Raw genomic sequence first — 52,869 nt, forward strand, 5'->3', positions numbered from 1 at the left:
CAGCCGCTGGAAAGCGTGATGCGCAGCAAAAGTTGTATGAGATGCATTCGCCAAAAATGTTAAGTGTTTGCAGGCAGTATGTCAAAGATCTGCAACATGCTGAAGAAGTGATGCTGAATGGATTCTTTAAGGTCTTTACGCATTTAAAGGATTTTAAGGCAGAAGGCAGTTTTGAAGGATGGGTAAGGCGGATTATGATCAGAGAATCGATTTCCTTTTTAAGGCAGTATAAGAAATTGGAGTTTCAGGAGGATTTGGGATATGAGTCAACGGAGGTCTTCAACAATATAAATTCTGAAATGGATGTGAACGATATACAGAATTTGATAGACAGCTTACCGGAAGGTTATAAAATGGTGTTTGTGCTGTATGCGGTGGAAGGTTACAGGCATGCTGAAATAGCAAAAATGCTTGATATAAGTGAAGGGACTTCAAAATCCCAGTTATTTAAAGCACGAAAAATGCTTCAGGAAAAATTAGAAACAATTAACTCAACAGGCTATGGCACCAATTAAATTTGAAGAGCACGTAAGGCAACAGCTTGATAAAAGGGAGATAAGGCCTTCAGCTGAAAGTTGGGATAAACTCAGCTCAAGGCTGGATAAAGCTGAAAAGAGGCCTAAAGGAAAATGGTGGCTTTCTGTCGCTGCCGCTGTGGCCATTCTGGCTATTGCAAGTCTGATCTTTATTGACCAGCAGAATGAAACTGCCACCCCAATAGTAGAAAGTCCCTCTAAAATTGAGGAAAGCGGGTCTCAAAAATCTGAAAATTTTGAAGAGCCGGTCCAGGTAGCTTCAGAAGAACAGGATCATGTGCAGGGTCAGAAGGTTAATGAGGTTGAATCACCATTGAAAAATGAAGCAAATTCCCAGTATAAGGAGGCAGAATTAGAGGCTGGAGAGATAGCTCAGAATTCAACATCCACAAAAAGGATTTTTATTGAACCAATATCCATAGAACCTCCCGGAACGGTGACAGAAAAACCGGAAAAGTTTTCTGACCAAATAAATGAATTGCTGGCAAAAGTTACTATGCAGGAAAAACAAAGCGGGGATATTTCGGAAGCAGAGATAAATAAGCTTCTCGGGGAAGCGGCTAGTAAAATAAGCAACTCAGAAAAATATTCAGAAGCTAAAGTGAATGCAGAGGAACTTCTGGCAGATGTGGAATTTGAAATGGACCAGTCTTTCAGGCAGGAGGTTTTTGAGGTTCTGAAGGAAGGTCTTTTGAAAGCCAGAACTGCAATCGTAACTAGAAACGAGTAATAAGAATCAAATCAATTTAATCAATAATCCCGAAAGGGTCATTCATCAATCAATTTCTGATAAGGAAGACATTTGTCTGAATTTGAAGAAGACTAAAAACAATTTAAACATGAAAACTATTATTATCTATTTCGCCCTGGCATTGTTCACTTTTACCACCCAGTTTGTATACTGTCAGGAAGATGATCAGAAAACTGAGGAAGATTTCCTGGAATCAAAAAGGGAGGAGATCATTAAAAGTGAAAAGGAAAAATTGAAATGGAAGGTTGAAGATATTAATGAAAGACTGGAAGATGGAGAAATCACTTCTGAACAAGCTGAAATTCTCAAGAAGGAGGCTGCTGAACTTCACGCGAAAAATATTGAGAATCGAATTGCGATTATGGAAAACAAAATGGAGTTGGAAGAAAGGAACAGAGAGTCGAAAACATATATTGCTCTTGGGGATGATGGCAAGGTTATTACTATTGAAATAAATGAAAATCGCGAGAAACAATATGACAAAAGGACGACAAGTGACCTGGTTATCGCGGCAGGTTTCAATAATGCTCTTGAAGATGGCCAGTCCCTTAATGATTCTGATTTTAAGATAGGGGGAAGCCGTTTCTTTGAAATTGGCTGGGCTTGGAAAACCAGGGTTTTTGATAAATCTAACTGGCTACGCCTTAAATATGGTGTTTCTTTTCAGTTTAACGGACTTAAGCCAACAGATAACCGCTATTTTGTGACCGAAGGAGATGATACCTTTCTTGAGGAATATGATCTAAATCTGGATAAATCAAAGTTCAGGATGGATAACCTGGTAGTACCTGTTCATTTTGAATTTGGACCTTCTTCCAAGAATGAAACTAAAAATTATGTGAGGTATTCAACCCGGGGAAAATTCAAAGTGGGTCTTGGTGGTTATGCAGGTTTCAATATAGGTGAACGCCAGAAGTTGAAATATGAACTTGATGGAGATAAACAGAAAGATAAAATGAAGGGAGATTATAATACTAATGATTTTGTATACGGGCTAAGCGGTTATCTTGGTTGGGGATGGGCAACTCTTTATGCCAAATACGACCTTAACCCTATTTTTCAGGAACCAAATGTGGAGCTTCATAATATTTCGGTAGGACTGAGATTTGACGTGGATTAGCCAGTATAAATTTGTAGTTTTGCAAGGCTTTAAAAGAGGAGAAATTCCTATTTTTAAAGCCTTGTCTTTTTTTATTAATTTCAGGAAATCTTAAAGAAACCTATTTCAATTGATCTCAAAATCTACTATTGATAATGTATTTGAAACCGCACGGGTTGAGGAAGTGATCGGTGATTTTGTTCAGTTGAAAAAATCAGGAAGTAATTTAAAGGGGCTCAGCCCGTTTACAGACGAGCGAACTCCCAGCTTCATGGTTTCTCCGGTGAAGCAGATCTGGAAGGATTTCAGTAGCGGAAAAGGCGGGAATGTAGTGGCTTTTTTGATGGAGCATGAGCATTTTACCTATCCCGAAGCTATCAAATATCTCGCTAAAAAATATGGTATAGAGATAGAGGAGACCCAGCAGAGTGATGAACAGAAAGAACAGGCAAATGAAAAAGAGAGTATGTATCTTGTCTCTGAATATGCTAATAAGTTCTTTCAGAAATCAATGCATGAGACCGATGAAGGCAAGGCCATTGGTCTGAGTTATTTCAAGGAAAGAGGATTTTCGCCTGAAACCATTAAGAAATTCGATCTTGGATATTCACCGGATGATTGGGAAGCTTTGACCAGAAGTGCTCTTGAGGAAGGATATAAACTGGAATATCTGGAAAAAACGGGTCTTACCATTGTAAAAGAGGACAAGAAATTTGACAGATTCAAAGGCCGCGTAATGTTTCCTATACATTCAATGTCTGGCCGTATACTTGGTTTTGGTGGCCGGATTTTATCTAATACTAAAAAAGCAGCCAAATATCTCAATTCTCCCGAGAGCGATATTTACCATAAAAGCAAGGTGCTCTACGGGATCTATTATGCCAAACAGGCAATTGCCCGGGAGGATAATTGTTATCTGGTTGAGGGTTATACCGATGTGATCCAGTTCCATCAAAGTGGAATAGAAAATACAGTGTCTTCTTCAGGAACGGCTCTCACGCCGGAGCAGATAAGACTCATCAACAGGCTTACAAAGAATATTACCGTTCTTTTTGATGGGGATGCTGCAGGAACGAGGGCTTCTCTAAGGGGTATAGACCTGATCCTGGAGCAGGGTATGAATGTAAAGGTTTGTCCATTCCCGGAAGGAGAGGACCCCGATAGTTTTGCAAGGGCAAATTCTGAAGATGACCTTCGGGAGTTCCTTGAAGAGAACTCTTATGATTTTATTACCTATAAGGCGTCTCTATTGATGGATGAGGCCAAGAACGACCCTGTGAAAAAGGCAGGCCTTATTCGTGATATGGTGAACAGTATCTCTAAGATTCCTGATAATATCCAGCAGGAAGTATACCTACAGGAATGTTCCCGGATCATGGATATTTCTGAAGATGTTTTATACGCTACTCTGGCACAGATCCAGAGTAAGGACGAAAAACAAACAGGGAAGCCCAGGAAGAGGAATATGGAAGTGGTGAAGGAGGAATCAGCTCCCAGGCCTAAGGTAGATCACCTGTATGTGCTGGAAAGGAATATTATTAAGATCCTTATTCTTTACGGTAATAAAGAGGAGAAGTTTGAAGATCTTTTACTTAAACAAAATGAGGAAACCGGGGAATTGGTTCTGGAACCCGAAACTCAGGAAGCGAAGGTATTCGAGAAGATATATCTTGACCTTCAGGAAGATGAGATCGCATTCTCCAACGAAGACTTTAGACACCTTTATAATATCCTCATCAATAAGTTGAACAGCCAGGAAGAATTTGTGGTTGGTAATATCATTAACGAACTGGAGGCTTCCCAGGCTAAGGAGATCACTGATATTTTAATGCAGGAAGAACAGTACGAACTGCATAGCTGGGATCGGCATGATATTCCGGTAAAGGAAAAGGAGCAAACCATCAAGCAATTTGTTAGTCAGACCATCTTAAGTCTTAGACGACACCTTATTGATTGTAAGCTAAACGAACTTTTGGAAAATATAAGGGTGGCCCAGACAGAAGATGAAAGGACAGATATTAAAAATGAAGTGGTAGGCTTTAACAAACTACGCACTCTCCTTGCCGAAAGGCTTGGGAGGGTTATGTAGTATTCAGCTGAAGTAGTCTTGATTGTGTGATAAGGTCAGCTACATTATCTACCTTAAGTTTCTTTAGCAGCCTGGTCTTGTAGGTGCTAACCGTTTTTTCATTAATGTCAAGAGCTTCCGCTATATCTTTATTTCTTTTGCCTGATGAAAGAAGATTTAACACTTCTGACTCCCTCGTAGAAAGCTTTTTGAATTTTGTAATTAAACTCTTACCTCTGGATATTCCAGAGTTTAATTTCTCTGTAATCTTGCGATTTAGATAGATTCCTCCACGTGCAACCTGGTAGATTGCTTTTTCAAGGGTTTCATTATCAGTGTTCTTGGAGATGTAGCCGGCGGCACCTGCTTTTATGGCGCTCAGGGCATACATTTCTTCCGGATGTGAGCTGAATATTAGGGTTTTTACCTCTGGATATTCCTGCTTGATCCTTCTGATAGCGTTGATTCCATTAATTTGAGGGAGATCAAGTTCAATGATAAGCACGTCTGGTGCATCTTTCTCAAGCTGATTAAAAAGCTGGGTTCCGCTTCCTACTCTTCCTGTTACTTGTAAGGCCGGATTGTTCTGTAAGACACATTTTACACCTTCTAAAATTATGGGGTGGTGGTCTGCAATAAGTACTCGATACATGATTTTAAATTAAAAAAACAAGTCCGGGGGTAACTCGTTGAGTTTGGTTTTGTTAACCTAAAATAATGCTTTGAGGATTTATAATATAAAACTTGTTAACATATTCGATAAGTGGTCTATTTCTTAAGATGAATGGGTATTTCACATACCGGAATGGGGAGCATTTTGTGCCTGTTACTGGAGTTCAGACGCTGGTAAATGTTAAAGACTTCTCTTTGTCTGCCTTCAAAATCCTCGGCCGATTTACCTTCCTCGGCATTTTTCATTGCCCATTCAAGTTCATCGTAAGAAGCTCCTAATTGGTCTTCATCACTTCTGCTATCCCCAAAAAGTCCATCAGTAGGAGATGCGTTCATAATTTCATCAATAATATTCAAATATTCGCCCAATTCATAAACGTCACTTTTCATAAGATCTGCAATAGGGCTCAGGTCAACTCCGCCATCTCCATATTTGGTATAGAAGCCTACTCCAAAATCCTCAACTTTATTTCCTGTGCCTGCGACCAGGTATTTATGCAGCCCTGCAAAATAATAGAGTGTGGTCATTCTTAATCTGGCCCTGGAATTTGCGAGAGCGAGATCAAGCGATGTTGTTTCCCTGTCTTGAGGCATTATTTTTCTAAATTCTTCAAAAACCGGAGTAAGATTTACCTCCAGACTGCTCACATTCGCAAAATTGTGAGACAGTTCCTCAATATGCTTACGAGCCCTGCTTATCTGATTTTTGTGCTGGTGTATTGGCATTTCCAGACATAATGTGGGCAATCCCGTTTTTGCGCAAAGTGTTGATGTGACCGCAGAATCGATTCCGCCGCTTACCCCTATTACAAATCCATTCATATTGGCTTTGGTGGCATATTCTTTTAGCCAGTTAATGATGTGGTCAGCTACTTTTTCGGTCTGCATAATTTTGGGTGATTAAGTTTGTAAGTGATACCTTTGCGCCACAAATCTAACACTTAAACCCAATTTTTAAAAGGTGCCGGCGTTAAAGCCTTCATAATCCAAAGCTATGCTGAAGAAAATCTGGTTTTTGATACTGATTATTGGTCTTTTTTCCTGCGATAGAGAATCGGACACCGAGGCGAAGATAGAAAAGGTGAATGCTGACTTTGAGCTGATAAGATTTGATGAGGAATTCGCTGAGGCCACCGAAGCAAGTCTACCTCAATTAAAGGCTAAATATCCCTATCTTTTCCCAGAGCAATATCCTGACAGTGTTTGGGTAAATAAACTCACCGATAGCATTCAGCAGGAGATAGAGACTGAGGTTGAGAATTCCTTCCCTGAACTTTCCCGGGAAACTGATGAATTACACAGCCTTTTTCAGCATGTAAAATATTATTTTCCTGATTTTCAGGTGCCCGATGTTATCACGGTTACTTCAGAAGTAGATTATAAGAACAAGATTATTTATACTGGAGATTATCTTTTTGTGTCACTCGATACTTATCTTGGAGAGGATCATAAATTCTATATTGGTATCCAGGAATATCTGAAGAAGAATTTCAGAAAAGAACAGATTGTTGCCGATGCTGCTGCCGAGATTGCCGAAAATTATGTTCCTAAACCGGAGTCCAGAACCTTTCTTTCTCATATGCTTTACTATGGAAAGATTCTCTATCTGAAAGATCTTTTTATTCCGTTTAAAAGCGATGCTGAAAAAATCGGTTATACTCAGGAAGAACTTGACTGGGCTGATGCTAATGAGGACCAGATATGGAGATATTTCATTGAAAATGAACTGATTTTTGATACAGATTCCCAGCTGTACACCAGATTTCTGTATCCTGCTCCTTTCTCAAAGTTTTATCTGCAGCTTGACGCTGAATCTCCTGCAAGGCTCGGCCAGTATATTGGGCGAAATATTATAAGGTCCTATATGGAAAAGAATGATGTTTCCATAAAGAAAATGCTGAACACTCCGGCCGAAGAAATTTTTAACAAAGCAAACTATAAACCTAAGAAATAATGTCTCAATACAAGAAGTCTGAAATAAATATAGAAGTGGTTACTGATGAGAATCACGTTCCTGAAAATATTACCTGGAGTGCAGAAGATGGAAATGTTTATAAGGAAGATGCGAAGGCTTTAATGCTTTCGGTATGGGATAGCAAAGACCAGGAAACACTCCGTATAGACCTTTGGACTAAAGAAATGCCAGTTGATGAGATGAAGAAATTCTTTCATCAAACGCTTGTTTCAATGAGCGATACATACTTTCGTGCGACCCAGGATGATAAAATGCGCGATACAATGAAGGATTTCTGTGATTATTTTGCCGAAAAGACCGAAATCAAAAAGCAATAATTGGAGAAACTTATTTTTGTATATAATGCAGATTCGGGTAAGCTGAATAATTTATTGGGGTCTCTTCATAAGACTGTAAAGCCATCCAGCTATTCCTGTAAATTATGCCGGCTTACCTATGGTGTTTTTGATGAAAAAAGAAGCTGGAAAAAATTCAGGGAAAGTCTGGAACTGGAAACCGAATTTTTTCATAAAAATGAGTTTCAAAAACTCTATGCCTCAAAATTTGGGTATAAGTTTGAATTTCCTTTGATCCTTATTCAGAATAGCAGAGGCCTGGAAATTTTCCTTTCAAAAGATGAATTTTCCGGAATTGATTCTCTGGAAGAATTAATGGAAGTGATCAGCGATAGACTAAAGACTGCTTAAGAAGTTCTAAGTTGCTGGTTGATATTTTCAATATAGTCCAGAACTTCATCTTTTCCTGTGCCCGTAGCCGCTGAAGAGATAAAGTATTCAGGCATTTCCTCCCAGAACTCAAGCATTTCAGTTTTGTAATTTTCTATATTCTTTTGAAGAGCCTTTGGCTTAAGTTTATCGGCCTTGGTGAAAATGATGCTGAAGGGAATGGCATGCTCTCCAAGCCATTGCATGAATTCCATATCTATGGCCTGGGGTTTATGCCGCGAATCTATCAGTACAAAAGCACAAACCATCTGAGTCCGCTTTTCGAAATAGGTGGTGATGAATTTTTGAAATACCTTTTTGGTCGATTTTGAGACCTGGGCATATCCGTATCCGGGAAGATCTACCAGATGCCAGTTCTTATTGATCAGGAAATGGTTAATTAACTGCGTCTTTCCTGGTTTCGCAGAAGTCTTTGCAAGTGCCTTTCTGCCTGTGAGCATATTGATAAGGGAAGATTTTCCCACATTGCTACGGCCAATAAATGCATATTCCGGTAAAGCGCTATTGGGGCACAGATCAACCTTGGAGTTGCTCACTACAAATTCAGCCGACTTGATCTTCATAGGATCTGTTTTTATATATTTCGCTCGTTGAGCCATTCGTGAAGAAGTTCGTTGAACTCTTCCGGATGTTCCATCATGGCTGCATGGCCGCATTTATCTATCCAGTAAAGGTCGGCATTGGGTAAAAGTCGCTTAAAATCTTCAGCTACTTCGGGGGGTGTTACATTGTCGTTCTTTCCCCAGATGATGCAGGTTGGCGTTTGCATCTTTGGAAGATCTTTAGCCATATTATGACGAATCGCACTTTTAGCGATGGCCAGTGTTTTTACCAGTTTATTACGGTCACTCACCGTTTCGTAAACTTCATCTACGATCTCCTTGGTGGCTACCGCAGGATCATAAAAAACTGCTTCAGCTTTCTTCTTGATGAAATCATAATCACCACGTCTCGGGTAGCTTTCGCCCATAGCATTTTCATAAAGGCCTGAACTTCCTGTAATAACAAGGCCTTTCACAACCTCGGGAAACATTTTGGTAGCCAGGAGGGCAATATGTCCTCCCAGGGAATTCCCCAGAAGTATCACATTCTCATACCCTTTAAAATCAATGAATTCTTTGAGATATCTGGCAAAAGTACCTACACTGGTTTTTAGAAGTGACATGGAGTATAATGGAAGTTCCGGAATAAGCACTTTGTAGCCTTTTTCCGGAAAATAATTAATCACGCCGTCAAAATTACTGAGGCCTCCCATAAGTCCATGCAGGATAACAATTGGAGTTCCTTCCCCTTTTTCAAGATATGTGAATTTTCCCTCTTGCCTTAAGTGATCTTTCATTAATAGCCTTTGCGGTTAGCAATCGCAAATATAGCGATTTCGATACAAGTATAATCATTTTTGAGCAACTGCAAAGGCTTTTCTATGAAGTGGAAAATTTGGTTTTAAAATGTTTTCTGTCGATTATTTTCCACATTTCACCACTGAATTTCAAAATACTGAATCCTAAGTGGATAGGGCTATTTCAAAGGTTTTCAAATACATACAGTGGCAAAACTTATCAACATTGTGGGAAAAAGTGGTAAATTGTGGTAATATTTTCAATATATTTGGCTCTATAAAGTTATATAGTGGTAAACCTCATAGGAACATACGAATGCAAAGTCGATGCGAAGGGCCGGTTAATGGTGCCTTCAGCGTTGAAGAAGCAACTGGCTCCTATGTTGCAGGAAGGCTTCGTGATAAAACGTGCAGTTTTTCAGGATTGCCTGGAGCTTTACCCGATGAGCGAATGGAATGTTCTTATGAACAAAATGAACGGGCTTAACAGGTTCAGAAAAAAGAACAACGATTTTATAAGAAGGTTTACTGCCGGGGTGAAGATGGTGGAGGTCGATTCTAACGGCAGGCTGCTCATTCCAAAAGATCTTACTGCCTTCGCTGGAATAGAGAAAGAGATTGTGCTTTCTTCGGCGATAAATATTATTGAGATCTGGGATAAAGATAAATATGAGAACACCATCGAAGCTTCTTCGGGAGATTTTGCTGACCTGGCAGAAGAGGTGATGGGAAATGACGAAATGGATGGAATATCATAACCCTGTTCTGTTAAAAGAATCGGTTGATGGTCTAGATGTAAAACCTGACGGAATTTATGTGGATGTCACTTTTGGAGGTGGTGGTCACTCCAGGGAAATATTGAAAAGACTTGGGCCTGACGGAAAACTTTTTGCTTTTGACCAGGATAAGGATGCTCTTGAAAATAAGATTGACGATAAGCGTTTTACTCTTATCAATGAAAACTTCAGGTTTGTTAAGCGCTTTCTGAGATTTTATGGGGTGAAGCAGGTGGATGGGATTCTTGGAGATTTTGGGGTTTCATCTCATCAGTTCAATGAAGCGGAAAGAGGTTTCTCTACAAGGTTTGATGCGAAACTTGATATGAGGATGAATCAGGGAAGTGGTCTCAGCGCATATGAGGTGATCAATGAATATGACGAAGAGCGGTTAAAGAAACTGTTTTATGAGTATGCAGATCTTAAGAACGCGCCCAAACTGGCAAGGACGATAGTCACAGAGAGGAAAAATAATCCGATCGAAACCAGTGAGCAGCTCAACGATCTTTTGAAGCCACTGCTTTTTAAAGGTAAAGAAAATAAGATCCTGGCCCAGATCTATCAGGCAATAAGGATAGAGGTAAACCAGGAAATAGAAGTTCTTAAAGAGTTTTTGATGCAAACCGAAGAGATTTTGAAGCCGGGAGGAAGATTAAGTCTTATTTCATACCACTCCCTTGAGGATCGACTGGTGAAAAGATATATAAGGAGCGGTTTGTTTGAAGGTGAGCCGGAAAAGGATATGTATGGAAATGTTTCGGTTCCTTTTAAGAAAGTGGGAGGTCTGGTAGTTCCCACTAAAGAAGAGATTGAGAAAAACAACAGAGCTAGAAGCGCAAAATTAAGAATAGCCAAAAAGCTATAGAAATTCATGAAGAAGGGGTTTTATAACATATTGAAGGCGAATTTTCTGATAAGTGAAGATGCTTATAAAAACTGGCGATTTATAGTTTTTTGTACGGTACTGGCCATTATTATGATCGCCAGTTCTCACAGTGCAGAGAAGAAAGTACATCAAATTGCAAGGTTGAATGATGAGGTTAGGGAGTTGCGAAGCGAATTCGTGGAGCGGCGTTCAGATCTCATGAAGATAAAGATGGAGTCTACCATTACTCAAAAGATGGTAGAAAAAGGGATAGGGCCTTCAGACACCCCGCCCAATAAGATAAGAGTGATAATAAAAGACTAACCTGAAATGGCGACAACCGAAAAAAGCATCCTGAATCGAATGTATTTGGTGGCTGCCTGTCTCTTTTTATTCGCGGTAGCTGTGGGAGTCAAATTGGTCAATATTCAGTTTGTTCATGGTGACTACTATAAGGAGCTTGCCGAGGAACGAACCTTCAAGAATTTTAAAATCCCCGCCAACCGAGGTAATCTGTATGATATAAACGGGAATCTTCTGGCTACTTCTGTGCCTAAATATGATATCCGTTTTGATGCGGTCACAGTTTCTGATAAAAACTTCGAAGAGAACATAGGTCCGCTTTCAGAAAAGCTGGCAAAAATGCTGGGAAATTCTTCTTCATATTATTCCCAAAAATTAAGAGCAGCAAGGGCTAATAATCAACGGTATGTTTTAATCGCCCGTAATCTTGGGTATTCAGACTATATGAAGATCAGGCAGTTTCCAATGTTCAATCTTGGACCTTATAAAGGAGGCATGATCACCGAACAAAGTACAGTTCGGGAACATCCGCTGGGTAAGATGGGAGAAAGAACGGTTGGTTACGAAAGAAGGGATGAGAATGGATATTTTACCAGAGTTGGTCTGGAAGGTGCTTTTAGTAACTATCTGCGCGGAACAGACGGAAGAAGGTTAAAACAAAAGATTGCCAAAGGACAATGGAAGCCGATTAGTGATAACAATGAACTTGAGCCAAGAGATGGATATGATGTGGTTTCGACCATAGATGTCAATATCCAGGATATTGCACATCATTCTTTGTTGCGACAGCTTGAATATTTTGAAGCAGATCACGGTACCGTAGTAGTAATGGAGACCGAAACCGGTGAGATCAAGGCGATGTCGAATCTTGGGCGAACCAAAGAAGGTACTTATTTCGAAAAAAGGAATTATGCCGTATATGAATCACATGAGCCGGGTTCTACTTTTAAGTTAATGGCTATGGTGGCTGCCCTTGAAGATAAGGTGGTAGATACCAGCCAGATTGTAGATACGGAAAAGGGTGTTGTTAGATTCTATGGGAGGCCAGTAAGGGATTCTCGTCATGGTGGCTACGGAAAAATATCGGCAGCGAAGGCATTTGAGGTGTCCTCTAATACAGCATTTACTAAAATGATTACTGAAGGCTATAAGAACAATCCTTCAAAATTTGTAGACAGATTATATTCAATGCAACTTAACCAGAAGATTGGTCTTGAAATTAAGGGTGAGGGATCTCCCCGAATTCCTCACCCTCAAGACAAATCGTGGAATGGCTTAAGTCTGCCCTGGATGGCTTTTGGCTACGGCGTGTCACTCACCCCGTTGCAAACCCTTACTTTTTATAACGCCATCGCCAATGATGGTGAAATGATAAAACCCAGGTTTATCAAGGAAGTTAAAGATCGTGATAAGCCAATCCTGACCAGGGAAAAAGAGGTGATCAATCCTTCGGTCTGTTCTCCGGAAACAGCTAAGAAAGTTCGTGAGATGATGAAGAATACCGTCATGCGCGGGACAGCTTCTAATATCTATACCGAGAATTTCTCCATGGCTGGAAAAACAGGTACCTGTCAAACCGAATACTGGATAGAGCCGGGAAGATATATTGCATCTTTTGCGGGTTATTTCCCAGCTGAAAATCCGAAATATTCCTGTATAGTGGTAATCCATAAACCAAACAGGAGAAAGGGGTATTATGGGAATATAGTGGCAGCTCCTGTCTTTAAGGATATCGCCAGAAAGATTTATACGGATACTCCTGTAATGGATGAACTGGAGTCTCTCGAGGTAGAGGATAAAAGAGTTAAGACCGATTTTGAAAAATATTACACCAAGATCCAGGATGAGAAATTGCTAATGCCAGATGTGACCGGGATGCCGGCTATGGATGCAATCTCGATACTAGAGAACCTCGGGCTTGAAGTTAGAATAAATGGTAATGGTGTGGTGAAAAGGCAGTCTGTGACTGCTGGACAGAAATTGAAAAATAATCAAACCATAAATCTGGAATTGAGTTAATGAAGGTATTGAAGGACATACTCTATAGGGTGAATATGAAGGCGGTGACCGGAGATACCGGTGTGACCATCAATAAAATTCATTTTGATTCCAGAAAGGTGAAACTGAATGATGTTTTTGTAGCTATTAGAGGCACTGTTTCAGATGGTCACGATTTCATCAAAAATGCGGAAAATCAGGGGGCTCTCGCAATTATATGTGAAGAGCTGCCGCAGGAAAAGATAAATGGTGTAACCTATGTGGAAGTTGAAGATACGAAAAAAGCCCTGGCTTATATCTCAGCGAACTACTATGATAATCCTTCAGAAAAACTGAAACTTGTAGGGGTTACCGGGACCAATGGAAAGACTACCATTGCCACTCTTTTGTATAATCTTTTCAAAAAAGCAGGTTTCAAATGTGGGTTATTATCTACCGTGAAAGTTATGGTGGGTGATGAAGAGTATAATGCTATTAGAACTACACCAGATTCTATTACCATTAACTCATATTTAAAGGATATGAACGATGCGGGAGTAGAATTCTGCTTTATGGAAGTAAGCTCTCATGGTATAGATCAGCATAGAACTACAGGCCTGAAATTTGAAGGCGGAATTTTCACCAATCTTTCACATGATCATCTGGATTATCATAAGGATTTTGCAGAATACCGGGATGTGAAGAAGCGCTTTTTCGATGAGTTGCCATCTTCCGCATTTGCGCTTGCAAATATTGATGATAAGAATGGGCTTGTGATGCTTCAGAATACTAAAGCGAAAAAATATACATATGCATTAAAATCCTATGCTGATTATAAAGCCCAGATACTGGAAAATCAGTTTACAGGATTGTTGCTGAAAATTGACGATCAGGAATTATGGACGAGGCTTATAGGTAATTTCAATGCTTATAATGTCCTGGCCATCTATTCTGCTGCCGATCTTCTGGGATTAAAGACTATTGAAATTCTGAGGATCATCAGTGAGCTTAATTCGGTTAGTGGGAGGTTTCAGTACGTGGTTTCACAAAAGGAGAAGATTACAGCTATCGTGGATTATGCCCATACTCCCGACGCACTTAAGAATGTACTTGAAACCATCAATAGCATCCGTACCAGAAATGAAAAACTGATTACTGTTATTGGTTGTGGTGGAGATCGTGATAAGACCAAAAGGCCTAAGATGGGACATATCGCCTCGGCTCTTAGCAGTAAGGTGATCTTTACAAGTGATAACCCTCGAACTGAGGATCCTGATAAGATCATAGAAGAGGTGGAGGCAGGAGTAGAGCCACAGAATTTCAAAAAGACAATGAGTGTCACCAACAGGAAGCAGGCTATAAAGACAGCCTGCCAGATTGCTGGTGAGAATGATATAATTCTTATTGCCGGGAAAGGGCATGAGACCTATCAGGAAGTAAATGGAGAAAGATTCGATTTTGATGATTTCAAGATCGTGAACGAATTTCTAAAACAACTGGATAAATAATGCTGTATTACTTATTTCAATTTTTAGAAGAACAGTATCAGTTGCCTGGAGCCCAGCTATTTGAGTTCCTGTCGTTCAGATCGGCCATGGCGATCATCCTTTCGCTGGCCATTTCTACTATTTATGGTAGGAGAATCATTAATTATCTGAGAAGAAAGCAAATTGGCGAAAGTGTACGCGATCTTGGTTTGGAAGGGCAGACAGAAAAGGCCGGAACACCAACGATGGGAGGAGTGATCATCATCATTGCTACGCTTATTCCTGTGCTTTTATTCGCCAGGCTGGAGAATATTTATGTCATTTTGTTGATCGTGACTACCCTGTGGATGGGAGCCATTGGATTTCTTGATGACTATATTAAAACATTTAAAAAGGACAAGGAAGGTCTTAAAGGCATTTTCAAGGTGATAGGTCAGATAGGGCTTGGACTTATCGTTGGAGGAACCATGTATTTTCATCCTCAGATCACTACAAAAGAGGTGGTCACGGAGACCAGTCCAACCGAGAATGTGATAGCCCGGGCCGAAGTAGTTGATATGGGGCCTGAGGAGAAGAATACTACAACAACAATTCCTTTTGTAAAAAACAATGAATTTGATTATTCCAAACTTATAAGCTGGATACACCCGTCGCTGGCCGATTATGCCTGGATCATCTTTATCCCTATAGTGATATTTATTGTGACTGCCGTTTCCAATGGAGCTAATCTGACAGATGGAATAGATGGACTCGCAGCAGGTTCTTCCGCTATAATTGTGCTTACGCTGGGACTCTTCGCGTGGGTTTCGGGGAACATCATTTTCTCTGATTACCTCAATATCATGTATATCCCAAGGTCGGGTGAAATGACCATTTTCATTACCGCGTTTGCAGGAGCACTGGTTGGATTTCTTTGGTACAATACCTTTCCGGCCCAGGTATTTATGGGGGATACCGGTAGTTTGACCATTGGGGGGATTATTGCCGTGCTGGCCATTGCGACAAGAAAAGAATTACTGATCCCGCTTTTATGCGGAATCTTTCTGATAGAGAACCTTTCTGTAGTAATGCAGGTTGGCTGGTTTAAGTATACCAGAAAGAAGTTTGGTGAAGGCAGAAGGATTTTCCTGATGTCTCCACTCCATCACCATTATCAGAAGAAAGGAAAGCATGAGAGTAAGATCGTAGTGAGGTTCTGGATAGTCGGGATTATACTCGCGATCCTCACCATAGTTACATTGAAAGTTAGATAAACTGAAAACTTGGGAAAGAAAATTGCCATACTGGGAGGTGGAGAAAGCGGAATAGGAACGGCTATTCTGGCAAAGAAGAATGGTTATGAAGTTTTTCTTTCTGATAAGGGAAAGATAAAAGATAAGTACAAGGAAGTTCTTAAACATATTGAGATCGAATGGGAAGATGAGCAGCATACCGACTCGAAAATTTTCGATGCCGATGTGGTGATGAAGAGTCCGGGGATTCCAGATACAGTTGCTATGATCGTGGAACTGAGAAAAAAAGGAATTCCGGTAGTTTCTGAAATTGAATTTGCCTCATGGTTTTCTGAAGTTCCGGTAATAGGAATTACCGGGAGTAACGGTAAGACCACGGTAACCAATCTTGTTCAGTATTTATTAAAAGAAGGTGGAGTTGATTCAGGAATGGGTGGAAATGTTGGAAACTCTTATGCAAAACTGGTGGCAGAAGAAATTCACGATTGGTTTGTGCTGGAACTGAGCAGTTTTCAGTTGGATGGAATAGATAAGTTCAGGCCACATATTGCAATTCTAACCAATATCACCCCAGATCATCTGGATAGATATGATTATAAACTGGAGAATTATATAGAATCAAAATTCAGAATAACGAAGAATCAGACAGAAGAAGATTATTTCATCTATGATGCAGATGATAAGAATATTACAGACTGGCTTGCGAAGCATCCTGTTAGATCTCAAGAGCTGCCATTTTCAATAGAAAAGAAACTTGAAAATGGAGCTTATCTGGAAAACGAAAACATTATTGTAAAAATTAATAATACCAAATTTACTATGCCAACATCAGAACTTGCCCTTCAAGGTAAACATAATGCAAAAAATGCAATGGCTGCCGCCACGGTAGCCCAACTGCTCCGTATCAGGAAGCAGACCATACGAGAGAGTATGGCTAATTTCCAGGGAGTTGAACACCGCCTTGAAAAAGTGCTGAAGATCAATAATGTACTTTATATCAACGATTCCAAAGCGACCAATGTGAATGCCACTTTCTATGCCCTGGAGAGCATGGAATCTGAAACTGTCTGGATAGTGGGTGGTGTTGATAAAGGTAATGTCTATGACGATCTCCTTCCGCTGGTGAATGAAAAGGTTAAAGCAATTATCTGCCTTGGGGTTGATAATGATAAGATCGTGAATGCCTTTGGAAATATTGTGGAAACCATGGTGGAGACCACATCTATGAAAGATGCCGTGCAAATTGCATACAGACTGGCAGATAAAGGTGATAACGTATTGTTGTCTCCGGCCTGTGCAAGTTTTGATCTTTTTGAGAATTATGAAGACAGGGGAAGGCAGTTCAAAGAAGCTGTAAGAAATTTATAAGTAGTATTTCAGGTCTCAAAGTTCTGAAAACCTGTGAGGGCCGGGAAAATTGAATAAAATATATGAGCAATATTTTTAACAATCTTAAAGGAGACAAGGTGATCTGGGCGGTAGCCGGGCTGTTGGCGATATTTTCTTTTTTGCCGGTTTACAGTGCCAGTAGTAACCTTGCTTATCTTCATGGAGATGGAAGTACTTCCGGTTATCTGGTTGTGCATTTCTTTCATCTTCTTTTAGGATTTTGCGTGCTCTTTGCGGTACATAAGATACCCTATCATTATTTCCGTGGAATTTCGATATTGCTGTTACCTGTAGTCATCGTTTTGCTGGTCTTTACGATTGCTCAGGGAACTACAATAGACGGGGCTTATGCAAGTAGATGGATACAAATCCCGGTATTGAATGTTTCCTTTCAGTCATCTACCCTGGCGGCTGTTGTGCTTATGGTGTACGTAGCCAGATACTTATCTAAGATCACTGAAAAAACGGTCACATTTAAGGAAACAATTCTTCCGCTTTGGCTGCCTGTTTTCACAGTTTTAGTATTAATTTTGCCGGCCAATTTTTCCACTACAGCCATCATTTTTGCTATGACGCTGGTCCTGATGTTTTTGGGTGGGTATCCCATAAAATATCTCGCTGCGATAGTTGGTGCTGGCCTGATATTGCTCAGCCTGTTCGTATTAACCGCGAAAGCATTTCCCGGTTTAATGCCCAATAGGGTGGATACCTGGAGCAGCAGGATAGAGACCTTTTTTGATGATGAAGAAGGTCAGGAGCAGTACCAGGTAGAAAAAGCCAAGATCGCAATAGCGCAGGGAGGAATAACAGGAACCGGAATTGGAAAAAGCGTTCAGAGAAATTTTTTACCGCAATCTTCTTCAGATTTTATCTATGCGATAATAGTCGAAGAAATGGGCTTGATTGGAGCTTTTGGAGTAATGCTTGCATACCTGTTGTTACTATTCAGGATTGTAATTGTCGCCACCAAGGCCAATACGATCTTCGGTAAACTCGTTGTAATGGGTGTGGGTCTGCCTGTTGTTTTTCAGGCGCTCATCAATATGGGAGTAGCAGTGGAATTATTCCCGGTAACGGGACAAACGCTTCCGCTGGTAAGTAGCGGTGGAACATCCATCTGGATGACCTGCATTGCACTTGGGATCATTCTGAGTGTAAGTGCGAAAAGAGAAGAGATTAAAGAATCTGAAAATAAAGAACTTGAAGGCGAAGAGGAAAATCCTCTGGACATCTTAACTGAAGCTATATGAAAGAAGGTCTGCGTGTAATATTATCTGGTGGAGGAACAGGAGGCCACATCTATCCTGCCATTGCTATTGCCGATGAGATAAAAAGAAGATATCCTACGGCAGAGATCCTCTTTGTAGGTGCCAAAGACCGCATGGAAATGGAGAAGGTGCCGCAGGCTGGTTATGAGATAGAAGGGCTTTGGATTAGTGGTGTTGACAGGTCTTTCAGCCTGAAAAATTTCATTTTTCCGTTCAAGTTGATGAGCAGTCTTTCAAAATCCAGAAAGATCATAAAAAAATTTAAACCGGATGTGGTTATCGGGACCGGAGGTTTTGCCAGCGGTCCGCTTTTACGGGTGGCTATGTCTAAAGGGATTCCTACACTAATTCAGGAACAGAATTCCCTGCCCGGGATCACAAACCGTATCCTGGCAAAATATGCCGATACCATCTGTGCGGCTTATGAAAAAGTAAAAGAGGTTTTTCCTCCTGAAAGAACAAAAATTACCGGAAATCCGGTGAGGCAGGATCTGCTGAATGTAAATGAACTAAGAGAGGAGGGAATTCGATATTTTAAGCTTTCAAAGGAAAAGAAAACGGTTCTCGTGCTGGGCGGAAGTCTGGGAGCCAAAAGGATAAATAAACTTATTGAAACCTATTTGAAGAAATTTCAGCAGGAAAATATTCAGCTTATCTGGCAGATAGGTAAGCTTTATTTTGAAGATTATAAAAAATATGAATCTGCAAATGTCAGGACCAGGGAGTTCATTAACAGGATGGATTTGGCCTATGCCGCGGCAGATGTAATTATATCCAGGGCGGGTGCTGGAAGCGTTTCAGAATTATGCATCGTAGGAAAGCCCGTATTATTCATTCCGTCTCCAAATGTTGCTGAAAATCATCAGGCAAAAAATGCCAAGGCGGTTACTGAACATGATGCGGCTTTAATGATAGAAGAAGACGAGCTGACCGAAAGATTCGAACCATCCTTTTTCAGCCTTTTATCGGATGAAAGAAGCATGGAGCGTTTTGCAGTGAATATCAGGAACCTTGCTTTACCAAATGCAACTTCGGCCATTGTAGATGAAGTGGAGAAGTTAATAGAAAGAAAAAGAATTAAGTGAAAGACCTTAACTACATACAAAACTTTTATTTCATCGGTATAGGTGGAATGGGGATGAGTGCACTCGCCAGGTATTTCCGGGCGAAAGGTATGTATGTGGCCGGGTACGACCGTACCTCTTCTGATCTTACAAGGGAACTGGAAGCAGAAGGTATTGAAATAAATTACGAGGACAGGGAAGAATTGATTCCTGATCAGATACTTAATAATAAGGAAAATAGCCTGGTAGTATATACTCCCGCAATTCCGAAAGATCATAAACAGTTCAACCTGCTAAAAGCTGAAAGTTTTGAGATCACCAAAAGAGCAAAGTTGCTTGGCATGGTGACCGACAAAAAATACACCCTGGCGGTTGCAGGTACTCATGGTAAAACTACTACCACAGCCATCCTTGGACATTTGCTTAAAGAAACTGGTGTGAAAGTGACAGCCTTCCTTGGAGGGATTAGTGAAGATATTCAGTCCAATCTTATCATGCAGGGTGATGATTTAGTGGTAGTTGAAGCAGATGAGTTTGATAGGTCTTTTTTGAACCTTTCTCCAAATCTTGCTGCTATCACGTCCATGGATGCAGATCATTTGGACATCTATGGTGATAAATCAGAATTAGAAAGATCCTTCAGAGAATTTGCGGCTAAAATTCCTGAAAATGGGAAGCTTTTTGTGAAGAATGGTTTGCCTATTAAAGGCGTGACACTTGGTTTGGAAGATAATGCCGATTATTCGGCCAGAAATATAAAAATTGAAGAGGGGAATTATGTTTTCGATATGAAAACTCCATCTGAAATTATTGAAAATTTAAAATTTAATCTACCCGGTCAGCATAATTTGCTCAATGCTATAACTGCCCTGGCAATGGCGATCGAATACGGCTCCCCAACCGACAACGATGATCTTGCCAGGGCATTATATAGTTTTAAGGGTGTGAAACGGAGATTTAGCTATAAGATCAAAACAGAAAACCTGGTGTTGATAGATGACTATGCGCATCATCCCACCGAGATATCGGCGGTACACCAAGCAGTTCGTGAAATGTACCCCAACAAACAAATTCTTGCGGTTTTTCAGCCCCACCTGTTTAGCCGTACCCGCGACTTTGCTGAAGATTTTGCATCCAGCCTTTCAGATTTTGATAAGGTGTTCCTGCTGGATATTTATCCTGCACGAGAAACCCCAATAAGAGGCATTTCTTCAGCCTGGTTGCTGGATAAGATCTCTAATCCCAGAAAACAGCTGGTTACCAAAGAGGAACTGAGTGAAAAGATAAGCTCTTCAAAACCTGAAGTGATAGTAATGATGGGTGCTGGAGATATTGGAGTGGAAGTTGAAAAAATAAAAAAAGCTCTCCAGCATGAAGCGTAGTTTAGGTTACATAAAAGCTTTTGTTCTGGTGGCAGTAATTTGCTTTTTATATGGCTTTGCTGAAAAGCGTCATAAGAGCCGGGGAATTAGTGAAGTGAAGGTAAGATTTACCGATAATGAAAACCTCTATGTGACTGAGGAAGTGGTTAATAAATTGTTAATACAAAATAAAGCCTCTGTCTCGGGCATAGATAAAGAAACTTTAGATTTGAATAGGGTTGAGTCCCTTTTAAATAAACATGATATGATCGAAAATGCAGAAGTTTATCTCACCTTGGATGGGAAACTCAGGGCAGAAGTAAGTCAGAGAAAACCTATAGGAAGGGTCATAGGAAGTTCATCATTTTATCTTGACAGAAAGGGAAAAGTGATGCCGCTTTCCCCATTTTATTCGGCCAGGGTGCCACTAATGTTAGGTTTTAATGAGGCCAATATTTCAAAAGTCTATCCAATAGTGAAACATATAAGGAATGATGAGTTTTTGACAAGGCATATTACAGGGATCAACAGACTTAAAGGCGATAAATATGAACTTGAACTCAGGGAACTTGACTTTAATGTCTATTTCGGGGATTCAAGTAATGTGGCTTTAAAATTCAACAATTTCAAGGCCTTCTATAAAAAAGCACAGAAAGACAAAAAATTAGATACCTACAAAAAAGTGAACTTACAATTTGGAGATCAGGTTGTTTGCACTAAAAAATAGTTTATGGAACAAAATGATATTGCAGTAGGATTAGATATTGGAACAACAAAGATTGTGGCTATGATAGGCCGCAAGAATGAGTATGGTAAGGTTGAGATTATCGGGATTGGTAAATCGAAATCTCTTGGCGTACACAGGGGAGTGGTGAATAATATCACCCAGACCATCCAGTCTATCCAGCAGGCAATACAGGAAGCAGAGGCCGACAGTGGTCTTAAGATTAGTGAAGTGGTAGTGGGAATTGCCGGGCAGCACATAAGAAGCCTTCAGCATAGTGATTATATCACCCGTCCGAATCCGGAAGAGGTGATAGATGCCGATGATATTTATACGCTTTGTAACCAGGTTCACAAACTGGTTATGCTTCCGGGAGAGGAAATAATACATGTTCTGCCCCAGGAATTCAAGGTGGATGGGCAGGCAGAGATAAAAGAGCCCATCGGAATGTATGGAGGAAGACTGGAAGCTAACTTCCACGTTGTGGTTGGGCAGGTTTCTTCAATCAGAAATATTGGACGATGTGTAAAAAGTGCCGGACTCGAACTATCAGCCGTCACATTGGAACCGCTTGCTTCTGCAAATGCTGTACTGAGTCAGGAAGAAAAAGAGGCGGGAGTAGCCCTGATCGACATCGGTGGTGGAACCACAGATCTTGCCATTTTCAAAGATGGCATTATTCGACATACAGCCGTGATTCCTTTCGGAGGAAATGTAATTACCGAAGATATCAAGGAAGGCTGCTCGATCATAGAAAAACAGGCCGAGTTGCTTAAGATAAAATTCGGTTCTGCATGGCCGGGAGAGAATAAGGATAACGAGATAGTTTCCATTCCTGGTCTAAGAGGGAGAGAACCCAAGGAAATCACGCTTAAGAACCTTTCAAAGATCATCCATGCGCGTGTAGTGGAGATCATCGAGCAGGTTTACCTGGAGATCAAGAATTATGGCCACGATGAGCAGAAGAAAAAGCTTATCGCAGGATTGGTACTTACAGGTGGAGGTGCACAGTTGAAGCATTTGAAACAACTGGCCGAGTATATCACCGGAATGGATACCAGAATTGGATACCCTAATGAACATCTGGCAGGTACCAACGACACCGAAACAACGAGCCCGGTTTATGCAACAGCGGTGGGTCTGGTGATGAATAGCCTTGAAAAAAGCAAGACTCGTTATCAGGAAGAAGCGGTTCTATCTGATAAAAGTCCGGTTGAAGGAGGAGAAAAGAGAGAAGAAACCGGTGAGCTAACCGGCGACACCGAACAGGAGGAACAAACCTCCAAAAAAGTAGCCCGTAAGAGTATTTTTGATAAGTGGGCGGAGAAATTCAAAGATTTTTTAGATAACGCAGAGTAATAAAGATACAACCAGTAAAACAGAGTTTATGAGCAGTACAGAATTTGGAGACATCTCATTCGATTTACCGAAGAATCAATCGAACGTCATCAAAGTGATTGGAGTTGGCGGAGGAGGAAGCAATGCTATCAACCACATGTTCCAGTTAGGAATAAAAGGGGTTGATTTTGTGGTTTGTAACACCGATTCCCAGGCACTGGAAAACAGTTCGGTTCCTAACAAGATTCAATTGGGTGTGACCTTGACCGAAGGACTAGGAGCAGGAGCGAACCCTGAGATTGGGGAAAAAGCAGCAGTAGAGAGTTTTGAGGAAATCAAACAAATGCTGGATTCCAATACCAAAATGGTATTCATTACTGCCGGAATGGGAGGTGGTACGGGAACCGGAGCAGCACCTATCATTGCCAAACAGGCCAAGGAGCTTGATATACTTACGGTGGGGATAGTAACGATTCCTTTTCAGTTCGAAGGTCGAAACCGTAATGAACAGGCCCAGATTGGTGTGGAAAGACTTCGTAAGCATGTTGATTCACTCATTGTGATAAATAATAACAAGCTCCGTGAGGTTTATGGAAATCTTGGTTTTAAGGCTGGCTTCTCTAAAGCTGATGAAGTTCTTGCAACCGCATCGCGGGGTATTGCAGAAGTTATAACGCATCACTATACTCAAAACATTGACTTGCGTGATGCGAAGACTGTTTTAAGTAATAGCGGTACTGCTATCATGGGGTCTGCTCATGCCTCAGGAGCCAGTAGGGCTACAGATGCCATCACCAAAGCACTGGACTCTCCGTTGTTAAATGATAATAAGATCACCGGTGCCAAAAATGTTTTACTGCTAATTGTATCTGGTAATGAGGAGATCACTATTGATGAAATTGGAGAAATAAATGATCATATTCAGGCTGAAGCCGGTCATAGTGCTAACATCATCATGGGTGTTGGTGAGGATGAATCCCTTGAAGATGCCATTGCAGTTACCATTATTGCTACGGGTTTTGATGTGGAACAGCAGAACGAGATCACAAATACTGAGACCAAGAAGATTATTCATACTCTTGAAGACGAACAAAAGGCAGAGCATGAGCTCATGTCTAAGAAGTCGGCACCAATTTCACAAGTGACCAATACTCCCGTGGAGAACAAATTGCAGTTTGACGAACCTGAAAAAGATAGGAAGATAGTCCATACCCTCGATGAAACTCAGGAAGAAGTAGACGAGGTTGGCAATATTCATAGAAAGGTGGATGATACACTCAAAACACCTGATTTTGCCCGTAAACTGGAAGTTACTTATGAGGAAGTGGATCCTGATGAGTTCATCATCAACGATACCAGCGATGAGGTGAATAATATGGATGTGAACGACCCGGAAGAGGTTAAGGTGGAGAGTGACGAACAATTTATGTTCACCTTTGATATGCCTGCAAATGAAAATAAAAAGGGGAAACCAACTTCAAAGGAGCAGCCTAAGACCGAAGAAGTAAAAAGGCATGAACTCCATGAAGAGGAAGAAGATACAAGGAATATTAAGGTGAATGAGGCTATTGAGATTATTCCGGTAACCGAAAGTTCGACCCAGGGAATAAAGCGATACAGCCTGGACGATTATATGGAGATGGAAGAGAAGCTTCAGAATTCCAAGCCTCAGAAAAAACAGGATGAAAAAGATGAAACGGTGGCTTTTGAAAAGAAGACCGTAGCTCCAAAACCAGAGACCGATAAAGGTTCTAACGGGGACAATCCTTTTGATAACCCGATATCTTCCGAAGTGGTAAGACAAAGAACCGCGGAAAGAAAGGCGAAGATGAAGGAATTCAATTATAAGTTCAGAACAGGTTCTGCACAGATCGATGAGATAGAAAAGCAACCCGCATATAAGAGAGCCGGCATTGAACTGGATAATAATAAGCCTGGAGAAGGAAAACTATCCCGTACCAGCATAGAGCAGGACGAGAACAACGACCTTCACTTTAGAAAGAACAATTCTTATCTACATGATAATGTAGATTAATTTCAACCTAGCCAAAAAAAGGTGCCATTAGGCACCTTTTTTATTTCTAAAAGAACTAGAATTAATTCTGGCTTTGAGCCTGAACTTCATCAGTGTCTTTTCTATACTTCAACATACTTATCCCGGCTACGAAAAACACAAAGCCAAGGATGGTAAGAGCCCATGGGCTGAGCATAAGGGCTACACTACCAAAAATACCCAATACGCCCATAACTAAAGCAATGGCTCCACCAATTGTCATTATAAGTGCTAGTATTTTAATCATAACATAAATTATTGGTTATTAATTAAAATTACTTAAAGTATTTAAAGTGAGATGAATATTAACAAATTTTACAATTTAAGCCTGAGCCTTTTAATTTCTGAAGAACTTCCTTTTCATCTTCCCCTCCCGGGATAGCTCCGGTGTCCGCAGTATTATAAGGTCTCAAGTATCTTTTTTGCGGGCTCGTATTTTTTAACGAAATCTTCATAATTTTCCCCCTCCATGGAGAGGATTTCCTTATCATAATTCGCCTGGAATGTCAGGAAATCTATGGTCCACTGTTTTCCGTTTCTAAGAGAAAGCCTGAATTTTCTGCCGGTTTTATCATACCCGATCTTGGAACTGGTTTCCGCCTGAATTCCTGGGACTTCCGCGAATATCCGCTTGCAGATTTTAGGTCGGCATGGAGGTAGTCCAGAGAGTCCTTACAGCCTGTAGCAGCTAAAACTATTAGCCTTAGCAGTTTTTTATTTAATTCCAATAGATCATAAAGTACTTGATCTTTGCATCATCAGGAATTTGGGAAGCTCTTATCTTACTGTCGGTATCGTACCTTAGACTTGTGGGTAGCTGATTTTTATCTATGGTGACATAGGCATTTATTTCATCCAGGAACACAACGGCGGAGTTTATAGTATTTTCTATTCTTGAAATATTATAATTCTCCACTATGTCTTTGAAAGTACTCTTAACATTTACGCCATGTTTGGTCTCATAACGGGAGTCCAGGATTCTTATATATCCAATAGTACTTGTTGAATCAAATTCCTGAAGTGGTTCCAGGCTCATCAGGGCATTGCCATCTTTATCGAATATTTTTATCTCATCAGTAGATCTTAATTGCTCCGGTCCAGTGGTCTGTCTTACAATACTGTCTCCTGCAAATATTGAATCGAGTTGATTGATCTTTACTTCTTTTTTAAGCGGTCCGACCTGGGTGGGAGTGATAAGGAAAGGATTTTCCTCGTCTGTTGTACAGGATGAAACAGTAACACATAAACCAAGGATTAATAAAGCTCTTTTATACATTTTAGATATGATAGATTTATTTTAATAATTTGTTCAATATTCCTAATGCCCCGCGAATAAAGGTGGCGCTTGTAAGGACTTTTAGAACCGCACTTTCCATATTCGACTTTCGGGAGCTTGTTTTGTTTATTTTTTTTCTCTCTTTTTCTGCCTTCTCTTTTGCTTCTTTCTTTTCCGCAATTTCGATTTTCTTCGTCAGGATTTCATGAGCACTTTCCCTGTCTACCTTTTCATTGTATTTTGGCAGAATTTCAGATTGGGTGATCAGCTTTTCCAATTCAATTTCTGAAAGTATATCCATCCGGCTCATAGGCGCCCTAAGCATAGTGGCAACAAGAGGTGAAGGACGTCCTTTTTCATCCAGGGCCGAAATCATCGCTTCACCTATACCTAACGCCGTCAGTATATTTTTGGTATCATAAAATTCTGAAAGAGGATAATTTTCCGCGGCAAGTTTAATGGCCTTTCTGTCTTTTGCGGTAAACGCTCTGAGGGCATGCTGGATCTTTAATCCAAGCTGTCCCAAAACTTCTTCCGGAATATCGGCCGGATTCTGGGTTACGAAATAAATTCCCACCCCTTTTGATCTTATAAGTTTAATAATGCTTTCAATCTGATCCAGCAATGCATCTGAAGCCTCTTCAAAAATGAGGTGTGCTTCATCAATGAACATCACAAGTTCCGGTTTATCCGCATCTCCCTTTTCAGGAAAGGTAGTGTAGACTTCTGCGAGCAGGCTAAGCATGAAGGTGGAAAATAATTTTGGCCGGTCCTGAATATCGGTAAGTCTCAGTACATTCACATAACCGTAACCATCGTGGTCTTTTCTAAGAAGATCGTTCACTTCAAATGAGCGCTCTCCAAAAAAAAGATCAGCACCCTGTTGTTCCAGGGATACGATCTTTCTTAAGATCGCTCCTGTAGAAGCCTTTGAGATCCTTCCATAATCCTTTTCAAACTCATCTTTGCCTTCTTCTGTGGAATACCGGATGATCTTTTTCAGATCTTTAAGGTCCAGCAGAGGCAGATGTTTATCATCACAATATTTGAATATAATGGCAAGTATTCCAGTTTGAGCGGAAGAAAGATCGAGGATCCTTGATAAGAGTACAGGGCCAAATTCACTTACCGTAGCTCTTAAACGTATTCCCTGTTGATCGGAAATGCTAAGGATCTCAACCGGAGAACCTTTAGGCTTGAACGGGAAATCCAGTAGTTTGTGTCTTTCATTGATGAATTCGGCACCATCTGAAGGTTTTGCTATTCCGCTAAGATCGCCTTTTACATCCATGAGCAATACGGGCACCCCTTTTTCCGAAAGGTTTTCGGCAATGATCTGAAGGGTTTTTGATTTTCCGGTACCAGTGGCCCCGGCGATCAGGCCATGTCTGTTCATGGTTTTTAAGGGGAGCTTTACTGCTGCTTCAGAAAGCACTTCACCTACATACATTCCGGCACCGAGATAGATGCTGTCTCCTTTTGGATTATAACCCTGCCGAATGGATGTGATGAATTTCTGCTTCTTTTCCATTAAAAGCTAATTTATCATAAAATTGGTAAAAGAAAGGAGCCACAGGAAAAGAATAATTCATAAAATTGAATTTGAATCATAGCAACACCTGATCTGAAATTATTTTGTGGCAGGAGTAAGAAGACGTATGCTTCCTTTAATGGCATCCATTTCTGCTTCGATCCCGTTCGGGATTGTAACATTATCATCAATATGGCCGATCATGGCTCCTGAATATGCAGGAATATCCAGTGGTTTAATGTAATGATCTATCACTTCTTCCAGGGTTAGAGAACCATAGCCACTGCCCCCAGGATCACATTCTGTGCACTTTCCAAAAACGAATCCGCTTATCTGCTCAAAGACACCGGCAAGATAAAGCTGGGACATCATTCTGTCTACTGCATATATCTTTTCACCTACATCTTCCAGGTATAAGATCTTTCCTTTCCAGTTCTTGGGGAAATATTCAGAACCCATAATCCCGGTTAATACGGAGAGATTTCCACCCAAAAGATTTCCTTTTGCAGTTCCTGGTGTGATTGTTCGTATCCTGTTTTCGGTCTGTGCCAGTTGGTCTCCTTTTGAATCGGGGTTTTTATAGGTAATTGCCTCCCTTTCAAAAAGCAATTTTTTGAAATAATCATAGCTAAAGGAATTCCAGGTTGAAACTGCTACCGGACTGTGGAAAGTGACAAGACCTGTTTTTTTAAAAATGGCAAGATGAAGGGCGGTGATATCACTATAACCAGCGAAGATCTTAGGATTTTTGCTTATAGCTTCGTAATCAAGTTTGTCCAGTATCCTTGCCGAGCCGGAGCCACCGCGAAGCGCAATAATTGCCTTGATGTCTTTATCTTTAAACATTTCGTTGAGTTCCCCGGCACGCTCTTCATCTGTTCCGGCAAGATGGCCATAGCGATTATAGGTGTAATTGCCGAATTTAACCTTTAGCCCCATCGCTTCAAATGTTTCCTTTGCTATGTCGTAAGGTTCTGTTTCAAAGATGGCACTGGCCGGACTTACTATGGCAATAGTATCTCCTTCTTTTAAAGACTGAGGAATGAGAAGATCTGAATCAGGATTATTATTGCTGAGGATATTGTATTCAGTGCCGAATGAGCTTAAAGGGAAGACAAGACTGCCAGCCCCCATATTTTGAATGAATTTTCTTCTTTGCATTTCTTTGGTGTTATGAGTTTGAAAATTAGTAATTATCCCTGATATTTTTGAGGATCACTTCCATTCCCTCCTTCAGCTTGGAGCTGGGAATGGTATAATTACTATTCATAAAGCTGAAGATTAGAATTTTTCCTGACCGGGTTTTTAGAAATCCGCTTAAACTGTGATTGTTGCTTAAAGTACCGGTTTTGGCAAATATATAAGGAGTGGCTGCCTTATAATAATTTTTTAGTGTACCCGATTTGCCTCCAGTTGCAAGCATGCCGAATAACTTTTCCTTGGGCACTTCCTGACCTATCTTTTCCAGTAATTTCACCATTGTTCTCGGTGTGAAAAGATTATAGCGGGACAGTCCTGAGCCATCCACCCATACCGGCTCGTCTGGCAGGTCGTTCAGATAGTTTTTCTTCATATGATCTATAGCGATCCGGGACTTCAGGGTGTCAGAAACTTCATCGGCGGCCATGAGCAGGATTTGTTCGGCTATAAAATTATCACTCTCTTGCAGCATACGTTTGTAGATACTGTCTGTTGGGATACTGTACAGGGTCTTATTGAATTTAACGTTTTCAGGAAGTTCGCTGATCATCCGGATTTCTTTATCCAGAGTATCCTTTAGAAGTTCCAGCATTGTTTGATCGGAATATTTAAATGGGACTTCTTTTGTGAACTCCTCCTTTCCCGGATATGCCTTAAAGGAATTGCTGGAAATGTCTCTTATTACTGCTGAACTCTTTTCCTCTTTATTATAAACAAACAATGAATCTTTAAAAAATGCCGGGCTAACCTGTGGTTTGTTCTTTTTTCTGAATTCGAATACAACGCGATTACCATAAATAGGCATTACCGATCTTTCCACGGAATAAGCATGGTTATAATCGTCCCATGACCAGCCGGGACCGAAATATTTTTCGGTAAAGACCGGTGAATAATAGTAAAGCTCTTCATCAGAATTGCTCAGGAATTCCAGAACCTTGGATTTTGGTAGTTCGGGGTTCAGAAGAGATGGATCTCCTGTTCCTTTAAATATCAAAGAATCATTCTTTTTTAAATACCTTAAGGCCGGTACTGAGTCTCCCAGAATTTTGAGGCCAGTATAGAAAGTGAATAATTTGATATTCGATGCCGGGGTAAAATATTTATCTGAATTATACTCATATAGCATCTTATTTTTCTCCGGGTCATAAACAGCCAGCCCTGCAAAACTTTTTTTAAAAACCTGTGATGATCTAAAGACGCTCTCAATTTCTTTATTCGTCTTTTTAAGTGCTGAACAGGAGGAGAGTATACCTATCGCAAAAATACATATGAATATTTTTAAGGAAAGTGCTTTAGGGTTAGAAAAAAGCATGGTTTAATAAAGTTTCTATAAACATACTTAGTTTATTGATAATTTCATTCAAAAATAACTTTAGTATTATACATCTTCAGAGATATATTACTGTTCAGTGCAAAGCAAAAAGCCATAAAAAACCTTAATTTTAAACCTGTTCCTCAATATTGATAAATATGAAAAAAACCATAATAATTCCACTTTCCGCGCTTTTCTTTATTTTTTTATTTGGTCCGGTCAAAGCCCAGACTTCTGATTTTGCCATGGATCTTGCCCAGGATTATGACCAGTTTAGGAATAATAGGATAGATACCCGCCGTTTTAAGCATTCAGATCTTTTTCCTTTGATTGAAAAGTACAGGGATAATCCCGTTTTCGAGATTAATAAAGTTGGGGAATCAATTGAGGGAAGAAGCCTGAATCTTATTAGCCTGGGTGAAGGAGATACCGATGTTTTTCTCTGGTCCCAGATGCACGGAGACGAATCCACAGCCACCATGGCGATTCTGGATATTCTCAACTTTTTTGAATCTGAAGAATTTGAGCAGGAAAGGACATTGATGCTTGAGAATTTGAAAATCCATTTTCTGCCCATGTTGAATCCCGACGGAGCTGAGTTATTTACCAGGAGGAATGCTCTGGGGATTGATGTCAACAGGGATGCACTGCGGCTACAATCATCCGAGAGTCGCACTCTTAAAAGGATCAGGGATAGTCTGGATGCTGATTTCGGCTTCAATCTCCACGATCAGAGCCGCTATTATAATGCAGAGAGAACATCTAAGCCGGCCACCATTTCTTTTCTGGCTCCAGCCTTTAATTATGAAAAGGATATCAATGAGGTGCGTTCTCGAGCCATGAAGCTTATCGTGGTAATGAATGAGGTTCTGCAGGAGATTGCTCCGGGACAGGTAGGCAGATATAACGACGATTTTGAGCCAAGGGCTTTTGGAGATAATATCCAAAAATGGGGGACAAGTACGGTGCTTATAGAATCTGGAGGTTATCCTGAAGACCGTGAAAAACAGGAGATCAGGAGACTCAATTTTGTTGCGATTCTTTCTGCATTACATTCGATAGCAATAAAAAGTTATCAGGATGAGATAATAGATGACTATGAAAATATTCCTAATAACGACCGAATGCTTTTCGATCTCAAATTGAAGGAAGTGACATATGAGCTTGAGGGAAATAATTATACCCTGGATCTTGGTATTAACAGGAATGAAAATGATCTAAAGGATAATACAGAATTCTATTATTCTTCGCAGATTGTTGACCAGGGGGATCTGTCTACCAGTTACGGCTATGAAAGTTTTGATGCTTCTGGCTACGTTCTTGATTTTGGTAAGATCTATTCTGTAAACCTTCAGGATACTTCTGCTTTAAAAAAGCTTGATTTCACGACACTCCTTAAGGAAGGGGTAGGATATGTAAAACTGAAAAATTTACCGGAAGACATTCAGTATTCTAATTATCCTGTAAACCTGGTATCTGAAGACTTTCAAATAAATACCAACTTATGGCCGGGAAGAAATGCGACTTTCTTTCTAAAAAAAGACGGAAAAATAGAATACGCTGTGATAAATGGTTTTCTGGTAAAGCCTGAAGAGGTATCCGAAAAGCTGTGTAACTCTCTTATTTTGGACTGATTCGGCCCTTGTTAATCTGTTAGAGTCAAAAGGTTTTAAAAGTAAGATATTCTGTATCTTTGCAGGCTATGATTTCAGAAGAGACAAAGCAGTTGGTGGATAAAGGGATTATGCTCCCTTTGATGGAGGAATTCTATACAATTCAGGGTGAAGGGTTCCATAAGGGAACGGCTGCATATTTTATAAGAATTGGTGGATGTGATGTTGGTTGCCACTGGTGTGACGTGAAGGAAAGCTGGGATGCTGAAGTTCATCCGCCTACCCGGATCGGGCAGATAATTGAAAATGCCATAAAATACAGTAAGACTATTGTGGTGACCGGAGGAGAACCGCTTACCTGGGATATGACTGAATTGACTGAAGGGCTTAAGAAGAAAGGCTGCAGTATTCATATCGAGACTTCAGGAGCTTACGACCTTACCGGAACCTGGGACTGGATATGTCTTTCTCCTAAAAAGATAAAACTTCCGAAGCCAGAAATATATCCTCTTGCAAACGAACTAAAAGTTATCATATTCAATAAACATGATTTTAAGTTTGCAGAAGAGCAGGCCGCCCAGGTTGGAGAAGACTGTATACTTTATTTGCAACCGGAATGGAGCAATCGTGAAAAAATGATACCTCTTATAGTTGATTATGTGATGCAAAACCCTAAATGGAAGGTTTCCCTTCAAACTCATAAGTACCTTAATATCCCATAAAAAAACACCCTCTAAGGGTGTTTTTCAATTTTATTAAGAATTTCCTATTTCACGTTTTTGAATGGTACTTTTACATACTCATCGTCCCATCCAATAAGAAGATTTGTGCCGTCTGGAGTTCCTTCAAAAGCCATTGATAATGCTTCTATCGTGTTAGGTGATTGCCTCACCGGGACATTTATTCTTACCATGTCATCTTCATCAGTATATTCATAGGCCCCCCAGGTATTAGTGTTTTTATTAAGTATGATCGTCCATTCCTTTTCATTTGGAATAGTATATAAAGTATAGGTTCCGGCCTCAACCGTTACATCTGCCACCTGCATGTCCTTATAAAAAGTAAGTTCTGTAGCTTCATTCGCGCCCGTTCTCCATACCTCTCCATAAGGCACCAGTTTGCCGAAGATATCCCTATCTCTTTTTTGTGGCCGGCTATAAATCACCCGTGCTATGGCTTCATCATTTTGGTTTCTGTATAATACAAGGTCCATTGGGCTGGCGTCCAGTTTTGCAAAATTGGGAGTGTCTTTATCCTGGGCATTAATAGGGTTTGCGACTAACATGCAGATGATACTGAATACTCCTAGAAATAGTCTTTTCATTGTAGTTTGTTTTTGAATTAGTAATGATTGTTTAAAGATAGCTGAAGCGTTGTGGCTTAATTGTTAAAAAAGTGCTTACAAGCTGTTAAATTTTATCTGTCTTTATATATGAAAGAATTATGCCGAAATTTCACATGCATCAGTTTTCTTAAATGTTTAATTAAACAAAATTTGTTTTTAAATGAAACCAATATTCATATTATACTTTCCTTATATTATGTATAAGCGCATATTTGCCTTGTAATTATAAATTAAATGTCATGTGTGGAATTTTAGCAGTTATCGGAAAAGATCTTGAAAAGGCAAAAATTAGAAGCCTTTCTAAAAGGATGTCCCATAGAGGACCCGATGAAAGCGGATTAAAAATTACTGAAAAAGGGTATGTGCTAGCGCACGAACGCCTTTCAATTGTAGATCTTACTACCGGGATTCAGCCAATCCAGGGAACCAGCTCAGCATGGATGGTTCACAACGGTGAGATCTATAACCATATGGATTTAAGAAATAATGAATTAAAACATCATACTTTCAGGACTACTGGAGACTCAGAAGTGATCGTTCATCTTTATGAAGAATTTGGGTATGATTTTGTAGATATGTTAGATGGCGTATTCTCGTTTGTTGTCGTTGATGGTGACGATTTCATTGCAGGAAGGGATCCAATTGGAGTTAAGCCTCTTTACTATGGTACTGATGAAAGCGGAGCCTTGTGGTTTGCCAGTGAAATGAAAGCCCTGGCCGATCATTGTACGGAATTTGCGGCTTTTCCTCCGGGACATTACTATACACCTGAAACTGGATTTGTCAGATATTACAAACCAGACTGGTTTGAATCTGAAAAAGCAGTTCAACCTGCCGATCTTACAAAACTAAGAGAAAGTCTTATTGAAGCTACACGAAAGAGGCTGATGGCAGATGTGCCTTTAGGAGTGCTTCTAAGTGGCGGGCTTGATTCTTCACTAACTTCCTCTATCGCTGCCCGTTTAATAAAGGATAGCGGACAGAAACTACATTCGTTCTCAATAGGTCTTGATCCTGAAGCACCCGATCTTATTGCAGCGAGAAAAGTAGCTGAGTTTCTTGGGACTGAGCATACAGAGGTTCACTTTACTGTAGAAGAAGGAATTGAAATATTGAGTCAGTTGGTATGGCATCTTGAGACCTACGACGTGACTTCGATCAGGGCAAGTACTCCAATGTATTTCCTTTCAAAGGCGATTGCCGATAAAGGCATAAAAGTAGTGCTTTCAGGAGAAGGTTCAGACGAAATTTTCGGAGGATATCTTTACTTCAAGAATGCTCCTTCGCCTGCTGAGTTTCAGAAAGAGACGATCAGAAGGGTTCAGAGACTGGCAACGGCAGATTGTTTAAGAGCCGATAAATCTACTATGGCACATGGGTTGGAAGCAAGGGTGCCATTCCTTGATAAAGCTTTCCTGAAAACCGCCATGGAGATGGTGCCTGAATCAAAGATGCCTGTAACTTATGATGGTGTGGAAAAATATGTTCTTAGAAAAGCTTTTGATACACCAGAGCAGCCATTTTTACCGGATGAGGTATTATGGAGACAAAAAGAGCAGTTTAGCGATGGTGTTGGTTATAACTGGATAGATCAGCTTATTGAATACGCTGCTCAGCAGGTGACCGATACTCAGATGGCCATGGCAGAGTCTAAATATCCTGTAAATACTCCGGCTACCAAAGAAGCTTATTTTTACAGGGAATTGTTCCATAAGCATTTCCCGCAGGATTCCGCAGCCAAGACGGTAAAAAGATGGATTCCGAAATGGCAAAAAGATCTTGATCCTAGCGGGAGAGCTAATGAAACTCATGTTGCTCCCGGTCTAAAAAAGGAGTTATTGAAAATGTAATTTTCTTCACTATTTATATAGCCAGCCCGAACCGTTCAGGAAATCTGATACGGTTCGGGTTTTTCCACATAATTTGTTGATAACTTCAGGGCTTATAAGGTTGCCTCAACCTGTTAAAAATATGCGAATTATTATATTTGTTCGTTATCCAAAAGAGACGAAATTAATTAGCATATTATATGAGCGAAGAAGCCAAGAAACATAATTATTCAGCCGATAGTATTCAAGCGCTGGAGGGGATGGAGCATGTACGAATGCGACCCTCTATGTATATTGGTGATACGGGCGTTAGAGGTTTGCATCACCTGGTATATGAAGTTGTTGATAACTCTATCGATGAGGCCCTTGCGGGACACTGTGATTCTATTAAAGTTGCCATAAATGAAGATAATTCCATTACCGTTGAAGATAATGGTAGGGGAATTCCTATAGACCTTCATAAAAAAGAAGGAGTTTCTGCACTTGAAGTTGTAATGACAAAGATTGGTGCGGGAGGTAAATTTGATAAAGACTCCTATAAGGTTTCAGGAGGTCTTCACGGGGTAGGGGTGAGCTGTGTGAACGCTCTTTCTACACATCTGAAGGCTACTGTTTATAGGGATAATCAAATCTGGGAACAGGAATATGAGATTGGTAAGCCTCTTTATCCTGTTAAGCCTGTTGGAGAAACCGATCTTAGTGGGACAGTGGTTACTTTTAAACCAGATCCAAGCATCTTTCAACAGACCCTTGAATATAATTACGATACTCTTGCCAGCAGGATGCGCGAACTTGCTTTCCTGAATAGGGGCATAACCATAATTCTTACCGACAAAAGAAGAACAGAGGATGATGGAGAATTTGTTCAGGAAAAGTTCTATTCAGAAGATGGTCTGAAAGAATTCATTCGTTTTCTTGATGGAAACAGAGAGGCGATTATAAGCGATGTGATCTCCATGGAAGGAGAGAAGAATGATATCCCTGTTGAGGTTGCAATGGTTTATAATACCTCTTTCAATGAGAATCTGCATTCCTATGTAAATAATATTAATACGCACGAAGGGGGTACACATCTTTCAGGTTTTAGAAGAGGTCTAACCACTACACTTAAGAAATATGCTGATGCTTCAGGTTTACTTGATAAAGTTAAATTTGAAATAACCGGTGATGATTTCCGTGAAGGCCTAACAGCCATTATTTCAGTAAAAGTTGCTGAGCCTCAATTTGAAGGTCAGACCAAAACAAAACTTGGTAACAGGGAGGTGACCTCTGCAGTTTCTCAGGCTGTTTCTGAAATGCTTGAGAATTATCTGGAAGAAAATCCGAATGATGCCAAAACCATCGTTCAAAAAGTTATACTAGCTGCGCAGGCGAGAAATGCTGCGAAAAAAGCCCGTGAAATGGTTCAGCGTAAAACCGCCATGAGTGTTGGTGGTTTGCCTGGGAAATTATCCGACTGTTCCGAGCAGGATCCGGCACAATGTGAAGTTTTCCTTGTTGAGGGAGATTCGGCAGGTGGAACAGCCAAGCAGGGGCGAGACCGTAAATTTCAGGCGATTCTGCCTTTAAGGGGTAAGATCCTGAATGTTGAAAAGGCGATGTCTCATAAGGTTTTTGATAATGAAGAGATCAAGAACATCTATACGGCTCTTGGAGTTACAATAGGTACTGAAGAGGATAGTAAGGCCCTGAACCTGTCAAAGCTAAGATATCACAAGATCGTGATCATGTGTGATGCCGATGTGGATGGTAGTCACATTGAAACCCTTATTCTTACTTTCTTTTTCCGTTATATGAGGGAGTTGATAGAAGGTGGACATGTTTATATTGCAACTCCGCCTCTTTATCTTGTTAAGAAAGGAAGTAAAAAACGCTATGCCTGGAATGAGAAGGAAAGGGATGAGATCGCTGATAGCTATAGTGGAGGTGTTCAGATTCAACGATATAAAGGTCTTGGAGAGATGAACGCCGAGCAATTATGGGATACCACTATGGATCCTGGATATCGTAAATTAAGGCAGGTGAATATTGACAACGGGGGAGAAGCAGACAGGATCTTCTCGATGTTGATGGGAGATGAGGTTCCGCCAAGAAGGGAATTCATTGAGAAGAATGCTAAATATGCGAATATTGACGCTTAATTAATAGCTGACATAAAATTTTAAAAAAGGCCCACGCTTAATAAGTGTGGGTTTTTTGCGTTTTGTTAAGTAAATGGATCTTTTAAATTATTATTTTTACCACACCTAAACCTAAATCACCGTGAAAAATTCCAAGTTATTTGTATTGCCTGCTTTTTTGTTTTTTGTTTCAACCATGTTTGGCCAGTTACCTCAGGAGGGGCAGGATATAGTTAATGATTTATTGCATATTGCAGATGGCTTTGCAACTCCGGCATCCGAAAGTACGGCCTATCAGGGTACTGCAGGCTGGTTTACATCTGCCAGGGCTTTGGATGAATGGAAAGTAGATGTTTCAATTCATGGCAATGGTCTTTTTGTGCCTTCCAGTAAAAAGGAATTTACTATTAACCGGACCGCATTGACTAATCTTAAAATAAATGATGGTGTCAATTCTGCTGTAATACCAACTGCTTTTGGGGGTAAATCAGAAGTAATGTTTAATGGAAGTTTTCAGGGAAATGAGTTTTCTTTTGAAGCTTTTCAGGGTGTTGACAAAGGAGCTTTAATATATCCGTTTGCTCAGGTTTCTGTAGGACTGCCTTTTAATACTGAGGTGGGTGTCCGGTTTTTGCCTGAATTGGAGGTTGATGGATCTAACTTCAGTACCTATGGAATAGGTTTAAAGCATAATTTTAGCCAGTATTTTAGATTTAATGACGAAGAAGATCTTCAGTTAGCTGGTATAATTTCTTATAATATATTTGATGTTAAATATGAGTTTGAGCAGATCAGTGTTCCAGATCTTGTGAACCTGAATCTTATCGATGTGAGTGCCGGGGTATGGATGGCTGAAGTTATGGCATCGAAGAAATATGAGAATTTTGAAATTTTCGGTGCTTTAGGAGTCGCTCAGTCAGATTTTGAATATGAGTTTGGAGGCACCGGAGTTGCCTTACCTTTTGTTAATTCTCAATTGGCTACCTTAAACGATAAACAGGCTCAATTCAAAGGGGATATAGGTTTTAATCTTTATTTCAATAAATTTAAGATCAGTACTATGGCCACCGCGGGTAAATTTGTAAATGTGAATATTGGCCTGCATTTCATTTTATAAATATTACCTGATTTAATCAATCCTTATTATTATTACTGCCTCATTATTTGTAATTTCGTAATCAGTATTAATAGAAATTAAATAATATCATATAACATGAAAGTTACCATAGTAGGAGCAGGTGCCGTTGGTGCCAGCTGTGCCGAATATGTTGCCATCAAAAATTTTGCTTCTGAAGTAGTTTTACTGGATATTAAAGAAGGTTACGCTGAAGGTAAAGCAATGGACCTGATGCAAACTGCAACCCTTAATGGCTTCGATACAAAAATAACCGGAAGTACTAACGATTATTCCAAAACCGCAAATAGTGATATCGCTGTAATTACAAGTGGTATTCCGCGTAAACCTGGAATGACAAGAGAAGAACTTATTGGGATCAATGCGGGGATCGTGAAAGAGGTTTCCTCGAATCTTATTAAGCATTCTCCGGATGTTACACTTATCGTTGTGAGTAATCCTATGGATACGATGACATATCTGGTTCATAAAACTACCGGACTTCCTAAAAATAAAATCATAGGAATGGGTGGTGCTCTGGATAGCGCAAGATTCAAGTATAGATTAAGTGAGGCCCTGGAATGTCCGCCTTCAGATGTTGACGGTATGGTTATAGGAGGGCATAGCGATACCGGAATGGTGCCGCTTACCAGATTAGCTACTAGAAATAGTGTTCCTGTAACTGCTTTCCTTTCTGAGGATAGACTGAACCAGGTGGCGGAAGATACTAAAGTAGGAGGAGCGACTCTTACCAAATTATTAGGAACCAGTGCATGGTATGCGCCAGGTGCTGCTGTTTCCGGACTGGTTCAGGCTATAGCTTGTGACCAGAAAAAAATGTTCCCGTGTTCAGCATTATTGGATGGTGAATATGGATTGAGTGATCTTTGTATCGGTGTGCCGGCTATTCTTGGAAAAGACGGCCTGGAGAAAATTGTGGAATTGCAACTGGATGAAGCTGAGATAGCCAAAATGAAAGAGAGTGCCGAAGGTGTGAAAAAAACCAATGGTCTTCTTGACGTTTAGTTTTTCAGAAAAATTCAAACAGAATACATTGGAAAGCCACAGTTTTTGTGGCTTTTTTAATGGATTTAAAAGTTAAAATTATCCAAAAAAAAATATTGGGATTTGAATTATGAAGTCCTATATTTGTCCGTTTTTAAAATAGACCTATAATCAATAATTTGAGGAATAATGCAGAATAAAGGACTGATTAAAGTTTTTGCAATTTTATTTGGGCTGGTATGCCTTTATCAGCTGTCTTTTACATTTATAACAAATGGTGTTGAAGATGAGGCTGAAGAGTTTGCGGTTCAGAGAATTGGCGAAGATGTAGAGGATTATTCGCGACTTCGTGATGAGGCCGAGGCCAGATATCTGGATTCGATCGGAAATGAAGATGTGATCGCTGGTATAACCTATAATGACGCAAAAGATAAAGAGCTTAACAAAGGTCTTGATCTTAAGGGGGGTATCAATGTGATTCTTCAGATCTCAGTAAAAGATATCTTAAGTGGCCTTGCCAATGACTCTAAGGATCCTGCTTTTAGAAAGGCCTTGGCAGAAGCTGACGCAGCGCAGACAGATAGCCAGGAGAACTATATAGATCTTTTCTTTGAAGCATTCAATAATATACCCAATGCTAAACTGGCATCTCCGGATATTTTTGCAAATAAAACTTTAAGTGATGAGGTTAACTTCAATATGACAAATGAGGAAGTTGAACCTATCATTAGAAGAAAGATTGATGAGTCTATTACTTCGGCGTTTGAAGTATTAAGAAAGCGTATCGATAAGTTTGGTGTTACCCAGCCAAACATTCAGCGTTTAGGAAATTCAGGAAGAATACTTGTTGAGCTACCGGGAGCAAAAGATATTAGCAGGGTTAAGAATCTTCTTCAAAGTACAGCTCAATTAGAGTTCTGGCATGTATATAAAAATAATGAGCTGGGAAATTTCCTTGTTCAGGCTAATAATAGGCTGGCTGAAATGAAGCGTTCAGAAGAAGCTGAAACCGTAGAGGAGGCAGATACTACAGAAACTTCAGGAGATAGCGAAATTGATGAGCTTTTAGCCGATGCTGAAGATACTACCCAGGTAGAGACCGGAAGTAATCCAATTTTCGATCTTATTGTTTCTCCGGGATACCAGGGAGGACCTGTGCTAGCTACTTTTAAAGTTCAGGATACTGCAAAGGTGATGGATTACATTACCAGACCGCAAATACGTTCACTACTTCCCTCGGAACTACGTTATGCAAAATTTGTTTGGGGTGTGCCAGATGATGAGACTCAAACTTCAGCATTATACGCTCTGAAAGGTAATCGTAATATGGAGCCTCCATTAAGTGGAAGCGTGATTACCGATGCACAGCAGACTTATGATCAATTAGGTCGCATAGCGGTAAGCATGCAAATGGATGGTACTGGAGCGAAGATCTGGGAAGATATGACCGAAACGGCATATAATAACCAAAGCCAGATCGCTATCGTTCTTGATAATATTGTTTATTCTGCACCAGGTGTTTCTTCCGGACCTATTTCGGGTGGCAGGAGTGAGATTACCGGTGATTTCAGCATTACTGAAGGTCAGGATTTAGCCAACGTGCTTCGGGCTGGTAAACTGCCGGCTTCTGCAGATATTATTCAAAGTGAGGTAGTAGGACCTTCATTGGGTCAGGAGGCTATCGACAGTGGTATAAATTCCTTCGTTATCGCTCTTATCCTTGTTCTGCTATGGATGATATTTTATTATGGTAAAGCTGGAGCCTTTGCAGATATTGCACTTGTTGTAAACATCCTTTTTATTTTTGGAATCCTTGCAGGTCTTGGAGCGGTGCTTACACTGCCCGGGATTGCGGGTATCGTATTGACCATAGGTATGTCGGTTGATGCCAACGTACTTATCTTTGAAAGGATTAAGGAAGAGCTTGCTAAAGGTAAAATACAGAGAGATGCCATTAGGGATGGTTTCAACAATGCCTTGTCGTCTATTCTTGATGCGAACATCACGACAGGTCTTACCGGTCTTATTCTATTCGTACTGGGAACCGGTCCTATTAAAGGATTTGCAACAACCTTACTAATTGGTATCGCAACTTCTTTATTCACTGCTATCTTTATTACCAGATTGCTTATTGACAGCTATGGTAAAAAGGAAAAATCACTTGATTTTGCCACTTCCCTTACAAAGAACCTGTTCACTAACATGAACATAGATTTCCTTAAAAAGAGGAAAGTTGCCTATATCATTTCAGGATTGTTCATCGTGATTAGTATTGGCTCTTTATTTTTACAGGGTCTAAATGAAGGTGTTGATTTTGTAGGGGGTAGAACCTATACGGTAAGATTTGCAGATGATGTTAATCCTACTGAAGTTCAAAGTGACCTTGTAGCTACATTCGGAAGTGCCGAAGCAAAAACATTCGGTCCGGATAACCAGTTGAAGATAACTACTAAATATAAGGTAGATGAAGAGGGTGCTGAAGTAGATGAAGAAATTCAGCAGTCACTATTCGACGCTCTTACACCTTATCTGCCTGCAGACTTTACTTATGATGAGTTTGTTGATGGTTCTGATGCTAAGACGGTTGGAATTATGCAATCGATGAAAGTAGGAGCTACCATCGCCGATGATATTAAGAATGCATCTTTCTGGGCCGTTTTAGGTTCGCTTATAGTTGTATTCCTTTATATCTTGTTGCGTTTCCGTAAATGGCAGTTCAGTCTTGGAGCAGTTGCAGCGGTATTCCATGATGTTCTTGTGGTATTGGGGATCTTCTCGCTGCTTTATAAAGTGATGCCTTTTAATATGGAAATTGATCAGGCCTTTATCGCAGCGATCCTAACTGTAATTGGTTACTCCCTGAATGATACTGTGGTTGTGTTTGACCGTATTAGAGAATATGTTAATGAACATTCCTCATGGGAGTTTGGTAAGATAGTTAATGTTGCATTGAACAGTACTATTAGTAGAACATTGAACACCTCGCTAACAACCCTGGTTGTATTACTTGCCATCTTCATCTTTGGAGGTGAAAGCATCAGAGGATTTATGTTCGCTCTTATAGTTGGTGTTATTGTTGGTACTTACTCTTCATTATTCATCGCAACACCGGTAATGGTAGATAGCGTGAAGAATAAGTCTTCTATCGAAAAGAAAAAGAAACCTCACACTGAAGAAGCTGCAACAGCATAAATTCAGGTTAATTATATAACGAAAAAAAAGGGCTTCCAATTTGGAAGCCCTTTTTTGTTTTCAATCATTAATAAAATGATTCTATTCTTCCAAAGTAGTTCTGTAAAAACTGAATTTATCTCCTTTCTCGATTTTCCATTCATCAGAAAGTCCGGCGTTCACTTCAAGTACAAATTGAGAAGGGCCTTCTGAGGGAAGGGGAGTTTCATTACGGGGAGCAGCGTTCTTCTGGATACTTACAAGGCTGCTATCAGCATCGTAATAAATAATATCTAAAGGGAAATAGGTATTCTTCATGTAGTAATTCCGTACCTGTTCCTCATTATAGATGAAGAGCATGCCCTGTGAGTTCTTCATACCCTCACGATACATAAGCCCGGTTTGATGCTCATAATCGCTTTCAGCAAGTTCTATATCCAGCTTTTGAACAGTATCCCCCGATGATTTTATCAAATAGAGTTCTGCTTCCTTCTGAAAGGAAATAGGATCTGGTTCAATAGCCTTTTCTTTTTTATCTTCATTACAGGATAAGACAGAAAGGCTCAGGAAAAGTGAAAGTGAAGCGAGACTTATAATTCGCATTCTCATACCGTTCTTCTTTTGGTAGGCCTGTACATGAAATAAAGTCCTGCCAGAACGAAGGGAACGCTTAACCACTGGCCGGTATTTAATAACCAGGTCGCTCTTTCCTCAACCTGCGGCTCCTTAATGAATTCTATAAAGAATCTCACGGTCCAGAGCAGGACAAGGAAAAGACCGAATATATAGCCTAGTTTGAATCGTTTTTCAGTTTTCCAGTACATGAACCATAAAATTATAAATATTATCAGGTAACAGCCCGATTCATACAATTGAGCGGGATGTCTGGCGAAATCCTCTCCAAGTTTTTCAAATATCACTCCGTAATCTGAATTGGTGGGTTTCCCTACGATTTCAGAATTTATAAAATTCCCTATCCGTACAAAAATGGCACCACTGGCAACGGGTATTACTATGCGGTCTAATATCCAGAGAACAGGTTTTTTCAGTATGCGTTTAGCGTATAGGTACATGGCTACGATAATCCCAATGGCAGCTCCATGACTGGCGAGTCCTCTGAAGCCGGTAAATTCGAATTCCGGTTCAAACCTAACGGGTAAAAATATTTCAAGGAGGTGATTTTGAAAGTAGTCCCAGTCATAAAAGATCACATGTCCAAGTCGGGCGCCTAAAAGAGTGGCGATAACAGTATAAATAAATAAAGAGTCCAGCTTTTCTATCTCTATGCCTTCACGGGTGTAGATACTTTTCATGATATACCAGCCAAGACCAAAGGCAATTAAGAACATGAGGCTGTAATAGTGTATGGTGAGAATTCCCAGATCCAATCCTTCTGACGGATTCCAGCGAATAGCATTTATAAGCATGGTAAATTTTTTGATTAGGCGTAAATATACATATTTGCCGTTTCTTTAGGCAGATTTGGAGTCTGATTTTCCCGGAACTGGATCATAACCGCAGCCTCCCCAGGGGTTGCACCTGGCTATTCTTTTAATTCCCAGCCATGTTCCCTTAAAAGGCCCGTGTTTCCTGATGGCTTCTATCATATAGGTGGAACAGGTTGGCTCATAACGGCATGTAGCCGGGGTAAGAGGTGAAATAAACTTCTTATAGAACTGAACAGTACCGGTCAATATTTTACTCAAGCCTCGGTCCAGCATGATGAACATTTTATTTTACAGAGAATGTAGTGCCCTCTTTCCCGTCTTTAAGTTGAATCCCAAGGTCCTGTAACTGGTCTCTTATCTGATCACTTAAGGCGAAATTTTTATTATTTCTGGCTTCAGTTCTCAGTTGTATGAGTAGGTCTATGGTTCCGGCAAGTTTGTTTTCGTCGTTTTCATTCTCAGAAGCGACGTCCACAAGTCCAAGGATGTCGAACATAAAGGAGCTCATACTTTCCTTAAGTTCTTTTTTATCCTTTTCGGTGATTTGAAGTGAGCCTTCCCTGATATTATTGATCGTTTTAACTGCATCGAAAAGCTTTGCAATAAGGATGGGGCTGTTGAAGTCATCATTCATCGCGTCATAGCAGGACTGTTTCCATTCTGCAAGGTTAAAGCCGGTTTTCTCAGAAACAGGAAGTTCAACTATTGAATGATAGGCTTCCATAAGACGGTTAAAACCTTTTTCACTGCCCAGCAGCGCATCACTCGAAAAGTCAAGAATACTTCGATAATGAGCCTGAAGTATGAAGAACCTTACCACATTCGGAGAAAAGGCCTTTGTTAATATATCATTGTTTCCGGTAAATATCTGTTCCGGGAGTATAAAATTCCCGGTACTTTTGGCCATTTTCTTTCCATTCAGGGTAAGCATATTGGCATGAAGCCAGTAATTTACAGGAGATTTTCCTGTTGCAGCCTCTCCCTGTGCTATTTCACATTCATGATGAGGGAATTTAAGATCCATTCCACCACCATGAATGTCAAATTCTTCGCCCAGATATTTTGTGCTCATAACGGTACATTCCAAGTGCCAGCCAGGGAAGCCATCACTCCATGGTGAGGGCCAGCGCATAATATGCTGTGGCTCGGCCTTTTTCCATAATGCGAAGTCCTGTGGATTTCTTTTATCACTCTGGGCAGTCAGTTCCCTGGTGTTTGCGATCATGTCTTCTATAGCCCTTCCGCTTAATTTTCCATAGGCATGGTCTTTATTGAACTTTAGTACATCAAAATAAACCGATCCATTGGCTTCGTATGCATAGCCATTTTCGAGTATGGTTTTGATGATCTCAATTTGTTCAACAATATGCCCGGTGGCGGTTGGTTCGATGCTAGGAGGAAGATTGTTGAATTTCTGAAGGATGTTGTGAAAATCAACGGTATATTTCTGTACAACTTCCATTGGCTCAATCTGCTCCAGTCTTGCTTTTTTGGCAATTCTATCCTCACCGCTATCAGCGTCATTTTCAAGATGCCCGGCATCGGTAATATTTCTTACATAACGAACTTTATAACCTAAGTGTTTAAGATACCTGAAGACCAGGTCAAAAGAAATGAATGTTCTGCAGTTTCCTAAGTGCACATTACTGTATACGGTGGGTCCGCATACATACATTCCTATATGTCCTTCGTTGATGGGAGTAAAAACCTCTTTTTCTCCCGTCATGGAATTGTAAAGTTTCAGGCTTTGTTCCTGGTAGAGCGCCATGTAGTAAAAATGTTTTGAATGATTAGAACGAGGTGTCTAATTTAATATAATCCAGAAATTCTCTTCTTATTTCATTTTTTTTGAAAGCTCCTCCAAACTCACTGGTCACAGTACTGCTTTCAATATCCCTGATTCCCCTGCTGTTTACGCACAAATGCTTCGCATCAATAACGCAGGCAACATCTGGTGTGCCTAGCACATTTTGAAGTTCATGGACAATTTGCATTGTCATTCTCTCCTGAACCTGAGGTCGTTTTGCAAAATAGTCAACGATCCTGTTCATTTTTGAAAGCCCAACAACAGTCCCATTAGAGATATATGCCACATGGGCTTTTCCCACAATTGGCAGAAGGTGATGCTCGCAGGTAGAATAAACAGTGATATTTTTCTCTACCAGCATTTCACCGTATTTGTATTTGTTTTCAAAGGTAGAAGCCTTTGGTTTTCTCTTTGGATGCAGGCCAGAAAATACTTCGCTTACGAACATCTTAGCCACTCTTAAGGGAGTTCCTTTCAGGCTGTCATCGGTTAGGTCCAGACCCAACGTCTCCATGATATGCCTTACGTCTTCCCTAATAAGATCGATTTTTTCATTATCGCTCAGGTCGAACGCATCTTCTCTTAGCGGTGTATTAGCACTGCTTGCCGCATGGGCGTCACCCATTTCTTCGATTTCATTCAATATCTTATCTACTTTCATGCTTTTTTGCAATAATAGTCGGTTTAAACCGTATTGGCTTGCAAAGATACATATTTATAAGCTTTTAGCAGTATTCAAAATCAATTAGGCTATAAGACAGATGTGCTTTATATTTCATAATTTGCATAGACTTATATTGGAAAGTCTTAATGAAGGTATTTCACACGCTAATAATAACTCTGCTTTTAAGTGGATTTTCCATAAATACAATGTATGGGCAGGGAGCTTTTTGTTCAGATATTGAACCTTTTTGTGCGGGCAGTGAAAGGCTTACTTTTCCAAATTCCAATAGTACTAACAGTTCTCAGATAAACGGGGAGGCCGGGCCATACTATGGCTGTCTGGAAGAGCAGCCCTATCCTGCCTGGTTCTTTTTGCAAGTAGAAGAGCCGGGAGATCTCCGTTTTAGTATCTCTCAATATGAAAATGAAGATGGTAGTGGTGCTCCCCTTGATGTCGATTTTGTAGTTTGGGGACCTTTTGACAGGGGGGAAGAGTATTGTAATGCATCGGCTCTGAATGAGGCAAATCTTATTGATTGTAGCTATCTCCCCGATGCCGTCGAAACGATGACGATTCCTGGCGCAATGGCGAATGAAGTCTATGTGGTCGTGATCACGAACTTTCAGCAACTTCCTGGATTCATATCGCTGGAGCAGACAAATGCCAGCGGAGGTTCCACAGATTGCTCTATATTGGACAGTGATCTCGGCGATAATATTGTAGTATGTGATGATGATGAATATATTCTGGACGGAACTACCGATGAAGCTGAAATTTATGAATGGTATGTTTATAATGATAATACCTCGGAATATGAGCAGATTCTGGGAGAAGACGGTCCAACTTTAACTGTGACCCAGTCCGGAGATTACAGGCTGGTGGTAAAAGACCTGGTGGGAGCAAGTAGCGATCAGGATGATGTAACGGTCACTTTTTATGAAAGTCCGGAGATCGGCGAGGTTTTAAATCTTTCAACCTGTGCAGAATCTGATAATTTTATAGATCTTACTCAAACTGCTCCCGAGCTTATAGCGCCTAATGTAAATCAAAATGATTTCAGAGTTGTTTATTATGAAAGTACTGAAGCCGTTGAAAATAATGAACCGATTACGCAACCTGGTTCGTTCGCTTTTCAATCCGGACTTGTTATCTATGCCAGGGTCGAACATATAGAAAGCGGCTGTCTTTCTGAGACTGAACAGTTTGAATTGGCTACGTTTGATTTCCCGGATTATCAGTTGCCGGAAATCACTATTTTTTGTGTAAATGCCGGTAATACTCCCGTGAGCGCAGTCACTTTAGGTGTCGATCTGGGAGCAGATTACACTTATGAGTGGAGTGACGGTACCAATATTATAAGTACAAATGCTATACTTACATTGAACGATATTCCTCTTACAGAAACTATAAACCTAAATTTAAGTCATTCTATCTCGGGCTGTGAAAGGGAGTTTAGTACAATACCCGTGGCGGTATCCAGGCCAGGTTCGGTTTCGATTTCAATTACAGGTTCCGATTTTGGGGATGGATATACGGTGACGGCGACTGCTGAGGAAATTATTGGGGAGGATTATGCCGGTTTAGAATACAGACTGGATAACAATAACTGGCAGGAATCTAATATTTTTAACCAGGTACCTCCTGGAAACCATGTTGTAAGTGTACGGGAGACCAATGGCTGCGGCGAGACCACAAGTGAAAGTTTCTTTTTGGTGGGCTATCCCCGTTTCTTCACTCCAAATTCTGATGGTTACAATGACACCTGGAACCTGATAAGTAATAATGACATTACTATAAAAAGACTGTACGTCTTTGATAGGTACGGCAAACTTATTCATCAGCTTGACCCAAGAGGAATTAAAGGCTGGGATGGAACCTATAACGGCAGAGATCTACCAGCCGATGATTATTGGTTTAAGGTGGAATTTATTGATCAAAAAACCGGGGAACATCGGGAATATATGTCAAATTTCACTCTGAAGAGATAACAAAGAGCCAATGACGGATCTTTGTTTACTTCGGTTTCTTTTTATAAGCCAAAACTAACTGAAAATATGACTTTTGAAAGATCCCGATCAAACCTTATTGGATCTGTAAGTCCGGTATTTAATATTGGCGTATTTTGCTCATAATTTGCGAAGCTGTATGCCAGATCAAGATTTACACTCCCAAAATTATAACCTATTCCGCCAGTGTAGCCGGTAAGGTCTCCAACACGGGTATCATTCTTAAAAGGACTTTCCTCAAATCTGTAACCAGCTCTAAGACTGAAATCAGAAATTCGGTATTCCCCTCCAAACTTATATGTAGATGCTGCCTTCATATTTTCGGAAATTTCCCTATTCAGGTTTTGATAGCTTAAATCGGTTTCAGGCTTGAATTTCATATTGGAATAATCTTTCCTGCTGTAATCAAAGCTTATAAGCCCCTGTTTTCCGAAGAGATATGCGATACTTCCGGTTAATTTTGAAGGAATTTGCAGGCGGTATTCAGGATAAACATTTAAAATGTTAGGCGCTATGGTTACAAATTCATCCTGTAGACTGTTGGTTTCAAGATACTGGGTGGTCTCTTCTCTTATATCGAACCAGATTGGGGAATCGTAGGTGATACCAAGTCTAAGGCTTTCATTGATTTTGGCAATTCCTCCCAGCTGGAAAGAAAATCCCTCTCCATTAGTGCTCAGGTTGTTTCCAAAGTAAACTTCGGTGGTCTCACTTCCAGAATTATTATTGAACTCACTAAGTTCTGTTGAATTTTCATAATTGATAAAATGGGTATTCAGGTTCAATCCAAGGTAAAGGAAATCCTTATACTGGGTAGCCGCATTGAAAGTAAGTTTTCCATTTAGCCCGGTTGCGGCATAGTTATAACGCTGGTCAAAGTTTCCTGGTGCGATGAGTGAAAAATAATCAGAGTTGGCTGGGTCGTCCATTTCGGCTTCAATTACATATCCCTGGTACCCCAGGAACGCCTGTTGAACCGGGAAGCCATAATTTTCACCCAAAAAAGAATACAGGTCAGAGATGCTTTCATCATCTCTAAGCTGAAGAAGATCCAGCTCCACACCGTCAGCATAATTCAAAAAATACTGGTCTATGGAATTTGAAGAAGTACCTCTTACCACATAATTTTCTTCATAATTAGAGGTGGAATTGTAATTTAAGCCCAGGGAAAATTTTCTCCAGTTACTGTCTCCAGTGCTCCTGAATACAAAAACACCGCCAAGGTTGCCCAGATCAAATTCAGAATTTTCGCTTACCGAACTCCCGTTATTATAAAGTATGCTATTGTCTAAATTTCTGTATCCTAAACTTACCGAAGCGCTGCTGGATAAAAATACAGCTGAAGAAGCCGGGTTTAATGAAATTGCAGACAGGTCTCCGCCCAATGCGCCAAAAGCTCCGCTCATGCCCACGAATCTTGCAGTTCCTGATAGTTCACTTGAAGAATATCTGTAAGCGTCATTCAGGTCCTGTGCCTCAACTGAGCTTATGACTGTAAAAAAGACTAATAGAGATAATATTCTTTTCATGATAATTTGATTTTCGATTAAAAAAAAACCCTACAAGCGCATCTGCCTGTAAGGTTTTTTTAAATTTTTTCTTTATTACTGAATTCCTCCGCGACCACCTCTGGAAGATCTTCCGCCAGAGCTTCTTGTTGTCCCTGAACTTCTGCTGGAACTACTTGAGCTTCTTGTAGTAGATGATCTGGTAGAAGAAGAATTACTTCTTCTGGATGGTGCAGACCTGTATGTCCTGTTGGTGTTTTGGGAAGAGCGCTGGTAAACCGGAGAACTGTTTCTGCTTCTGTTGTAATCGTAGGATCTTGAAGATTCGGTTCTACGATTGGTTCTGGTATAAATTCTTCGATCGTTATCATTGTTTGCGCTGCTTCTTACCCGGGAAGTTCCATCTGATGACCTCGAATTTCTTATTGCTCTTATACTTCTGGAGTAAGAAGAATTTCGAGAAGAAACGCTTCTGCGGTTTTCGCCGTCAGAATAATAAACGGTTGAATTTCTTCTTCCCTGGTTATATGCAATACGATCATTATAGCGGTATGGATGGTGGTATCCGTAGTAATTACCATAATAAGGATTATAATAACCACCATAATAGTGACCAAATCCAAATCCAAAGCCTATGTTCCAGTAAGATCCGTAACCATAGGCTATCGGACCACCCCAGTAACTATGTCGCCAGTATGGTCCATACCAATATGGGTTATACCATGGGTCATAAAATCCTCCATAATAAAAAGGAAAGTGTTGATAAGCCCATCCATATCTCCATGGGGAATAAAAGCCATCATTATAAATGTTTATGGTATAGCTATCCGGATCATCCCCCCAGGGAGCGTTTCCGCCTACATAGGCTACATCGCCACCAACATCATTGTAATTTTCATACCCGTCATTAGAAGTATAGCTTTCGACATCGGTAAAAACATCACTTTCAAGGACTTCTCCAACCATTTCAGACTGCTGGGCGAAAAGATTCTTATAATAGTTACTGTTGTTATTCGGCTTAACCTCTGTAGTTTGTGGCTCTTCCTGTTCCCAGATTCCAGGTCGGGACTCACCATAGATTCCATCAGCCTCATAACCGGAATACTGATATGAGCCGCATGAAACCATAGCGAACAGAACCACCGGAATGAACAGGAGGTTCAATTTATTCTGTATTATGTAATAAAGTTTCATTGGTAATTCTTTTTATTGTTGGGCATGCTAAAAATAGTTAGTTTTGCCCGAACGGTTAGTACGATTACGTATTAAAAGATACAAGTTTTATGCCAAATAACAAGAAATGGGTAAGAATCTAACAAAGCGAAGCGAAGACTATTCCAGGTGGTATAACGAACTGGTTGTAAAGGCTGATATGGCTGAAAACTCTGCTGTGCGAGGCTGTATGGTGATCAAGCCATATGGCTTTGCGATATGGGAGAAAATGCAGGCCGAATTGGACCGGATGTTCAAGGAGACGGGGCATCAGAATGCCTATTTTCCCCTATTCGTTCCCAAGAGCCTTTTTGAGGCCGAGGAAAAGAATGCCGAAGGTTTTGCAAAGGAGTGTGCTGTGGTTACTCATTATCGTTTGAAGAATGATCCGGACAATCCCGGTAAACTTAAGGTGGATCCTGAGGCTAAACTGGAGGAAGAGCTGGTGGTAAGACCGACCTCTGAAGCGGTTATCTGGAATACTTATAAGAACTGGATTCAGTCATACAGGGATCTGCCAATAAAGGTGAACCAATGGGCTAATGTGGTTAGATGGGAGATGAGAACAAGGCTTTTCCTTAGAACATCTGAATTCCTCTGGCAGGAAGGCCATACTGCCCACGAAACAAAAGAAGAGGCACTTCAGGAAACTGAACTGATGAATGATATTTATGCTGAATTCGCCGAGAATTTTATGGCTATTCCGGTAGTTAAGGGAAGTAAGACCGAAAATGAAAGGTTTGCCGGGGCTCTTGAAACATACTGTATTGAGGCTTTAATGCAGGATGGGAAAGCATTACAGGCCGGAACTTCTCATTTTCTAGGTCAGAATTTTGCCAAAGCCTTTGATGTGAAATTTGCCACTAAAGAGGGAGGTCTGGAGTATGTTTGGGCGACTTCATGGGGAGTTTCAACAAGGTTGATAGGTGCTCTTATTATGACCCATAGTGATGATAATGGTCTGGTGCTTCCTCCTAATCTTGCGCCTATCCAGGTGGTGATCGTGCCAATTTATAAAGGAGAGGAACAGTTAGAACAGATATCTGAAGTGGCTAATAAACTGGTGAAAGACCTGAGGGCTTTGGGCGTATCAGTAAAATACGATGATAGAGACACGCAGAAGCCGGGATGGAAATTTGCCCAGTATGAGTTGCAGGGAGTGCCGGTCAGGCTGGCAATAGGACCCAAGGATCTTGAAAAAGGAACGGTTGAGCTTGCAAGAAGGGATACTCTTACCAAAGAATTCGTAGACCAAGATAAAGTTGTGGAAAAAGTAAGGTCTTTAATGACTGAAATTCAGGATGCGCTTTTTGAGAAGGCAAAATCTTTCAGGGATGAACATATAACTGAAGTTGATTCTTTTGATGAATTCAAAAAAGTGCTAAAGCAAAAAGGAGGTTTTATTTCAGCGCATTGGGATGGTACTCCGGAGACTGAAAATAAGATCAAAGCACTTACGAAAGCTACCATAAGATGTATTCCTTTTAACAGGAAGAATGAGGTGGGAGAGTGCGTATTAACTGGGAAACCTTCCGAAGGGAGAGTGTTATTTGCCAAGGCCTATTAAAAATTTTAAAAAATTTTGATCAACATTTGCGGCATTAAAAAATAGTTGTATTTTTGCATCCGCATTTGAAACAAAAATGGTCCGTTCGTCTAGGGGTTAGGACGCCAGGTTTTCATCCTGGTAACAGGGGTTCGATTCC

General features: G+C 40.4%; 46 protein-coding genes (1 of these 46 cut by a window edge). 29 read left to right on the forward strand and 17 right to left on the reverse strand.

The features are described from left to right. From LU635_RS00970 to dnaG, 4 genes are all read left to right on the forward strand, one after another. Positions 1-515 carry the 3' portion of an RNA polymerase sigma factor gene (locus LU635_RS00970; protein ID WP_240095312.1) on the forward strand. Its footprint begins 52 nt before the window's first position, so the window shows 515 of its 567 coding nt (coding positions 53-567); its start codon lies off the left edge, out of view; it ends in the stop codon at positions 513-515. Continuing rightward, positions 502-1,266, forward strand: coding sequence for a hypothetical protein (locus LU635_RS00975; protein WP_240095313.1), 765 nt, complete (start codon positions 502-504; stop codon positions 1,264-1,266). The genes LU635_RS00970 and LU635_RS00975 overlap by 14 nt, the downstream gene beginning before the upstream one ends. A gap of 109 nt (positions 1,267-1,375) precedes the next feature. After that, entirely contained in the window at positions 1,376-2,407 is a 1,032-nt protein-coding gene (locus LU635_RS00980) for a porin family protein (protein WP_240095314.1), read from the forward strand. 109 nt (positions 2,408-2,516) lie between these two features. Continuing rightward, positions 2,517-4,475 (forward strand): DNA primase, encoded by a 1,959-nt coding sequence (dnaG, locus tag LU635_RS00985; protein ID WP_240095315.1) that lies wholly within the window; start codon positions 2,517-2,519, stop codon positions 4,473-4,475. Here the strand turns inward: dnaG and LU635_RS00990 are convergent. Both LU635_RS00990 and nadE read right to left on the reverse strand, forming a co-directional pair. Continuing rightward, entirely contained in the window at positions 4,468-5,106 is a 639-nt protein-coding gene (locus LU635_RS00990; RefSeq protein WP_240095316.1) for a response regulator, read from the reverse strand. The two genes, dnaG and LU635_RS00990, sit on opposite strands and share 8 nt — an antisense overlap. 116 nt (positions 5,107-5,222) lie before the next feature. Beyond that, the gene (gene nadE, locus LU635_RS00995) at positions 5,223-6,014 is read right to left on the reverse strand and encodes an NAD(+) synthase (RefSeq protein ID WP_240095317.1); all 792 of its coding nucleotides are present in this window, start codon (positions 6,012-6,014) and stop codon (positions 5,223-5,225) included. Between the two features lie 106 nt (positions 6,015-6,120). On the opposite strand from nadE, the gene gldB reads away from it, so the two are divergent. The 3 genes from gldB to LU635_RS01010 are packed head-to-tail and all read left to right on the forward strand — an operon-like array spanning position 6,121 to position 7,787. Next, the gene (gldB, locus tag LU635_RS01000; protein WP_240095318.1) at positions 6,121-7,080 is read left to right on the forward strand and encodes a gliding motility lipoprotein GldB; all 960 of its coding nucleotides are present in this window, start codon (positions 6,121-6,123) and stop codon (positions 7,078-7,080) included. Beyond that, positions 7,080-7,418, forward strand: coding sequence for a gliding motility protein GldC (gene gldC / locus LU635_RS01005; RefSeq protein ID WP_240095319.1), 339 nt, complete (start codon positions 7,080-7,082; stop codon positions 7,416-7,418). The genes gldB and gldC overlap by 1 nt, the downstream gene beginning before the upstream one ends. After that, positions 7,419-7,787 (forward strand): GTPase, encoded by a 369-nt coding sequence (locus LU635_RS01010; protein WP_240095320.1) that lies wholly within the window; start codon positions 7,419-7,421, stop codon positions 7,785-7,787. Here LU635_RS01010 and yihA read toward each other — a convergent pair. Further along, positions 7,784-8,389, reverse strand: a complete 606-nt coding sequence (gene yihA, locus LU635_RS01015) for a ribosome biogenesis GTP-binding protein YihA/YsxC (RefSeq protein WP_240095321.1) — start codon at positions 8,387-8,389, stop codon at positions 7,784-7,786. The two genes, LU635_RS01010 and yihA, sit on opposite strands and share 4 nt — an antisense overlap. Before the next feature lie 11 nt (positions 8,390-8,400). Beyond that, on the reverse strand, positions 8,401-9,165 hold the full coding sequence (locus tag LU635_RS01020) for an alpha/beta fold hydrolase (protein WP_240095322.1): 765 nt from the start codon (positions 9,163-9,165) through the stop codon (positions 8,401-8,403). 290 nt (positions 9,166-9,455) lie between these two features. On the opposite strand from LU635_RS01020, the gene mraZ reads away from it, so the two are divergent. From mraZ to ftsZ, 13 genes are all read left to right on the forward strand, one after another. Beyond that, positions 9,456-9,923 carry a division/cell wall cluster transcriptional repressor MraZ gene (mraZ, locus tag LU635_RS01025; RefSeq protein ID WP_240095323.1) on the forward strand — a complete coding sequence of 156 codons (468 nt, stop codon included), beginning with the start codon at positions 9,456-9,458 and terminating at the stop codon, positions 9,921-9,923. Continuing rightward, positions 9,910-10,806 carry a 16S rRNA (cytosine(1402)-N(4))-methyltransferase RsmH gene (gene rsmH, locus LU635_RS01030; protein WP_240095324.1) on the forward strand — a complete coding sequence of 299 codons (897 nt, stop codon included), beginning with the start codon at positions 9,910-9,912 and terminating at the stop codon, positions 10,804-10,806. Before mraZ ends, rsmH begins: the two co-directional genes overlap by 14 nt. A gap of 6 nt (positions 10,807-10,812) precedes the next feature. After that, positions 10,813-11,130: an FtsL-like putative cell division protein gene (locus LU635_RS01035; RefSeq protein ID WP_240095325.1), complete on the forward strand. Its 318-nt coding sequence runs from the start codon at positions 10,813-10,815 to the stop codon at positions 11,128-11,130. Between the two features lie 6 nt (positions 11,131-11,136). After that, complete coding sequence (locus LU635_RS01040) at positions 11,137-13,128, forward strand: penicillin-binding protein (protein WP_240095326.1); 1,992 nt, start codon at positions 11,137-11,139, stop codon at positions 13,126-13,128. Then, positions 13,128-14,594, forward strand: coding sequence for a UDP-N-acetylmuramoyl-L-alanyl-D-glutamate--2,6-diaminopimelate ligase (locus LU635_RS01045; protein ID WP_240095327.1), 1,467 nt, complete (start codon positions 13,128-13,130; stop codon positions 14,592-14,594). Before LU635_RS01040 ends, LU635_RS01045 begins: the two co-directional genes overlap by 1 nt. Then, positions 14,594-15,826, forward strand: coding sequence for a phospho-N-acetylmuramoyl-pentapeptide-transferase (gene mraY, locus LU635_RS01050; protein ID WP_240095328.1), 1,233 nt, complete (start codon positions 14,594-14,596; stop codon positions 15,824-15,826). The genes LU635_RS01045 and mraY overlap by 1 nt, the downstream gene beginning before the upstream one ends. 9 nt (positions 15,827-15,835) lie before the next feature. Continuing rightward, positions 15,836-17,173 carry a UDP-N-acetylmuramoyl-L-alanine--D-glutamate ligase gene (gene murD / locus LU635_RS01055; RefSeq protein WP_240095329.1) on the forward strand — a complete coding sequence of 446 codons (1,338 nt, stop codon included), beginning with the start codon at positions 15,836-15,838 and terminating at the stop codon, positions 17,171-17,173. 62 nt (positions 17,174-17,235) lie between these two features. After that, positions 17,236-18,444: an FtsW/RodA/SpoVE family cell cycle protein gene (locus LU635_RS01060; protein WP_240095330.1), complete on the forward strand. Its 1,209-nt coding sequence runs from the start codon at positions 17,236-17,238 to the stop codon at positions 18,442-18,444. Then, a complete protein-coding gene (murG, locus tag LU635_RS01065; protein ID WP_240095331.1) occupies positions 18,441-19,547 on the forward strand; it encodes an undecaprenyldiphospho-muramoylpentapeptide beta-N-acetylglucosaminyltransferase in 1,107 nt (368 codons plus the stop codon). The genes LU635_RS01060 and murG overlap by 4 nt, the downstream gene beginning before the upstream one ends. Continuing rightward, on the forward strand, positions 19,544-20,908 hold the full coding sequence (murC, locus tag LU635_RS01070) for a UDP-N-acetylmuramate--L-alanine ligase (protein ID WP_240095332.1): 1,365 nt from the start codon (positions 19,544-19,546) through the stop codon (positions 20,906-20,908). Before murG ends, murC begins: the two co-directional genes overlap by 4 nt. Beyond that, a complete protein-coding gene (locus LU635_RS01075; RefSeq protein WP_240095333.1) occupies positions 20,898-21,614 on the forward strand; it encodes a cell division protein FtsQ/DivIB in 717 nt (238 codons plus the stop codon). The genes murC and LU635_RS01075 overlap by 11 nt, the downstream gene beginning before the upstream one ends. Positions 21,615-21,617: 3 nt before the next feature. Then, positions 21,618-22,970: a cell division protein FtsA gene (ftsA, locus tag LU635_RS01080; protein ID WP_240095334.1), complete on the forward strand. Its 1,353-nt coding sequence runs from the start codon at positions 21,618-21,620 to the stop codon at positions 22,968-22,970. 28 nt (positions 22,971-22,998) lie between these two features. Then, positions 22,999-24,984, forward strand: coding sequence for a cell division protein FtsZ (ftsZ, locus tag LU635_RS01085; protein WP_240095335.1), 1,986 nt, complete (start codon positions 22,999-23,001; stop codon positions 24,982-24,984). A gap of 61 nt (positions 24,985-25,045) precedes the next feature. On the opposite strand, the gene LU635_RS01090 is transcribed toward ftsZ, so the two are convergent. The 5 genes from LU635_RS01090 to LU635_RS01110 all read right to left on the reverse strand — a co-directional run bounded on the left by LU635_RS01090 (position 25,046) and on the right by LU635_RS01110 (position 30,321). Next, positions 25,046-25,249 (reverse strand): hypothetical protein, encoded by a 204-nt coding sequence (locus tag LU635_RS01090; protein WP_240095336.1) that lies wholly within the window; start codon positions 25,247-25,249, stop codon positions 25,046-25,048. Between the two features lie 471 nt (positions 25,250-25,720). Next, on the reverse strand, positions 25,721-26,278 hold the full coding sequence (locus tag LU635_RS01095) for a hypothetical protein (protein WP_240095337.1): 558 nt from the start codon (positions 26,276-26,278) through the stop codon (positions 25,721-25,723). Between the two features lie 16 nt (positions 26,279-26,294). Beyond that, complete coding sequence (locus LU635_RS01100) at positions 26,295-27,809, reverse strand: helicase HerA-like domain-containing protein (protein WP_240095338.1); 1,515 nt, start codon at positions 27,807-27,809, stop codon at positions 26,295-26,297. Between the two features lie 99 nt (positions 27,810-27,908). Beyond that, positions 27,909-28,970, reverse strand: coding sequence for a S66 peptidase family protein (locus LU635_RS01105; RefSeq protein WP_240095339.1), 1,062 nt, complete (start codon positions 28,968-28,970; stop codon positions 27,909-27,911). A gap of 25 nt (positions 28,971-28,995) precedes the next feature. Further along, positions 28,996-30,321 carry a D-alanyl-D-alanine carboxypeptidase/D-alanyl-D-alanine-endopeptidase gene (locus tag LU635_RS01110; protein ID WP_240095340.1) on the reverse strand — a complete coding sequence of 442 codons (1,326 nt, stop codon included), beginning with the start codon at positions 30,319-30,321 and terminating at the stop codon, positions 28,996-28,998. A 158-nt stretch (positions 30,322-30,479) separates the two neighbouring features. Between LU635_RS01110 and LU635_RS01115 the strand changes: the two genes are divergently transcribed. Then, positions 30,480-31,955 carry a M14 family metallopeptidase gene (locus tag LU635_RS01115; protein ID WP_240095341.1) on the forward strand — a complete coding sequence of 492 codons (1,476 nt, stop codon included), beginning with the start codon at positions 30,480-30,482 and terminating at the stop codon, positions 31,953-31,955. 68 nt (positions 31,956-32,023) lie between these two features. Further along, a complete protein-coding gene (locus LU635_RS01120) occupies positions 32,024-32,656 on the forward strand; it encodes a 7-carboxy-7-deazaguanine synthase QueE (protein ID WP_240095342.1) in 633 nt (210 codons plus the stop codon). Between the two features lie 44 nt (positions 32,657-32,700). Here the strand turns inward: LU635_RS01120 and LU635_RS01125 are convergent, their stop codons facing one another. Then, complete coding sequence (locus LU635_RS01125) at positions 32,701-33,258, reverse strand: DUF2911 domain-containing protein (RefSeq protein WP_240095343.1); 558 nt, start codon at positions 33,256-33,258, stop codon at positions 32,701-32,703. Between the two features lie 260 nt (positions 33,259-33,518). Here LU635_RS01125 and asnB point away from each other — a divergent pair, with 260 nt between their 5' ends. The 5 genes from asnB to secDF all read left to right on the forward strand — a co-directional run bounded on the left by asnB (position 33,519) and on the right by secDF (position 42,539). Next, positions 33,519-35,129 (forward strand): asparagine synthase B, encoded by a 1,611-nt coding sequence (gene asnB, locus LU635_RS01130; protein WP_240095344.1) that lies wholly within the window; start codon positions 33,519-33,521, stop codon positions 35,127-35,129. Between the two features lie 179 nt (positions 35,130-35,308). Continuing rightward, positions 35,309-37,249 (forward strand): DNA topoisomerase (ATP-hydrolyzing) subunit B, encoded by a 1,941-nt coding sequence (gene gyrB / locus LU635_RS01135; protein WP_240095345.1) that lies wholly within the window; start codon positions 35,309-35,311, stop codon positions 37,247-37,249. A gap of 121 nt (positions 37,250-37,370) precedes the next feature. Next, positions 37,371-38,345, forward strand: a complete 975-nt coding sequence (locus LU635_RS01140; RefSeq protein WP_240095346.1) for a DUF6588 family protein — start codon at positions 37,371-37,373, stop codon at positions 38,343-38,345. Positions 38,346-38,441: 96 nt separating this feature from the next. Then, a complete protein-coding gene (mdh, locus tag LU635_RS01145; protein WP_240095347.1) occupies positions 38,442-39,368 on the forward strand; it encodes a malate dehydrogenase in 927 nt (308 codons plus the stop codon). A 168-nt stretch (positions 39,369-39,536) separates the two neighbouring features. Continuing rightward, the gene (gene secDF / locus LU635_RS01150; protein WP_240095348.1) at positions 39,537-42,539 is read left to right on the forward strand and encodes a protein translocase subunit SecDF; all 3,003 of its coding nucleotides are present in this window, start codon (positions 39,537-39,539) and stop codon (positions 42,537-42,539) included. 81 nt (positions 42,540-42,620) lie between these two features. Here secDF and LU635_RS01155 read toward each other — a convergent pair whose 3' ends face one another. From LU635_RS01155 to folE, 5 genes are read right to left on the reverse strand one after another with little or no spacing between them, the layout of a single operon-like run. Then, positions 42,621-43,127 carry a DUF192 domain-containing protein gene (locus tag LU635_RS01155; RefSeq protein WP_240095349.1) on the reverse strand — a complete coding sequence of 169 codons (507 nt, stop codon included), beginning with the start codon at positions 43,125-43,127 and terminating at the stop codon, positions 42,621-42,623. Continuing rightward, positions 43,124-43,945: a prolipoprotein diacylglyceryl transferase gene (gene lgt / locus LU635_RS01160; RefSeq protein WP_240095350.1), complete on the reverse strand. Its 822-nt coding sequence runs from the start codon at positions 43,943-43,945 to the stop codon at positions 43,124-43,126. Before lgt ends, LU635_RS01155 begins: the two co-directional genes overlap by 4 nt. A gap of 45 nt (positions 43,946-43,990) precedes the next feature. Then, positions 43,991-44,239: a membrane protein insertion efficiency factor YidD gene (yidD, locus tag LU635_RS01165; RefSeq protein ID WP_240095351.1), complete on the reverse strand. Its 249-nt coding sequence runs from the start codon at positions 44,237-44,239 to the stop codon at positions 43,991-43,993. 10 nt (positions 44,240-44,249) lie between these two features. Then, positions 44,250-45,734, reverse strand: coding sequence for a cysteine--tRNA ligase (gene cysS / locus LU635_RS01170; RefSeq protein ID WP_240095352.1), 1,485 nt, complete (start codon positions 45,732-45,734; stop codon positions 44,250-44,252). A gap of 22 nt (positions 45,735-45,756) precedes the next feature. Beyond that, positions 45,757-46,434 (reverse strand): GTP cyclohydrolase I FolE, encoded by a 678-nt coding sequence (gene folE / locus LU635_RS01175; RefSeq protein ID WP_240095353.1) that lies wholly within the window; start codon positions 46,432-46,434, stop codon positions 45,757-45,759. 149 nt (positions 46,435-46,583) lie between these two features. On the opposite strand from folE, the gene LU635_RS01180 reads away from it, so the two are divergent. After that, positions 46,584-48,425: a T9SS type B sorting domain-containing protein gene (locus LU635_RS01180; RefSeq protein WP_240095354.1), complete on the forward strand. Its 1,842-nt coding sequence runs from the start codon at positions 46,584-46,586 to the stop codon at positions 48,423-48,425. A gap of 41 nt (positions 48,426-48,466) precedes the next feature. On the opposite strand, the gene LU635_RS01185 is transcribed toward LU635_RS01180, so the two are convergent. Beyond that, the gene (locus LU635_RS01185) at positions 48,467-49,972 is read right to left on the reverse strand and encodes an OmpP1/FadL family transporter (protein ID WP_240095355.1); all 1,506 of its coding nucleotides are present in this window, start codon (positions 49,970-49,972) and stop codon (positions 48,467-48,469) included. 75 nt (positions 49,973-50,047) lie between these two features. Next, entirely contained in the window at positions 50,048-51,145 is a 1,098-nt protein-coding gene (locus tag LU635_RS01190) for a hypothetical protein (protein ID WP_240095356.1), read from the reverse strand. A 106-nt stretch (positions 51,146-51,251) separates the two neighbouring features. On the opposite strand from LU635_RS01190, the gene proS reads away from it, so the two are divergent. Then, entirely contained in the window at positions 51,252-52,730 is a 1,479-nt protein-coding gene (gene proS / locus LU635_RS01195; RefSeq protein ID WP_240095357.1) for a proline--tRNA ligase, read from the forward strand. Positions 52,731-52,869: the final 139 nt, after the last annotated feature.

The organism is Christiangramia crocea (assembly GCF_022410465.1).
In the GTDB taxonomy this organism is placed as follows: Bacteria; Bacteroidota; Bacteroidia; order Flavobacteriales; family Flavobacteriaceae; genus Christiangramia; species Christiangramia crocea.

Coding starts and splice junctions, on each gene's coding strand:
- LU635_RS01095 (WP_240095337.1), bottom strand. CDS start 26,278: ATGTATAAAAGAGCTTTATTAATCCTTGGTTTATGTGTTACTGTTTCA.
- LU635_RS01110 (WP_240095340.1), bottom strand. CDS start 30,321: ATGCTTTTTTCTAACCCTAAAGCACTTTCCTTAAAAATATTCATATGT.
- gldB (WP_240095318.1), top strand. CDS start 6,121: ATGCTGAAGAAAATCTGGTTTTTGATACTGATTATTGGTCTTTTTTCC.
- LU635_RS01185 (WP_240095355.1), bottom strand. CDS start 49,972: ATGAAAAGAATATTATCTCTATTAGTCTTTTTTACAGTCATAAGCTCA.
- LU635_RS01075 (WP_240095333.1), top strand. CDS start 20,898: ATGAAGCGTAGTTTAGGTTACATAAAAGCTTTTGTTCTGGTGGCAGTA.
- LU635_RS01035 (WP_240095325.1), top strand. CDS start 10,813: ATGAAGAAGGGGTTTTATAACATATTGAAGGCGAATTTTCTGATAAGT.
- folE (WP_240095353.1), bottom strand. CDS start 46,434: ATGAAAGTAGATAAGATATTGAATGAAATCGAAGAAATGGGTGACGCC.
- LU635_RS01060 (WP_240095330.1), top strand. CDS start 17,236: ATGAGCAATATTTTTAACAATCTTAAAGGAGACAAGGTGATCTGGGCG.
- LU635_RS01045 (WP_240095327.1), top strand. CDS start 13,128: ATGAAGGTATTGAAGGACATACTCTATAGGGTGAATATGAAGGCGGTG.
- LU635_RS01180 (WP_240095354.1), top strand. CDS start 46,584: ATGAAGGTATTTCACACGCTAATAATAACTCTGCTTTTAAGTGGATTT.
- murG (WP_240095331.1), top strand. CDS start 18,441: ATGAAAGAAGGTCTGCGTGTAATATTATCTGGTGGAGGAACAGGAGGC.
- LU635_RS01020 (WP_240095322.1), bottom strand. CDS start 9,165: ATGAAAGATCACTTAAGGCAAGAGGGAAAATTCACATATCTTGAAAAA.
- proS (WP_240095357.1), top strand. CDS start 51,252: ATGGGTAAGAATCTAACAAAGCGAAGCGAAGACTATTCCAGGTGGTAT.
- LU635_RS01115 (WP_240095341.1), top strand. CDS start 30,480: ATGAAAAAAACCATAATAATTCCACTTTCCGCGCTTTTCTTTATTTTT.
- mraY (WP_240095328.1), top strand. CDS start 14,594: ATGCTGTATTACTTATTTCAATTTTTAGAAGAACAGTATCAGTTGCCT.
- LU635_RS00975 (WP_240095313.1), top strand. CDS start 502: ATGGCACCAATTAAATTTGAAGAGCACGTAAGGCAACAGCTTGATAAA.
- nadE (WP_240095317.1), bottom strand. CDS start 6,014: ATGCAGACCGAAAAAGTAGCTGACCACATCATTAACTGGCTAAAAGAA.
- LU635_RS01125 (WP_240095343.1), bottom strand. CDS start 33,258: ATGAAAAGACTATTTCTAGGAGTATTCAGTATCATCTGCATGTTAGTC.
- LU635_RS01090 (WP_240095336.1), bottom strand. CDS start 25,249: ATGATTAAAATACTAGCACTTATAATGACAATTGGTGGAGCCATTGCT.
- LU635_RS01190 (WP_240095356.1), bottom strand. CDS start 51,145: ATGAAACTTTATTACATAATACAGAATAAATTGAACCTCCTGTTCATT.
- LU635_RS01120 (WP_240095342.1), top strand. CDS start 32,024: ATGATTTCAGAAGAGACAAAGCAGTTGGTGGATAAAGGGATTATGCTC.
- LU635_RS01155 (WP_240095349.1), bottom strand. CDS start 43,127: ATGAGAATGCGAATTATAAGTCTCGCTTCACTTTCACTTTTCCTGAGC.
- LU635_RS01105 (WP_240095339.1), bottom strand. CDS start 28,970: ATGCAAAGAAGAAAATTCATTCAAAATATGGGGGCTGGCAGTCTTGTC.
- yihA (WP_240095321.1), bottom strand. CDS start 8,389: ATGAAGATCAAGTCGGCTGAATTTGTAGTGAGCAACTCCAAGGTTGAT.
- gyrB (WP_240095345.1), top strand. CDS start 35,309: ATGAGCGAAGAAGCCAAGAAACATAATTATTCAGCCGATAGTATTCAA.
- cysS (WP_240095352.1), bottom strand. CDS start 45,734: ATGGCGCTCTACCAGGAACAAAGCCTGAAACTTTACAATTCCATGACG.
- LU635_RS01040 (WP_240095326.1), top strand. CDS start 11,137: ATGGCGACAACCGAAAAAAGCATCCTGAATCGAATGTATTTGGTGGCT.
- yidD (WP_240095351.1), bottom strand. CDS start 44,239: ATGCTGGACCGAGGCTTGAGTAAAATATTGACCGGTACTGTTCAGTTC.
- LU635_RS00990 (WP_240095316.1), bottom strand. CDS start 5,106: ATGTATCGAGTACTTATTGCAGACCACCACCCCATAATTTTAGAAGGT.
- rsmH (WP_240095324.1), top strand. CDS start 9,910: ATGGAATATCATAACCCTGTTCTGTTAAAAGAATCGGTTGATGGTCTA.
- LU635_RS00980 (WP_240095314.1), top strand. CDS start 1,376: ATGAAAACTATTATTATCTATTTCGCCCTGGCATTGTTCACTTTTACC.
- LU635_RS01100 (WP_240095338.1), bottom strand. CDS start 27,809: ATGGAAAAGAAGCAGAAATTCATCACATCCATTCGGCAGGGTTATAAT.
- lgt (WP_240095350.1), bottom strand. CDS start 43,945: ATGCTTATAAATGCTATTCGCTGGAATCCGTCAGAAGGATTGGATCTG.
- ftsZ (WP_240095335.1), top strand. CDS start 22,999: ATGAGCAGTACAGAATTTGGAGACATCTCATTCGATTTACCGAAGAAT.
- secDF (WP_240095348.1), top strand. CDS start 39,537: ATGCAGAATAAAGGACTGATTAAAGTTTTTGCAATTTTATTTGGGCTG.
- asnB (WP_240095344.1), top strand. CDS start 33,519: ATGTGTGGAATTTTAGCAGTTATCGGAAAAGATCTTGAAAAGGCAAAA.
- mdh (WP_240095347.1), top strand. CDS start 38,442: ATGAAAGTTACCATAGTAGGAGCAGGTGCCGTTGGTGCCAGCTGTGCC.
- ftsA (WP_240095334.1), top strand. CDS start 21,618: ATGGAACAAAATGATATTGCAGTAGGATTAGATATTGGAACAACAAAG.
- gldC (WP_240095319.1), top strand. CDS start 7,080: ATGTCTCAATACAAGAAGTCTGAAATAAATATAGAAGTGGTTACTGAT.